The following is a 42,643-nucleotide window of genomic DNA, read 5'->3' on the forward strand; positions in this document are numbered from 1 at the left end:
TGTTGAAGAACTGTTTCCCGTAACGCTGTATCGTTTTGGGAGTGCAAATATGAGTGCTCCAATTGAAACTTCCAAAAACTTTTTGAAAATCAAATGGTCCAATCAACAATTTTATTTGCCCACTCCGCACGGAATGGCGTACTGATGCGAATATAGTTATCTGTATAGCCTTCCATCATGCCGCCTTTTTCATGTCCCTCAAACAAAACAGCACGTTTTTGTCCTGCATGTTGCTGGGTGAAATATTGCATCTTCATATAACTGAGGTTGCGCAAAGTTTTATTGCGTTCGTGGCGCACATGCACGGGCACTACCGGCTTTATTTCCAATGCCCTTGTGTTGTCTCTTTCCGAATAGGTAAACACGTGGAGGTACGAAACATCAAGGCTATGCAGGAAATCAAAGGTTTCTTTAAAATGCACTTCACTTTCTCCTGGGAAACCTACAATGACATCTACACCAATGGCACAATGCGGCATAAGGCTTTTTACAAGGGAAACACGCTCTGCATACAGCTCGCGTCGGTAGCGGCGACGCATGGCGCCTAGAATATCATTACTGCCGCTTTGTAAAGGAATATGGAAATGGGGCATGAATTTTTGGCTGCCGGCAACGAAGCGGATAATGCCTTCACTGAGCAGGTTGGGCTCAATGGATGATATACGATACCGCTGGATTCCTGCTACCTGATCGAGTTGCTGAATGAGTTCGTAAAATGATTCTTCATTCCTTTTATTGCCATCAGGACCTTTTCCAAAGTCACCCAGGTTAACGCCGGTAAGTACAATTTCCTGTACACCGGTAGCGGCCAGTTCCTGTGCATTGCGGACCACGTTTTCAATACTGTCGCTACGGCTTTTGCCCCGCGCCATTGGGATGGTACAAAACGAACAGGTATAGTCGCAGCCATCCTGCACTTTTAAAAAAGTACGGGTACGGTCGTTAACACTCCAGGAGGAATGGAACCCCGAAACATCTTCAATATCGCAGCTGCTGATTTTGGCTGAATCGCCTTTGGCCAGTTCGCGCAGGTGTTGGGCCAGGTTAAATTTTTCGGCTGCGCCAAGAACCAGGTCCACACCAGGAATTTCAGAGATCTCTTTGGGTTTAAGCTGTGCATAGCACCCTGTAATCACCACCAGGCTTTCAGGCGCCTTCCGTTGAATGCGGCGCACCAGTTGGCGGCATTCCTTGTCCGCATTATCGGTTACCGAGCAGGTATTAATTACATACACATCCGATACCTCGTCAAAATCCTTCTTCACAAAGCCTTCAGCCTCCAGGCTGCGCGACAGCATGGAAGTTTCCGAAAAGTTGAGTTTACAACCCAGGGTATGAAAGGCAACGGATTTAGGAACCATTTCCTTTGTTGGGGAAATCAGGCCGGTGCTGTTATGGTTTTCTACATGCATGTATGCGAAGCGGTTTGAATAAGGCGGCAAAGGTAGGAAACTGGAAGAGACGAATTTGTTAAGTAAGATGCTGTGCCGGATTGAGTCGATAGGAACACGGATTGAACTGATAAAACGGATGGAAACGGATATCCGTACTAATCCCTTCCATCAGTTCAATCCGTGTTCCTCTCCCCTTTGCTGCATAGCGAAACGAACTCCTAAGTGTGCGGCCCTGAAACAAGTTCAGGGCAGGCTGCAACCTAAGCCTAATAGTAGCAATCCTGCTCGGTTCAAAACAACAGAGCCACCCAATTAGAGTGGCTCTGTTCACAAAATTATTTCTGACCTAAGTTCCCACTCCAGGGGGACAGGGGGTGTTGTTACTTCAGCAACTCCTCCAGTTTAGCATCCAGTGCCGCACCACGAAGGTTCTTGCCTACAATCTTACCATTTGGATCAACAAGAAAGTTCTGTGGGATGGCCTGCACCTTGTAAATAGCGGCAGCTTCGTTGTTCCAGAACTTCAGGTCGCTTACCTGTGTCCAGGATAAGCCATCTTTTTCAATGGCTTTTACCCAGGCATCTTTATCCCGGTCCAGGGAAACACCCAAAACCGTAAAATTCTTGGGATTGTATTTCTGGTAGGCAGCTACCACGTTGGGATTTTCCATGCGACAGGGTTTGCACCAGCTGGCCCAGAAATCCACCAATACATATTTGCCACGAAGGGAAGAAAGCTTAACAGGATTGCCGGTTACGTCGTTTTGTGTAAAATCAGGAGCATCGGTGCCTATTGCGCCAATTTTGGTATCGGCAATAAAGCCAGCCAGGCTTTTACCAATCTGCGAGTTGCGCACGGGCTCGGAAAGCTGGTTGAAGCGCTGCTCCATTACGGTTGGATCTTCCAGTATCTGGGCAGTAATGAAAAGCAGGAAAGGCGACACATAAGATGCAGGGCGGGCGCTGATGTATTTGCCTACTTCCGTATTCACCACGTTTTTCAGGGAATCAAAACGGCGCGACAGGTTGGCCTGTTCGGCGGCATCCTGGCTGCGCTCGGCTTTAGCCATGGTAGCTTGCAGCTCGCCAACCAGCGGGTTGAACCGGTCGCGGAATGCTTCAAAATCAGTATGGGCAGTAGAGCCTTCCACTTTCATGGTTTTCAACTCTTTTGCCTGGCCATTTACTTTGATGGCCGCATTTTCGAGGTAGATGTGCTGGGGCTGTTCTTTGCCTACTGTAAGGTAGTAGAGGCCTGGTTCTTCCAGCTTACCGGTAAGTTGGAAAGCACCGCCCTTTGCTGTTCCTTTTGCCAGCAATGCCGAACCTTCGTTGGCGCTGGTGAGCTTAACCTCAGAGCCGTCAGGCAAACCCGCTATTTTGCCGTTGAGTGTAAAACCCTTGTTCTGGGCAAACAAAAGCGTTGGGGCAAGAGCCAGGAGCAGAAAAATTCTTTTCATAATTATTTGGGTTGATGCCGCTGTTGGAGCACGTTCACCACATCTTCAAGCGAGCAATCCTTTGCCTGCAAAAGTATCAGATAATGAAACAGCAGGTCGGCGGCCTCGCCTAAAAATAGGTCTCTGTTAACATCCTTGGCCTCGATCACCACCTCTACTGCTTCCTCTCCTACTTTCTGGGCAATTTTGTTGATGCCTTTTCCAAACAGCTTCTTTACATACGAGGTTTCATCGTTGCTGCCGCGGCGTAGCTTGATGATGTCTTCAAGATAATACAGAAAATCATCTTTGTGGTTGCGTTCGCTCCAGCAGGTGTCGGCGCCGGTATGACAAACGGGGCCTTTAGGATCCGCCTTGATGAGCAGGGTATCGTTGTCGCAGTCTACCAGGATCTGCCGCACCTGCAGGTGGTTGCCGCTCTCCTCTCCTTTTGTCCACAGCCGCTGCTTGCTGCGGCTGAAAAAAGTAACCAGGCCGGTCTCTTCTGTTTTTTTGTACGATTCCTCGTTCACAAAACCCAGCATCAGCACCTTGGCCGTATGGAAATCCTGAACTACTGCAGGCACCAGTCCATCGGCATATTTAGCGAAATCAATTTTCATCATGTTTGTTTTGAACCACTAAGACAGGAAGGCACGAAGGTACACGAAGGAATAACTTATGCCTTTGCGGCAATTTAAATGCGTACCGGAATGCCATATCCTTTGAGGTGTTGCTTCAAATCGGGAATGGCAATTTCTTTAAAATGGAAAATGCTGGCAGCAAGTGCGGCATCGGCATGGGCATCCTGGAACACATCCACAAAGTGCTGCATATTGCCTCCGCCTCCAGAGGCAATAACAGGTATGGGCAGGGCATCCGATAGCCTGCGGGTAATATCCAGTGCAAAGCCAGCCTTGGTACCATCGTGGTTCATAGAGGTGAGCAGGATTTCGCCTGCACCAAGATCTACAGCCTTTTTGGCCCATTCAAAGCATTTCGCATCGGTTTTGGTACGGCCGCCATTGAGGTAAACATACCATTCACCATCATCCTCCAGGCGGGTATCAATTGCCAACACCACGCACTGGCTGCCGGCAGCCTTGGCAATGCCCGCAATCAGTTCAGGATTTTGAAAAGCAGCCGTATTGATGGAAACTTTATCTGCACCGGAACCCAACAGCACGCTTACATCTTCTACGCTGCGGATGCCACCGCCAACTGTAAAAGGAATATTGATGCGGTGTGCAATGCGCTTCACCAAATCGGCGAGTGTTTTCCGCCGCTCAACGGTTGCGGTGATATCCAAAAATACCAGTTCATCGGCACCTTCAAGGGCATAACGGGCGGCAAGTTCCACCGGGTCGCCGGCGTCACGGAGCTCAACAAAATTGGTACCCTTTACCGTTCGCCCGTCCTTGATATCCAGGCAGGGAATGATGCGTTTGGCCAGGGCAGATATTGTATTTGCAACAGGCATTGGTGATATTGTAAATTATTGATTACTGAATATTATTATCATCCCATCAGGGCACCCTGATTCATCCCTCGTCACTGCGCCCTCACTTATTCACTTCCTCCAACTGCTTCAGCGTAACCCGGCCTTCGTAGATAGCCTTACCGATGATCACACCCGCACAGCCTATTTCAGCCAACTGGTGTACATCATCCAAATTGCTTACGCCGCCACTGGCAATGAACTTCAGTTTGGGAAATTCTTTGATGATGTTTTTATAGAGTTCGGTAGCAGGCCCCTGGAGTGCGCCATCTTTGGCCACATCAGTGCAAAAGATCTGCTCTACGCCATGATCCATGTATTTGCGGATAAAATCATAAATCCATACATCGGTGGTTTCGAGCCAGCCATGTACCGCCAGCTTTTCATCCTTAACATCGGCGCCCAACAGGAATTTGTTGGCTCCAAAATGGTCAAGCCAACTTACAAAAGTGGCCTCATCCTTAACTGCTATTGAGCCCACCGTAACCAGCGCTGCACCTGAATCGAGGATGATCTGTGCATCTTTTTGTGTTTTTACGCCGCCGCCAAAATCAATGATCATTTTGGTTTTAGCAGCAAGTGTTTCCAGCACTTTCCAGTTGCATACTTTTCCGGCCTTGGCGCCGTCCAAATCCACCAGGTGCAGCCGCGTAAGGCCTGCATCTTCAAACTCCCGCGCTACTTCCAGCGGATGCTCGTTGTAGATGGTCTTTTGGTTGTAATCGCCCTGGGTAAGGCGTACGCATTTACCGTCAATAATATCAATAGCGGGAATGATCTTCATAGTGTTACTTGCATTTTTACAAACTGATGCCCGTGCTGTTGCCAGGTTTCACCAATAGGCACCATACCAAACTGCTGGTATAAAGGTGCAGCAGCAGTCCGGGCATTGCACCAAATGGTGGCCAAGCCATCTGCCTTAGCCTGCGCAAAAACCTCTTGCAACAGGTGTTTGCCAAAACCTTTACCCTGGTGGGGCAACAAGGTGGCAAATTTGCGAAACTGCAGGCTATCGCCTTGTTGAAACAGGGAGATTACAGAACGCAATTCGCCTGCTGCAAACAAGCCCAGGTGCCGGCCTAAGGCATCATCCTCGAGCTTTACCTGCTCAATGGTATGCTCAGGATACATTACTTCCTGCCTGACTTGCCAGATAATTTCCAGTGGCACTTGCTGTATGGTAAGGCTCACAGGGAAAGAAAATTATGAAGAATCCTGTCACCTGTATCCGCGCTCTTTTCGGTGTGAAACTGCACACCGTAGAAATTGTCTTTTTGTACAGCTGCTGCATAAGGCAAACCATAGTTGCAACGAGCAATGGTGTATTGGCTATCCGTAGCATAATAACTATGCACGTTATAGATATAGCTGCTATCAGGAATGCCGGAAAATAAAGGAGAACGCAGGTCGTAGATGGTGTTCCAACCCACTTGTGGTACTTTAAGGATCCCCTCACCAGCCTTAGTCAGTGTGGAGTTAAGAAACCCTTCGCCCTGCTGGTTGGATGTTGCCGGAAAGCGTTTTACCCCAACAGGTACGATGCCCAAACATTTCGTATCATTTTCTTCAGAGTGGTTGCACAGCAATTGCATACCAACACAGATACCCAGCACAGGTTGTTTCAGGTCTTTAATAACCGCATCCAGGCCATTTTCCTGCAGGCTTTGCATGGCGCTGCTGGCTTCACCCACACCTGGAAAGATCACCTTATCGGCACTACGCAGGGCATCGGCATCACCGGTAACGGTGGCATTGATACCCAGTCTTTCCAGTGCGTACAGTACCGACTGGATATTACCGGCGTTATATTTTACAATCGCAATGTTCATCTCAGAATATTTACGGTACTTGTTGCTGCAATTACCGTTTTGAATTATTTTGTCCCTGCCTGCGGAAGTAGCTCACCTGGTAGAGCGACAGCTTCCCAAGCTGTAGGCAGCGGGTTCGAGTCCCGTCTTCCGCTCTTTTCCAAACCTTGAAGGTTTCTAAAACCTTCAAGGTTTTTTATCCCAGTACCGCCCCAATAAAATCATGGGTAGCAGCAGCTACATCCTCTTTGCCTTCCAGTGCTTTGATATAGGCGCTGCCGATGATGGCACCTGCACCATGCGCACTGGCGGCTGCAAAAGTTGCTTTATCCTTTACACCAAAGCCCACCAGCACGGGATTGCGTAAACCCAGCGACTGCAGCCGCTGAAAATAAGCGCTCTGGTCTTCCATCTTCTTGTCGCTCCCGGTGGTGGAAGAAGAAGAAACCGCATAAAGAAAACCGGTGCTCAGGCCGTCCAGTTTCTGGATGCGTTCCACCGAAGTTTCTGGTGTCACCAGGAAGATGAAATCAAGACCATGCTTGCGAATGATTTCGCCGTACATGGTTTCAAACTCGTACATCGGCAGGTCCGGCAGGATCAGTCCATCCACACCTACTGCTGCAGCGTCAGCGCAGAATTTTTCAAAACCATACTGCAGCACCTGGTTGAAATATCCCATCAGCACTACCGGCAGGTGTATATCCTGTCTAAAATTTTTGAGTTGCTGAAAAAGGATGGCGACTGTCATGCCATTGGCTATTGCCTGGCTGCCACTTGCCTGAATCACCGGGCCATCGGCCAGGGGATCGCTATATGGAATTCCCAATTCAATGAGGTCGGCACCGCTTTCCTGCAATGCCGTCATCACGGAAAGGGTGCTGTTCAATTGTGGGTAACCCGCAGTACAGTACACATTGAGTACGTTCTTCTGTTTGCGGGCGAAAAGTTCTTGTAGTCTGCTCATCGGGTTTAGCGATTTATTGCTGGCGGAAGGGTTTAGGGCTGATAAAGGAATTAACCTTTATTCTATTCCCTACGCTTTCATTGTATATGTTATCCGGTCACTTCGTTTCCTGCCACACCCATGGCTTTCATGTAGGTGCCCAGGTCTTTGTCGCCTCGGCCCGAGAGGTTAATCACCACCACATCGTCTGTCTTGAATTTCAGCTGGCTCAAAGCGGCTATGGCGTGGGAAGATTCCAACGCCGGAATGATCCCTTCCAGCCGTGCAAACTTGAAAGCAGATTGCAAGGCATCTTCGTCTGTTACGCTCAGGAAAGTACCGCGGCCACTGTCGAAAAGATGGGCATGCATGGGACCGATACCGGGATAGTCCAGTCCTGCTGAAATAGAATGGGGTTCTACCACCTGCCCGTCTGTGGTTTGCATCACCAGGCTCCGGCTGCCGTGAAGCACGCCTTCCCTTCCCAGGGCGGTTGTTGCAGCACTCAGGCCGCTGTTCACACCATGGCCGGCAGCTTCCACCGCCACGATCTGCACCGAAGGTTCATCCAGGAAATGGTAATAGGCACCAGCGGCATTGGAGCCTCCACCCACACAGGCAATCACCGCAGTGGGCAGTTCGGTACCAACTTTTTCCTTCAACTGCCAGCGCACTTCTTCCGAAATCACGCTCTGGAACCTGGCTACCATATCGGGGTATGGATGCGGACCCACAACGGAGCCGATGATATAATGGGTATCAGATGGATTATTGATCCAGTCGCGGATGGCTTCGTTGGTAGCGTCCTTAAGGGTTTTGGAACCGCTGGTAGCCGGAATAACCGTTGCACCCAGCATCTTCATGCGGGCAACATTGGGCGCCTGGCGTTCGATGTCCTTTTCGCCCATGTACACAATACATTCCAAGCCTTTCAGGGCACAAACAGTAGCGGTGGCCACGCCATGCTGGCCTGCACCGGTTTCGGCAATAATCCGCTTTTTGCCCAGGCGTAGGGCCATCAGGATTTGTCCAACAGTGTTGTTCACTTTGTGGGCACCGGTATGGCACAGGTCTTCGCGTTTCATGAATATGCGGGTGCCGTGTTGTTCACTCAGGCGTTTGGCATAATACAGGGGTGTAGGCCGGCCCACATAATCGCGGAGCAGTTCTTTAAACTCCTGTTGAAAAGCGGCTTCCCCCATGATCTCGAGGTAACGGGTTTGCAGTTCCTCCACATTGCGGTGCAACATCTCAGGGATGTAAGCGCCGCCGAATTTACCGTAATACCCTTCTGCCGTTGGTTGCTTGTAGGATTGTGAAATGGCCATCGTTATCTATTTGCAGCAGCAAAAACACTTTGCCGCCAAAATGGTTACTGTTTATTTTATGTGCGACACAAATTCTTGCACCAGTTCCAGATTCTTAATACCCGGGCTGAGTTCAAACTTGCTATTGATATCCAGCGCAAAAAGGTTTTTTGCTACCGAATCGTGTGTAAAGTTCCTGATCTTTTCCTCGTCGCCTTTTTCAATACCGCCACTCAAAAAGAAAGGCTTGTTAATCTGCTGTCCCTGCAAAACAGTCCAGTCAAACTTTTTTCCCGTGCCGCCGTAACCGGCGCCCATGGTATCAAAAAGGTAGTGGTCGCAGACATCGTCAAAGGGTCGGGTCATCCATTCCACGCTGTCGTTATCACTCAGGCGGAATGCTTTTACAACAGATACATAATCGGCCAGGCGGTCGCAATACTTGGGTGTTTCATCGCCGTGTAATTGTACCATCTGCAAACGGCATTCATCTACCAGGTGCAGCACTTCATCCATAGGCGCATTTACAAACACTCCTACCTTGTTGATGTTGTTAACCTTACGGATCTGCGTGGCGGTCATTTCGCGGAAGACGTACCGGGGACTTTTGGGATAAAAGATGAACCCGGCAAAGCTGACACCGAGGTCAGCCAGGCTTTCTACCTGGGTCTTCTGGGTCATTCCGCAAACCTTGATTCTCATACGCTGGCTTCATTTAGTGCTGCAACAAACTTCATAAAGGCAAGCGCCGGATCGGGTTGCTTCATAAAGTTTTCGCCAATAAGGAAGCCCTTATAACCATACCTTTTCAGGTATTGTATGTCAGCTATGGAGTGGATGCCACTCTCCGAAATCTTTATCATGCCCGACGGGATTAGGCTGCTTAAATGTACGGAGGTTTCCAGCGATACCTCAAATGTCTTGAGGTTGCGGTTGTTGACGCCTACCACATCCACAAAGTCGTTGATATGGCGCAGCTCGTCTTCCCCATGAATTTCCAAAATCACTTCCATACCTAATTCGTGGGCCTTGAGCGTGTATTCCTTTACCTGCCGGGGTGTGAGGATGGCTGCAATCAGGAGGATCACATCGGCACCCATGGCCTTTGCCTCGGTAATCTGGTAAGGATCTACAATGAACTCCTTGCGCAGGATGGGCACTTCATTGATGCGTGCCGCCACCAGGTCTTCGGCCGAGCCGCCGAAAGATGGACCATCGGTAAGCACGCTCAAACCTGAAGCACCATTATTGGCATAAGCCGTTGTTACGTCCAACACATCGGCTGCACCATTGATCACCCCCTTTGAAGGCGACTGCCTTTTAAATTCGGCAATGATACCGGTTCGCTCCGCTTCCAGCAGGAAGCGCTTCAGCGAAAGGGCGGGCCGTAGAAAAAAAGGTTCCTGCTCCAATGCCGATTCGGGCACTTCGCCTTTGCTTTGGGCAACTTCAATGAGCTTATATCCTACTATTTCTTCTAAGATGTTCATGGTCTTGTTCTGAGTCGGTAATGAGTATGCCGGCATTATTGCAAAGCCACCAGCTTTTCCAAACAGGCGCTTGCTTTTCCGCTTTCCAGGCTTTCAACAGCGGCAGCATAGGCCGTGTCGTAGTCCTTGTACTTGCCGGTGCAATGCAGGGCCATGGCGGCATTGGCCAGCACCACGGCATTTTGTGCCCAGCTGCCCTTGCCGGAGATAATAGTCCTGAAAATACGGGCTGCTTCTTCCACGGTATTACCGCCATAGATATCCGAAGCCTGTACACTTCGTTTGCCCAACTGCAGCGGCGTCCACACCTGTTCGCCTTTGTTGGTGATTACTTTTGTGTCGTTGGTCAGCGAAATTTCATCGTACCCATCCAGGCTATGGATGATGGTAAAAGGTTTGCCGCTTTGCTGCAACAGGTAATTGTAAATGCGCGCCATCTCCAGGTTGTACACGCCTACCAACTGGTATGCTGGATCGGCAGGATTGACCATCGGACCAAGCATGTTGAAGAAAGTACGCAAGCCAAGATTTTTACGGATGGCCGCAACACTTTTCAGTGCCGGGTGAAACAAGGGTGCATGCAGGAAACAAATACCGGCCTCTTCCAGTTCACGCTGCAATACATCATTGCTGTTTTTAAACTTATACCCCAACTGCTCCATCACGTTGGAAGCACCGCTCACCGAGGTAGCGCCATAGTTGCCGTGCTTGGCCACCTTTTGCCCCGCACCTGCAACAATGAAACAGGCCAATGTAGATACGTTGAAGGTGTTTTTGCCATCGCCACCGGTACCTACGATGTCCATTACTTCATACCCATTCAGGTCCACAGGTACACAAAGCTCCAGCAACCCCTCGCGGAAACCCTGAAGCTCATCGATGGTGATGCTGCGCATCAGGAATACGGTGATAAAGGCAGCGATCTCCGTTTCGTTGTATATGCCCTTTCCAATGCCTAAGATGGCCTCTTTCGCCTGTTGTTGCGATAGGGTTTTGTATTCAAATAAGTATTGTAAAATCTTTTTCATATCCAGCTCCCCCCTGTTCCCCTGACGGTGGAACTTAGGTCAAACTACCTGCTCTACATTGAAATTGTTTTAAGCAGGTGGTGTGTTTGTTTTTTATTGTAAATGATGCAAAAAGAAACCTCGTTTTACAACTTCGCCAAAGTACATGTACACTTGATACAAGCACTCCGGCTTAAGTGCCCCGTTTAGGGGGACAGGGGGTGTTTTAACCAGTTCCTTAAAATCGTTTCCCCTTCGGGTGTAAGCACACTTTCCGGGTGAAACTGCACGCCCTGTACATCGTAGTCCTTATGCCTTAGGGCCATGATAAAACCATTGTTATCCAGCGCGGTAATTTCAAGCACTTCAGGGAAGCTTTCTTTGTCTACTACCCAGCTGTGGTACCGGCCCACATCAAAGGTTTGGGGCAGGTTGGCAAAAAGGTTGGCTTTTTGATCACCTTCAGCTTTTGCTTTTTGATCTTCCAGTATTTGAACAGGCATAGCTACGCCATGGTATACCTCGCTCAGGTTGGTGAGTTTGCCGCCAAAAGCCTCGCCGATTGCCTGATGCCCCAAACAAACACCCAATATGGATTTGGTCGCGCCATATTGCTTGATCAGGGGCAGCAAGAGTCCGGCTTCTTCCGGAACGCCCGGTCCAGGCGACAAAATGATTTTGTCGTATTCCGCAACCTTGTCCAATGAAATCTGGTCGTTGCGGTAAACATCTACCTTGGTTCCGGTGATCTTTTCTACCAGGTGCACCAGGTTGTAGGTAAAAGAATCGTAGTTATCGAAAACAAGAATTTTCATGTTGATAGTTCTTTGGGCTTGAGGAGGAACAAAGGTGAATCGTCAATGGTGAATGGACTGTGTTTAAAAGATGCACCGGTTAACGTTTTACCTTTTACGAAATCGTTTCCGCCAGTTTCAACGCCTGCTTCAAGGCATTCAGTTTATTTTCCACTTCCTGCAGTTCGCTTTCGGGGCGACTTGCGGCTACAACGCCGGCTCCTGCCTGGCAGTATAGGGTATTGTTCTTACTCAGGAATGTACGAATCATGATGGCATGGTTGCAACTGCCGTTGAAACCTACAAACCCAATAGCGCCGCCATAATAACTGCGGGACGTAGGTTCGTAGCTGTCAATGAGCTGCATGGCCTTGTACTTGGGCGCACCACTCAGTGTTCCTGCCGGAAAGGTTTTCGCCAACACCGCAAAAGGATTGGTACCGTCGGCTACCTTGCCTACCACTTCACTCACCAGGTGAATAACATGGGAATAGTAATGTACCTGGCGATAATGGGCTACATGCACACCTGTGCAGACAGTACTCAGGTCGTTGCGGGCAAGATCTACCAGCATCACATGTTCGGCGTTCTCTTTGGGATCTTTCAGGAGTGCTTCTGCGGCAGCTGCATCCACTGCATCGTCGCCGGTGCGGCGGAAGGTACCAGCAATGGGATGCACCACGGCTTCGCCATTGCGGATGATGATCTGCGACTCGGGTGAAGAGCCGATCAATTTATAATCGCCATAATCGAAAAAGAACAGGTAAGGTGAAGGGTTGATGTTACGAAGTGCGCGGTAAACATTGATCTCATCACCAATAAAGGATTGCTGGTAGCGGCGGCTCAGCACGATCTGGAAAACATCACCCCGGTGACAGCTCTGAATACCCTTCTTTACCATCTCCATATAAGCTGCATCGCTCATATTGCTGGTTTCCTCTGATACAAGCTTGAAGGGATAAGCAGGTACATCCTTACTGCGGATGATGGATTCTACCAGCTGCAGTTCGCTATCAACGCCATCTACGCTGTTTTCACACAACCATAATTCATCTTTGAAGTGGTTGATGGCAATCACGTATTGGTACAGGCGATAACGGGCAAGTGGAATATTGGTGGTATTGGCCGCATCCTTTTTAAAAGAAACGGTTTCAAAAAGCTGTACTGCATCAAAGGTGCAATAGCCATACAATCCCTGGGCAAATGCTGCTGCACGCGGGTCGGTGCTTTCTGTTTCAAAGCCCTGCAGAAAACCGTTCAATACATCTTCAATGCGCTGGCCAGCCAGAGCGGTCTTTTGCGGCTCTTGCCCGGGCATCTTGTATTCGGCCACCCCGCCATCGCGCACTTCCATACCGGCAATGGCATTGATGCAAATAAAAGAGTAACTGTTCTCCGCTACATGGTGGTCGGTACTTTCCAGCAGAATGGTATCACGAAAGCGGTCGCGAAGACGCAGGTAAATACCAACCGGTGTGTACAGGTCGGCGAGCATCTTTTTTACCCCGGTCTTGATCAGCATTTTTTTCATCTTGTTAATTCAGCTTTTGCCAGGCCCTATGCCTTGCACCTTTGGAATTGTATTTGAATGATGCTACAGATTAATGCATAAAAAAAGCCCCGAACTCGTCGGGGCCTGAATATCGTTGATGGAAACAGATAGGACAGTACAAACCCCGTTAAGCGTTTGAATGCCACCACCACTGAATATTGTTCATCTGTTTCATCGTGTTGCAAATATGCGCCAGAGAATATTATTGAACAAATATTTTTTAGCTTTAAAAAATTCCTAACCATGCAGATACAGCACCGCATTTCCGGAACCCATGGATTGTTTTATGTACCCGGCGAAGAAGACGAAGGCCCGCTTGCCGAACTGGTATATGCTACAACCAACGATGGCCAGATGATTATTGAGCATACCGAAGTGGATGAAGAACTCCGTGGACAGAACGTAGGCTATGAACTGGTACATGCCGCCGTGGAACATGCCCGTCAGTACGATATGAAAATAAGGCCGGTTTGCCCTTTCGCTAAAGCCATATTCGACAAGAAACCTGATTTTGCAGATGTGCTTGCGTAAAGGTTTTTGGTTTAAATTTTTTTTATCGGGTAACCACAAGCAGGTTATTTAAAACCATTAAGAGCACTTTGTCAACAGCAATATCAAGGAATTAACCTGGAACAGAAATAAAAAGAGGCTGTCTCAAACATATGAGACAGCCTCCTTTTAATAAAACAACTAAAAACAAAAAACCAACAACCTAGTAAGGCTTTGATTCTTTGGATTGGTCCTCTGCGGCTCTGACAGCATCGCCCGACTCGCTGGAACCAATAGGGCCATGTTGCCCGTTCGATCCCATTTTCCTGAGCCCTTCGGCAACCCTGCGGCCATAATCGGCATCACACTGGGTGAACAGTTCGATCATTTTATCCTGTATAGGCTTAGCAGCAGGTGCCAGGGTATTCACCAGGTTTTTAATCAGGTCGTCCCTTTCCCAATCTTCGAAATTGCGGTAAGTTTCACCCGCCTGGCCAAAATTATTTTGGCGGTCTATTTTCTGGCGCACCTTGCGGGCATTGTAATGGGGCTCGTGGTCGGGACCGGTACGGGGCGCTTCCACATAACCGCCCATGCTGGAAGGTTCATAGTTTACATGTGGGTTTAAGCCCGGCATGATGTCCTGGCGGTAAGCCATCTGGCCATCGCGCTGGTTGGTTGCAACGTTTTTGCGCGGTGCATTGATGGGCAGTTGCAGGTAATTGGTACCAACACGGTAGCGCTGTGTATCGCTATAGGCAAAAGTTCGGCCGATGAGCATTTTGTCATCTGAGAAGTCAAGCCCATCCACCAAAACACCGGTTCCAAATGCGGATTGCTCTACCTCTGCAAAATAGTTGATGGGGTTGCGGTCCAGCACCATCCGACCTACAGGCAACCAGGGAAACTGCTCTTTAGGCCACAGTTTGGTATCATCCAACGGGTCAAAGTCCAGCTCAGCGTGTTCGTCATCGCTCATGATTTGGACAAACAGTTCCCATTCGGGGAATTGACCTTGCTGTATATGCTCAAATAGATCCTGGGTTGCGTGGTTGAAGTTTTTGCCCTGGATGGCTTCAGCCTGGTCCTGTGTCAGATTTTTGATGCCCTGTTTGGGTTCAAAATGGTACTTCACCAATACAGCCTCGCCCTTATCATTTACCCATTTGTAGGTATTTACGCCACTTCCCTGCATCTGGCGGTAGTTGGCCGGAATACCGAAGGGCGAAAACAGGAAGGTGATCATGTGCATCGCCTCAGGCGTATTGCTGATAAAATCAAATATGCGCTCGCCATCCTGGATATTGGTCACTGGGTCGGGCTTGAAAGCATGCACCAGGTCGGGAAACTTCATCGCATCGCGGATAAAGAAAACCTTGAGGTTATTGCCTACCAGGTCCCAGTTACCATCTTCGGTATAAAACTTAACGGCAAATCCACGTGGATCGCGCAAAGTTTCGGGCGAGTGCCCGCCATGGATTACCGAGGAAAAGCGTACAAAGACAGGCGTGCGTTTGCCTTTTTCCTGAAACAGTTTGGCTCTTGTGTATTTGGACACCGGCTCCTCGCCTACCGATCCGTAAGCTTCAAAATAGCCGTGGGCACCTGCGCCCCGGGCATGTACCACACGTTCTGGGATACGTTCGCGGTCGAAATGGGACATCTTTTCCAGAAACTGGTAGTTCTCCAGTGTTGCCGGTCCGCGGTTTCCAATCGTGCGGATGTTTTGGTTATCTACTACAGGATGGCCCTGGCGGGTAGTAAGCTCCTGGGTGGGCTTGCCGGCGCCATTGCCGTTTTGCTTGCCATTCTGGTCTTCTGGCAGGCCAGGAATGATCTGGTTGTGGTGCATAAGGGTGCATTTGGGTGAACAAACGAACTGAAACCAAGGGTTCAGCGCATTGGTGCGGCAAACTTGGTGCCATGCCCCGATAGGTAGCCCTAACCAGTAGGACCAATAAAAACAAAGCCCCGGGCCAAAGACCGGGGCAACACACACAAGCAAAGGAATTACATAGCTCTTTTCAGTTCTTCACGAGCCAGGATGTACCGGGTCATAAAGATGCCGAGGCTGTTTTGGTTGGGGCTCAGCGAAAGCGGGATGATCTGCTCCACCTTCCAGCCATCATTGGTATATTGTTTCAGGGTGCGCAGCACCTTGTCTTCATTCTCTTTGATGTTTCCGAAATTGATACCAGCCATGCTGAACAGGTTGTTCAGTTCGGCCTCAGTTTGCGTACCATCGGGGTGGGTAACGATCATACGGGAGCGGCCAAGGCCTCCGGCCACCACCGACTCGATGGTAGTTACCTGCATGAATTGTTTGGGTACAGCGGGTTTGGTTTCCTGGGCAAAGGAACTTAGGCCCATAATGGTGATAAGCAGCAGCAAGAAAGAAAACTTTTTCATAACGGTTGTTTGGTTTTGGGTGATAGCCACCTGCGTGGCTTTTTAATGCTGCAGCAAAACTAATGGCCCTAAAAAATGCAGCAAGGTCCGCATGTATGAACGGTGGAAACAATGGTATGAAGCAGGCAAATTGTAAACTGCATTAACAAAAAAGCGGAAGCCCAGTGCTTCCGCTTTTTTGTTAATGCAGGATTGAATAGTTGGTATCAGAAAGGTATATGTTGGTATGACCAAAGATGTCGAATAACAACAGAAGGCCGCGATTAGTCGCCAGCTGCCTATAGTCCATATTCCATGGTCTTGCAGTTTCCTGAACTTTAGATGAACTCTTTAAATGCTTAGAGTACACCTTTGGTACTGGGCAACTGGTTGCTCAGCGGATCACGTTTAACAGCCATCTTGATGGCTTTTGCAAAAGCTTTGAAAATTGCTTCAACCTTATGATGCTCGTTCTCGCCGCGGCATTCAATATTAAGGTTGCACTTGGCGGCATCAGAGAAAGACTTGAAGAAATGGAAGAACATTTCTGTTGGCATGTCCCCGATCTTTTCCCTGCTGAAAGAGGCATTCCAAACGATCCAGTTGCGCCCGCCGAAATCAATCAGCACCTTGGCTTCGGCTTCATCCATGGGCAGGGCAAAACCGTAGCGTTCAATACCCCGTTTGCTGCCTAAAGCTTTTCCGATGGCTTCCCCCAAAGTGATGCCGGTATCCTCAATGGTGTGGTGTTCATCTATGTGCAGGTCGCCTTTTGCATGCACTTTAAGGTCCATCATACCATGGCGGGCAATCTGGTCGAGCATGTGATCAAAAAAGCCCAAACCAGTTTTGATATCTGCCTTTCCGGTACCATCCAGGTTAATAGTCACCTCGATCTGAGTTTCGGAGGTATTGCGGCTATGCACCACTACCCTTTCTCCCAGTTTAAGATATTCATAGATGGCCTTCCAATCTGTTGTTTCCAAAGCCACCGATGGACGCAGTTCTTTGATGGCATCCTGCAGTTCACCCGCACCCAATGCCGGATCCTGGTTCAGCCAGATGGCCTTGCAACCCAGGTTCTTGGCCAGTTGCACATCGGTGATGCGGTCGCCGATAACATAAGAACCAGCGATATCGTATTGCGCAGGATCGAGGTACTGCATCAGCATACCGGTACCAGGTTTACGGGTAGGCTGGTTTTGGTGCGGGAAACTGCGGTCGATATGCACGGCGCTGAAATGCACGCCTTCATTGGCAAAAGAAGTGAGGATATGCTGGTGCAGTGGAAGAAAATCAGCCTCTGGAAAACTATCTGTACCCAGGCCATCCTGGTTGCTCACCATCACCAGTTCAAAGTCCAGCTCGGAAGCAATCTTTTGCATGTAGGTAAATGCATAAGGGTAAAACTCCAGCTTTTCCCAGGCGTCTATCTGGTAGGTAGGCGGCGCTTCTTTGATGAGGGTACCGTCGCGGTCTATAAACAAAACTTTCTTCATGAAGGTAGTTGGCGTTAGCAGTGAAATGATGATGGCTTGCCTATTTGGTGCGTAGCACAATTTTGAACAAGGCTTGCCTGGCTTATTTTTTACCTCTTTGGGCTTTTACTTCGGTAGGGGTTACAGCAGCGGCTTTGTTGCCAAATGAATTGCGCACATAAGTGAGCACATCGGCAATCTGCTGGTCGGTGAGGTGACTCATGGCAGGCATGGCATTGCTCCAGGTGTCGCCATCAATTTCCACTTTACCTTGTGAGCCGTTCAGCACAAGTTGTACCAGCCTGGGCTTGGGACCAGCCACCCACTCGTTGGGTGTAAGTGGCGGGTTTAGGTGCGGCACACCACTGCCGTCCACCTGGTGACAGGCGAGGCAAATGGATGTGTAAACCGTTTTGCCCCGCTCCATTACCGCGGCTGCAGGTTGTGCAGCTTTGGTTGCAGGTTTTTTTGTTTGGGCGTGGGCGCTGCTCAGCAACCCGGAAAACAAGACAACAAAAAATATAGAACGCATGGTTTATTGTTTATAACTGATTTTCCAAACGGTACCCTTTGCATCATCGGTAACATAGAGGGCGCCATCGGGTCCCTGTGCCAGACCGCATGGGCGGTATTGCGCTTGGTTAGGTGTGGCAATTTCAGCGGCACCCATGAAGCCTTCGGCAAAAGTTTCCCACGGACCAGCAGGTTTGCCATCCTTAAAAGGAACAAAAGCTACAAAATAGCCCTTTTGCGGCAGGGGTGCCCGGTTCCAGGAACCATGGAAAGCGATGAAGGCACCGTTGCGGAAACGCTCCGGGAACAAGGTGCCGGTATAAAACAAAAGGCCGTTTGGTGCCATGTGACCGGGGAACGCAATCACCGGCTGTTCTACGCCTGCACAACGATCCTGTTTTTTCCCGTCCCCACCGTATTCGGGTGCCAGCATTTTTTTGTTTTGCAGGGGATCGTAGTAGCAGTAAGGCCAGCCAAAATTGGCACCCGCCTGTTTTACTTCAAACATTTCCTCGGCAGGCACTTCGGCACTCTTTGCCGAATCATACAATTCAGGAAAAAGATTACTGAGCTGGTCGCGGCCATGCTGCATTACAAACAGTGAATTGGTTGCCGTGTTCCAATCAAGTCCAACCACGTTGCGCACACCCGTGGCATAACGCACCCCATCGGCATAGGTTTGATTGGGTTTATCGGCTTTGAACTGCCAGATGCCGCCGGCACTATCCAGTATGGGGCAGGGGTCCTGACCTGGTGAACCCTTGGTTCGGTCTTTTACCTGGCAGGCATTGGAAGGCGCACCAATATTCACGTAAATATTGCCGGCATTGTCCAGGGTCAACGATTTGGAATTATGTGTTCGCTTGTCCCACAGGCCTGTTACAATCAGCTCAGGTTTATCAATGTCGTTGATCTCGTTGCGCTCATTAAGCTTGTACCGGAAAATTTCGCTGTTGCTGGAAGCATACAGGTAACCATTTTTAATGACCATTCCCGTACCGGGATACTCGGCAAACGAAGTGATCTTGTCGGCCTTGCCATCGCTGTTCAGGTCGCGGAGGCCAACAATGCCTTTGCCTTCTTTAAGCTTACCCAGTTTTACATAAATATCACCATTGCTGTTAACGGCAATGTGTCGTGCCTGGCCCAGGTTTTCGGCAACCACAGTTGCAGTAAAACCCTGTGGCAGGCTGATGGCAGCAGCCTTATTTACCATACGCGTAGTGTCGTTGGCAAAGGCAGTAGCTGATGCTATTACTGCGGCCAGCACACCGGCAAAGGATCGTAGTTTCATATGCTTTGTTTTTGCAATCAAACAGTTGAAGCAGCAAATGTTTTAACCTGTTCCACCAATTCCCTGTTTTCGGCTTCGGTGCCGATGGTTATGCGGAGGCAGCCCACACACAACAACACACTGCTCCGGTTACGGACTATGATGCCTTTTTCAACCAGGAAGTTGTATAGGCCGTTGGCATCGGGCACTTTAACCAAAATGAAATTGGCATCGGAGGGATAAACTTTTTCTACAAAAGACAATTCAGAAAAAGCTTTTGCTAGGTTTTCCCTTTCAGTTACCAGCTCCTGTATCATGGTGTTCACCCCATCCAGGTTATCGAGTGCCTTCATGGCCAGTTCCTGCGTGGACTGGTTGATATTATAAGGCGGTTTGATCTTGTTGAGAACACTGATTATTTCAGTTGAAGCGATGGTCATGCCCAAACGAAGCGCTGCAAGACCCCATGCTTTTGAAAAGGTTTGCAGGATCACCAGGTTGGGATATTCTGCAAGGTCCTTGATATAAGAACGCTGCCGACTGAAGTTGATATAGGCTTCATCCACTACAACCAGTCCATCAAAGTTATTGAGGATCATTTCCACGTCCTCGCGGTACAGGCTATTGCCGGTTGGGTTGTTGGGCGAACAAAGGAAGATCATTTTTGTTGCCGCATCCACAGCACCTTCAAGTGCTTCAAGGTCCAGTTGGAATGCAGGCGTAAGCGGAACGGCTTTGTAGGCCACATTGTTGATATTGGCATATACTTCATACATGCCATAGGTAGGCGGGCAAATGATGATATTATCCAACTGTGGTTCGCAGAAAGCACGAATCAGCAGGTCAATACATTCATCCGAACCATTACCCAAAAGGATGTTTTCAGGTTGGGTAGCCTTGATGCCGGCAATCTTTTTTTTCAAGTCCCACTGGAGCGGATCGGGATAGCGGTTGTACCACCTGGTGAGCGGGGAGCCCAGGCTGTTTTCGTTTGCGTCGAGGAATACACGGGCCTCACCTTTGAACTCATCGCGGGCAGATGAATAAGGTTTTAGTTTCTTGATGTTATCGCGGATAAGATTGTTGATATCGAAGTTCATGATGATATTTTGCACGCAATGCTTTCTTAAACATCACGGATGATTAAAGGAATGACAGGATGGTATTGAAAGAAAGTAAGCTTTCCCTTAACAAGGTTAAGCATCACAGGTTGCAACCGCATCAATGTCGCACCCTGACCCTTACTGCTTCAGCATGTGCTTCCAATCCTTCCGCTTCGGCCATTGCCACAACCGTAGGTGCAATGGCTTGCAGCCCTTCCACGCTCAACTTTTGGTAGGTAATCTTTTTCACAAAAGAATCTACACTCACACCACTGTAAGCCCTTGCAAAAGCATTGGTGGGGAGGGTATGATTGGTACCCGAAGCATAATCGCCTGCACTTTCAGGCGAGTAGTTGCCTATAAAGACGGAGCCCGCATTGGTGATCCGGTCGCCAACTTCATCAGCTTTATCGGTGCAAATGATCAGGTGCTCGGCAGCATATGCATTCACCATTGCCACGGCATCCTCCAGGTTGGCCAGTACCACAGCCTTGCTGTTATCGAGGGCCTTGGCAGCGAAGTCTTTTCGGGGCAGCCGTTCCAACTGGCTGGCCAGTTCGGCATTTACCTGATCCAACAAACCTGCAGCAGTAGTTACCAGCAGCACCTGGCTATCGGGACCGTGTTCGGCCTGCGACAGGAGGTCGGCAGATATGAAGGCAGGGTTGGCAGTCTCGTCCGCCAGTACGCATACCTCGCTTGGACCTGCAGGCATATCGATGGCAACACCCTGCATTTGTACCAGTTGTTTTGCAACTGTTACATATTGGTTGCCGGGTCCAAAGATTTTATATACCGAGGGAATGCTTTCGGTACCCAAAGCCATTGCGGCAATGGCCTGTGCTCCGCCCACTTTATAGATGCGGGAAACACCGGTTTGCTGTGCGGCAAACAGAACAGCAGGATGCACTTTGCCATCCTTGCCACAAGGGGTACACAATACCACTTCGCGGCAGCCGGCCAGTTTTGCCGGTATGGCCAGCATCAGCACGGTGGAGAACAGGGGCGCCGTGCCACCCGGAATATACAGGCCTACTTTATCGATGCCCACGCTCCTGCGCCAGCAATGAATGCCGGGCATGGTTTCCACCACTTCTGTTGTGGACAGTTGGCGGGCATGGAAAGTTTCGATATTTTTTTTTGCCTGCACTATTGCAGCTTTCAATTCTTCTGAAAGCTGGCCGGCAGCGGCAGCAATTTCTTCTGCGCTTACCTGCAGGCTGTCCAGGGCAACACCATCAAATTGTTGTGCAAAACCGTACAAAGCGGCATCGCCTTTTTCCTTAACCGCTGCCAGTATGTGTTGCACCGACTGCAATACGGCGCTATTGTCAACATAAGGCCTTTGCAAAATCTGTAGCCATTGTTCCCGGCCTGGATTATCTAAAATCTGCATGTAGAAACTGTGAAAGGTAAATGGTGAGTAAGGAAAGTGACTGGTGAGTAGTGATTGGTTAAACCACTTTGCGCAAATCAATCCCTTTAATCACCGGTTCGGTTTACATGATCATCTTTTCAATGGGCACTACCAAAATGCCTTCTGCACCGGCGGCTTTCAGTTGCTCGATCTTATCCCAGAACGCATCTTCTTCAATCACACTATGTACCGAGCTCCAGCCCGATTCGGCCAGGGGCAATACCGTGGGGCTGCGCATACCGGGCAACAGGCTTACAATGGTTTGCAGCGATTGCTCAGGCGCATTCAACAACACATATTTGTAGCGCTTTGCTTTGCGCACGGCACGTATGCGGAACACCAGTTGGTCGAGCAGTTGTTGCTGTTCGGCAGGCAGCTCCTTTCCTTTGATCAGCACCGCCTGGCTTTGCAGGATGGGCTGCACTTCTTTGAGGCCATTCATAAAGAGTGTTGAGCCGCTGCTCACCAGGTCGCACACCGCATCGGCAAGACCGATACCTGGCGCAAGTTCCACAGAACCGCTGATCTCGTGAATTTCGCAGTCTACGCCATTTTCTTTCAAAAACTGCTGCGTAAGAAAAGGATAGCTGGTTGCGATTTTTTTACCCTGGAGAAACTGCGGACCGGTATACTCGTCGTTTTTGCCTACGGCAATAGAAAGGCGGCATTTACCAAAACCTACTTTCTCTACGATGTCTACCGTCTTGTTTTTTTCGTATAAAACATTCTCGCCAACAAAGCCGATATGGGCTACGCCATCTTCCACGTATTGCGGAATATCGTCATCGCGCAGGAAATACACTTCTACCGGAAAGTTCTCCGACATGCTCTTGAGCTGGTTGTGGCCGTTCTTTACATTGAGGCCACAATCGTTCAGCAGTTTCATCGAGTCGTCGTGCAGGCGGCCCGACTTTTGAATGGCTATTTTCAGTTTCATAAAAACAAAATAAAAAGGCCTACCTCGCGGTAAGCCTTTAGTTATGTAACAATACACAAAACACCAGCGGCTTACCCGGCAAGGCAAGTATGAGCATTGTGGTGGATATGTACGAGTGTGATCATTTTGTGCCGCAAAAATAAGGGCCGCAGCGGAAGCAGCAAATTTTTATTAGGCCGTAACAAAAAATTCATCTGCCGTCAATTTTGCAAAGTTGCAACGCCCAAAGCCGTTGCGCCGTCTTAACTTCCGTAACACAAAACATAGATGGCAAAATTTTGTACCATAGTTATGCTCCTGCTGGCATCAACCGGGCTCCGGGCACAACAGGTAACGCAGGTAGTTTTCAACCTATATACCGACAGCCTAAAAAAAGGGTTTTACAATTATATATCTGTAGATGGCCAGTATGCCGATGGCAGGTGGCAGCCCCTGGACAGCACGCACCTGGTATTTAGCGCCAATACCGGCCACTTCAAAGGCAACGACCTTTTTATAGACAGTACGTATACGTTTGATTCGGTGATTGTAAAAGTGAGCCTGCGCAGCAATCCTAAAGTGTGGAAAGAAGCAATCATCTATATCCGGAAAAGAGGATTTACGGAGCCATTGAAAAGTGCAGAAGAAATTATGGGCGAACCGAAACCAAGAAGCAGGAGAAAAACGATGTTGTCGTAAAGGACAATAGGGGAATAAAAAAATGGCAGGCTACTCACATCGCACCGCTACAACCGCCTACCCTTGCTACCTTCCGGTCCTGGGGGAGTTCAGCAGGAGCTGGCCGTATGAGACCTGCCGCTGCAAATATAGGGAGCTGTAACTGATTACAAATCAGCAAGCTTAATTTTTTTTCAAAGCATTTGCAAAACCGGGCTGCAGGTAATTCCGGATCCGGGCATAAGGCAGGTACAAAATGATCTCTCCCATCGCATAAGGCCCGATCTCGTAAGGCTGGTAGTTGAAGCCGAGGCCCTTTCCGGTAACAAAGAAATTATCTGTTGTTTTGAGCTTGTTCTCAAACAGGCCCCCTTCTGTCAGTGGCGTTGCAGCACTCAGCCCTTCTCTTTCCCGGAAGGCAGCAGCCAAGAGTTTAGAAAGCGCCTTAATGCCTGCAGGATTGAGCACATCCTTTACTTGCAATGCTTTGCCGGAGGCCAGATTGAAGCTTTGGAACTGCGTACCATAGTTACCGTGAGCACCCCCGGTGTAGGCATAAGTAAACAGCGAAAGGGACAAAAAAGCCTTGCCACTATAAGCAACCAAGGCTCTTTGGCTTTGATCGTTTGTAAAAGCGGCGGGCATTTCTTTTAGTTCTTCTTCTTTTGTTTGACCAAATTCTTTTCTGTAGGCGGCAAAGAGGTTCGATTGTGCCTGTTGCATCAGGGCAGCGGCCTCACCACCCTGGTTCCCTGACCCAACAAATTGCACCAGCCTTTTCCTGATGGCAGTTCCTACCCCATTACCACCAGTGGGCCATACAATAGCGGCATCGTAGGACACTCTCGGCGAGTTGGGCATTGATGCTTTTAATGGCTGGGCAGCTTTATGATTTAAATACTGGAATGCAGTTTGGGAAACTTGTTCTTTGGCAATAAATGGAAGCGTCTTTTGGTGGTCATCCAACTGCCAGTTGCCTTTTGCTGCGCCACCAATTAAGGTGAACTGGAAAAACTCTCCTTCTTTAGCACCACCACTGGTTACCATCAAGGTGACGGTGCCGGCAACACTGGTATCTTCTCCCATAATGGGCAGGGGCTGCTGGGTGCTTTGGTAATAATAATATCCGTTGTAGGTATGCCCTGCCTTGTGCAGGTGCATCACTACAGGGTAGTTGCCGATGGTACCGGCAAGCATCTTATACCAATTTTCCGCCTGGCCAGCTGCCTGAAGCGATAAACAAAGTAGACAAAAAAGAAGGCTGCGCATGAACGCAAAAGAAAAAAGAAAAAGTGGCATATGCCACTTTGCAAAGTTAGGCTTATAACCCACCCGGTCTTGCCACCAGCGAATTGACCGTGGTAGCACCAATCAGTTCATCGGCACGGGCACCAAAGGGCCGGAAGTAAACCAGGATGGTATAGCTGTTTTCGGCATTCCAGAAATTCCCTTCTGTTTGGGTGAAATCAGGAAAAACCTTTTTACCTGCCGGCATGGTGGCGTAAGCATAACTATAATAACCCTGTTTGAGCAGCAGCGTTTTTTCATATGCCCCCCGTTCGGCATTAAACTGCATCAGGGCCGATGTATCGGCAGCCCAGTTGGTAAACTCACCAAAAATGTAGAGGTCCTGGCCGGGTAGCACCTTGTTTTCCGGAGGGAAGTAAGAAAAACGCACCGAAGCATAATCTGTTTGCCAGAAAGGATTGATGTTTTCCAACGGCTCCAGGGTATAACTTCCGTTCAGGTCACGGTAGTAAACGTATCCAAGGTCCGCCCTTGTTTTGTCCGGGTTGATGGTTACAGAAGTTTTGTTGCCTACCACCTGGATGTCCTGCACCCTTTCGCTTTGCAGCCGGAAACTGCGTAGGTCGGACCAGCGAAACTCCCTGATGGAAGGCAATGCTGTAAAAGCTTCATCACTGTACTCGTAGTAATTGTTGCGGTAAATGGTTGGCCGGTCTATACCAAAGGAAGTTGTCCAGTTATTGTTTTGCAGCACTACCACCTTCAGGTCGGTTGGGCTCATCACTTTAACCCGGGCATCGGTATTTACAGCAACCACCAGCTTTTGCCCGGAGCGGTACAATTTCGCATTGAAAGGCTGCTGCACCTGTGCACCTACAGTCACTTTATTGTCGGTTACCACAAAGCGGCGGCGGAAAACCGTTTTGGAAGTGTCGCCGTTCAGGAAAACCTTCAGGATATAATTGCCCGAACGGGTAGGCACCGAGTTGCGGTCGGGCAGTTGTGCCTGGTAGTGGGTGTACCGGGTATTGGAAAGGGAGGAGTTGCGGTAGGTAGTAATGCGCACATTCTGAAACCCTTTGATATAGTCGAAGGTATTCCAAAGGGCCGGCGACCAGTCGGCATTACACAACTGGAAGGCATAATAGTAGTTCTTTATGTCGGCGTCCAGGTCGTCGAAATGCAACTCCAACAGATCAGAGCCACCCAGTTGCAGGATGGGAAAAGTGGTTTGGTCGCCGGTGCGAAAAAGCTTGATGGAGTGAATATTCTGCGCTGCCGACCAATGGGTGGCCAACAGGAAAAGAAAAAGTATAAAACAAGCTATACGCTTCATAACTGGATTGAAAATAAGTTTTTTATGCCTGCGGCGTTATTTTTGAGCGGCAGCAAAAGGCCGGCAACGGAAATTTCGGCGCCCCTTCATAACTGCATAACCCCCTAAATATTGTCTTTGAACCTTTCCTCTTTCATAGCACGGCGTATTGCTTTCAACCAGCAGCAGTCATTTTCCAGGTTCATCATCCGCCTTTCCATTGGCGCTACCATCATTTCCGTGGCGGTGATGATCATCACCCTTTCACTGGTTAACGGGTTCCAGGAAACGGTGAGCCAGAAGGTCTTTTCATTTTCCGGGCATATCCGCATACAGGCCCGCCAACCCATGAAGGCCAATATTGCCGAAGATATTCCCATCGTTGCCGACAATAGGCTGGCCGCATCCATCCGCAACAATCCTGCCGTTCGGTCCATCCAGCCATTTGCCACCAAATACGCCATCCTGAAAACAAAGGAAGACATGGAAGGTGTGCTGCTGAAAGGGCTGCCGCCAGATTATGATTTCAGCCACCTGCAGGCATTTTTGAAAGAAGGCCGCTGGCTCCGGTACAACGACAGCAGCTATAGCAGGGAGATAGTACTATCGGCAAGCACGGCAGGCCAGTTGCAACTCAAACTGAATGACCGCATCCTGATTTATTTTATCCGTCCGGATGGCAGCATGCGGCCCGACAGGCTCACGGTTGTAGGCATTTACAAAACCAGCATCGAGGAGTACGATAAAACTTTTGCCCTTGGTGACCTGCGACTGATTCAAAGGCTGAATGGCTGGATGCCTTCTGAAATTGGCGGCTACGAAGTATTCCTGCAGGACTACCGGCAGATGGATGCCGTAAGCAACGAAGTGTATGGGCAGGAAGGCTTCCCCCAATTATGGGAAACAAAAACAGTAAGGGAGATCATGCCCTATATTTTCGACTGGCTGGACATCCAGAACACCAACCAGGGCATTTTGATCGCTATTATGATCATCATTGCACTGATCAACCTTATTACCTGCCTGATCATCCTGGTACTGGAAAGACTCCGGATGATCGGCATTTTAAAAGCCCTTGGGGCCAGCAACTGGACAGTACAAAAAATATTTCTCAACCACTCGGTGCTGATTACGCTTACCGGCATCATCCTCGGTACCGCCTTTGCCTTGGGGCTGCTATGGCTGCAAATGGAAACGGGTTTTGTGCGGCTTAAAGAGGAAGCCTATTATATGGAAACCGCGGTTGTCATCATCCGCTGGGAGCAGGTGGTGGCAGTGGCCATAGGTACGCTGCTGGTTTCTTTTCTTGTATTGATGATACCCTCTTTCCTTGTACGAAGAATCCAGCCGGTAAAGGCTATTCGTTTCAGGTAATACCCCTGGCCTTTAATGGAGATTTAGGTGCGATAAAATAATTCCTGTTGCCACGGCAGCATTCAAAGATTCCGCTTTGCCTTTGCGGGGGATGGTTATTTTTTGCGTCGCTCTTTCCATCAGGCCAGGTCCTAAGCCTTTCGATTCATTGCCGATCATAAGGATGCCGGTTGATGGTACAGCTACTTCGTACAGCGACTGGCCATTTAGCGCAGCGGCCCAAACAGGAAGTTGCTGCTCCCCGATCCAGCTGCCCGTTTTGTCCACCCATATATTTACCCGGGCCAAGGAGGCCATGGTACTTTGTACCACTTTATTGTTGTACGGATCGGCGCAGCCGGGTGTACATACAATATGGGAAATGGCAAACCAGTCGGCAAGGCGGATGATGGTACCCATATTACCCGGGTCCTGTATGGTATCGAGGTACAATACCCAACCTTCTATATCGTTTGGAGCTTGCGAAGGGAACTGGCGCATGATGGCCAGCACCTGGTTGGGTGTTTGCAGGTTCGATAGCCTTTGGAGCATGCGTTCGTCCACGATGGTGAGGGGTAAGCCCTGGAATTGGGTGGCATTGGCTTCGGCCCAGGCTGGCAAAGCATAAATGGCTTCAATCTGGAAGGCTGCGGCAGCAATCATTTCCGCTACTATCTTCGGCCCTTCAGCCACAAAGAGGCGGGCCTCGTCGCGGTGCTTCTTGTCGCTTAAACTTTGAATATCTTTAACCACTTTATTACTGAGCATAGACGGGCCTTAATAATTTATGTTGAATTTCCAGGAACGACGATACCGGCAACCCTTTCTCGCCCCGCTCCTTTTATTACTGCTGTACTCCTGCACCACGCTGCGCAATTACCCTGCAAACAAACCTTTTGTTTACCAGACCAATATTGAACTGGAGGGCAAATTTAGCAAGGAGGAATCGAAACAGCTGACTGCAGATTTAACCCAACAACTCGACGACAGCATACAGGTGCGTTCCGTTAGCAAGCTGGTTGGCTGGAAAAATGGTCCCCGGCTTTTTTATACCGAAATTGTCAACCCGCCTGTTTACGACAGTGCCAATGCGGCTCAGTCGGTGCAGTTTATGCGGGCCCTGCTCAATGCAAAAGGATATTTCCGCGACTCCATCAGTTTTGATACCGTTCAACAAATCAAGGAAGACCAGTATCGTACTACTATCAATTTCAAGGTACTGCCAGGTAAGCTCATTGCCCTCGATTCGGTCCGGTATAATATGGGCGACGACTCCCTGCAACAGATCACCATCAACAGTTTGGCAGCCAGCCAGCTAAAAAAGGGAACAGCTTTTTCAAAAGCAGTGATCTCTGCAGAGTTGGACCGGCTGGTAAATGTGTACCGCAACAATGGGTATATGCGTTTTTCGTTCGAAAACCTGCTGGCGGTGTACGACACCGTTGGTGTTGCCCTGCTGCGCCCAACCTTTGACCCCATTGAACAGGCGCGCCAACTGGAGGCACTGCGGCAGCGCCGTGAAAACCCCACTGCCGACCTGGAAATCAGGCTCAGGCCATCGGAAGACAGCGCACACCTCATTCGCTACCATGTAGGCAATATCACCATCTATCCCGACCTGTCTGTTGATACGGGCCGGTTTGTTTCCACCGTGGATACAGTCAGAGGCATTACCGTTATCAATTACCGCAATCTTTTCAAGCCACACATCGTTACGGAAAACATCTACCTGCGCCAGGGCAGGCTTTATAACAGGAATACATACCTGCGCACCCTCAACCGCCTGAACAGCATCGGTGCCTGGCGCCTGGTGAGCATCGACCAGAACCCCAGAACTGGTACAGACACAGTGGATTTTGTTGTAAAGATGGTACCGGCACTCAAATACCAAAGCTCCATCAACCTGGAAGGCACCCAAAACCGGGGCAACCCATTTGTTGGCCAGTATGGCTTGGGTATCACAGCTGGTATCAATAACCGGAACATGGGCAGGGCTGCCAACCAGGCAAGCACCAATATCCGGTATGGTGTGGAACTGGGTGAACGTAATAATATCCAAACCCAGGTAATTTCGATCAACAACACTATTGTTTTCCCCAGGCTGATGCCCCATTTCCGGTTCATACCGGAAAACAGGCGGGATAATTTCCGTACCCTGCTCAACCTGAGTTTAAATAATACAGACCGGTTTGAGTTTTTCAACCTTTATGCCTTTAACCTGAGCTGGGGGTATGAATATACCTGGCGCAACAAACAACTAAACCTGCGTCTGCCCAACCTGGAGTATACTATTATCAACAAAAGGCAATTGCTGCTGGACCTTGAAAAAGAGAACGCTTCCTACAAGTATATCTTTAACGATGGACTGGTGGCATCCACTTCGCTGGGCTATACGGTAACGGGCGGCAACAAGGTTGTATCCAACCAAAAACGCATCAACCTGGAAGCTTCAGGCATGCTTACCGGGCTTGCCAAATCGGCCTTTATTGACAGCAATTTGTATCGCTTTGTAAGGCTGGATGCCGAATTCAGGCAAACGCATAAACTAGGTAAATCGGCATTTGCATGGCGCTTCTTTGGGGGCGCTGGTTTTGGCATTCCGCTTTTTGATGGCGATAACCGCAACCGGTACCTGCCCTTTTTCAAACAGTATATCGCCGGTGGCCCCAACAGCATGCGGGCATGGGCGCTGCGGAAACTGGGCCCAGGCTCCAACAATAAATCCACCGCCCAGAATATTGCCCCTGATCGTTTTGGTGACCTTCAATTGGAGGCCAATGCGGAGTACCGTTTTCCCTTGGCCAATATCGGCGGCGTATTGCTTAACGGCGCTGCCTTTACAGATATCGGCAATATCTGGTTTATCCGCAACAACCCCGATTTTACCAATGGCAACCTTAAACTTTCCCGTTTGTGGACCGACCTTGCCATAGGCTCAGGCCTGGGGATGCGCATCGACTTTGGATTTTTCCTGGTGCGGTTTGATTATGCCTACAAAATAAAGGACCCATCCAAACGGGGAAGCGATATTTGGCTGTACAACTGGAAGCCCCTGAATGGACAATTGCAGTTTGGTATTAATTATCCTTTTTAGAAGTTGATGCCAAATGTTGGAAAAAGATTTTTGAAAAAAATAAAGCAGAAAGCGCACCCAATGGATGCGCTTTCTGCTTTATAGGAAAACAATTTTCATTTAGCTACACAGGATGAAGGCAAAAAACCTAGGCTATGGTACTACTCCCCTTTTCCTTCCTCCTGCCCTACTGATCCGGCCAGTCTTTCTGCCGGAATGGTTTGCTCCAGTTCTTCCACCGTTTGCGACTGGTTGAGGGTAAAGGCCCCAATACGGGTGCGGCAAAGCGCGCTTAAATGCCCACCAACACCCAGTGCGGCACCAAAATCATTTGCCAGGCTGCGGATATAAGTACCGGTGCTGCACACCACCCGGAAGTGCACCAAGGGCATGTCGATTCCCGTGATCTCAAACACTTTGATGGTTACAGGACGGGCTTCCATTTCTACTTCAATGCCTTTGCGGGCCAGCTCATATACCCTTTTCCCGTCCTTCTTGATGGCCGAGTGGATGGGTGGCTTTTGGTAAATCAAACCGGTAAAAGGCACGGTGGCTGCTTCAATATCACTTTCGGTAAGCTGGCTATAATCTTTGAAGTCCATCGGCTCACTTTCCAGGTCAAAAGTTGGAGTAACCGAACCTAAGGTAATGGTACCGGTGTATTCTTTTTCCTGCGCCATGTACTCATTGATCTTCTTGGTAAACTTTCCCGTGCACACGATGAGCAGGCCTGTAGCCAGCGGATCAAGCGTACCTGCATGGCCTACCTTTTTGGTTTTGCTCAGGTAACGGATTTTGCTCACCACATTAAAAGACGTCCACCGCAGCGGCTTGTTTACCAACAGCACCTTACCCTGTGCAAAAGGATTATCAATCAGGTTCATCGCCGCAAAAGTAGGATTGTTTCACGCAAAGGTGCGAAGCTGAAATGTTTCAACCTGTTTACCATTGTAACCAAGACAATGGTAAAACATGCAATTGCATCATACCAGTACTTATCAAATCCGAATCAGTCAGCCAGGTTTACCTGGCTTAACGAACACTGCTCTTATTTTGGGAAACATAAAAAAAGCGCAAAGCCCTTTATTGCTTTGCGCCTGCTCGTATTTGCTTGTATAAAGATTAGTATGCCCTTGCAAACAAAACCCGCTCTTTGGAAGGTTTGCCGGTAAGGATACATTTACCTTCTTCCTGTGTATTGTCCAACGGGATACAGCGGATGGTAGCTTTTGTCTGCTCCTTGATGGCTTCTTCCGTTTCGGGAGTACCGTCCCAATGAGCCGCAACAAAACCGGCTTTCCCATCCAGTACCTGTACAAATTCATCCCAGGTATCAGCATTGGTGATATTGGCCTGCTGGAAAGCTTTGGCTCTGTTGTACATATTTTCCTGGATGTCGGCCAGCAATTGCTGGATGTGCGCCACAATTCCCTCCAGTGATACGGTTTGCTTCTCCTTGGTATCGCGGCGGGCTACTTCCACAACGTTCTGTTCCAGGTCGCGGGCACCAAGTGCCAGGCGTACGGGTACTCCTTTGAGTTCGTATTCGGCAAATTTCCAGCCCGGACGGTTATTGTCGCTGTCGTCGTATTTTACGGAAATACCGAGCGCCTTCAGGCCTTTGGTGATCTCGGCAACCTTTGCATCAATTCTTTGCTTTTGTTCTTCTCCTTTAAAGATGGGCACAATCACCACCTGAAGGGGCGCAATGCGGGGAGGCAGCACCAGGCCCTCGTCATCGCTATGCGCCATTACCAGGGCACCAATCAGGCGGGTGCTCACACCCCATGAAGTGGCCCACACATATTCCTGCTTGTTCTCCCTGTTTAGGAATTTAACCTCGAATGCTTTGGCAAAGTTCTGTCCCAGGAAATGCGAAGTACCTGCCTGCAGGGCCTTGCCGTCCTGCATCAACGCTTCAATGCAATAGGTATCTTCCGCACCGGCAAAACGTTCATTGGGCGTTTTCACCCCTTTGATCACCGGCAGGGCCATGTAATTTTCAACGAAATCGGCATATACATCCAGCATCTTCCGTGTTTCTTCCACTGCCTCTTCCATGGTAGCATGGGCGGTATGACCTTCCTGCCACAAGAATTCGGCAGTGCGTAAAAAGAGGCGGGTACGCATTTCCCATCGCACCACGTTGGCCCACTGGTTCACCAGGATGGGCAGGTCGCGGTAGCTTTGGATCCAGTCTTTATAGGTATTCCAAATGATGGCTTCCGACGTGGGGCGCACCACCAGTTCTTCTTCGAGTTTAGCTTCAGGGTCCACCATCAGTTTGCCCTTGTTGTTGGGGTCCGACTTCAGGCGGTAATGGGTTACCACGGCGCACTCCTTGGCAAAGCCCTCGGCATTCTTTTCTTCCGCTTCAAAAAGGCTCTTGGGTACAAACAAAGGGAAGTAGGCATTCTGGTGGCCGGTTTCCTTGAACATGCGGTCCAGCACATCGCGCATATTTTCCCACAGTGTGAAGCCATAGGGTTTGATCACCATGCAGCCGCGCACAGCCGAATAATCGGCCAGGCCGCCGCGCAAAATAAGGTCGTTGTACCACTGCGAATAATCCTGTGAACGGGAGGTAATAGCTTTACTCATAACTTTGATTAAGCCTGCGTAGCTTTAGTATATGGTTAACAGCAAAAGGCTGTAATTTGATGTCATAAACAAGGAGCTACAGAAGCGCAGCAAAAGTAGCACCTTAACCAATTAAAATCTCTGCCATGAAACTTGTTCTACCCATCCTTGCAACCGTGCTCCTGGCTACCAGTTGCACAACGGCGTACAAAAGCGGCCAGACTCCCGACGATGTGTACTTCTCGCCTGAAAGGAAGGTTTCGGGAAGTGAGTATGTGCAGCGCAACCGCGAAGACCAGCCTACTTACCGCAGCAATAACCGGAACAGAGATTACCGCGATGACTACGCCTATTCCGATGACGACCGCTACCTCCGCATGAAGGTGCGCAACCGCAACAGGTGGAGCGACCTGGATAATTATTATAACGATCCTTATTTCGGCGGATATTATGCTCGCCCTGGTTTTTATGCGGGTGCTGGTTTGTGGGGTGGCAATTTTTACAGCCCATATAACTACTACAATAGTTTTAACAACTGGAACTTTTACTACAACCCATATTACAACCCGTACAACAGGCCGTGGGGGCATAATGTGATCGTGGTAAATCCATCCACCCCCATTTACAACAGGCCCCGTACTTACAACCTGAACACGTTTAACCGCGGCGGCAACAGTTACTCTTCCCCCAAATCATCGGGTACCAATTACCAAAGTTTTGACAACAGGCCAACCCGCAGCGCCAACAGCTATGGCAATGACCTCCGTCGTTCTTTTGACAACAACAGCAGCAACAATAGCTATACGCCACCAAGCCGTTCCAGCAACAGCTCGAACAGCAATAGCAGCAGTGGCGGCGGCTCGTCCTCTTCGGGCGGTAGCAGCCGTGGCAGTGCGCCAGTGCGTAAATTTTAAATAAAACACTATTGAAGCCTGGTGAAACAGAGTCCGCATCCTGTTGCACCAGGCTTTTTTGTACCTGCAGGTACATACCTTCTTTTCAAAAGGCTTTGTTTATGAAACGGATCTGTACACTTTCCCTTCTTTTATTCAGCGGTGTAGCATTTGGGCAGGAGCCAGCCGATGCACTGCGTACAGGCTGGCAGGTGCCCGGTGGCACGGCAAGGGTTCAGGCAATTGGCGGCGCCATGTGCTCATTGGGCGGCGATATCACGGCCACCTTTGTTAACCCTGCCGGTCTTGCCTTTTACCGAACCGGCGACCTGGTGCTCACGCCACAGGTACGATTTGGCACCACAAAGAGCACTTACCTAGGGACGCAAAAACAGGATAATACCAACAAGCTTACCTGGGGCACATCGGGATTTGTATTTGGCGGCGGCAGTAATACCGGCAATGTAAAAAGTGCAGCCTTTTCGCTGGCTTACAACCGTACGGGGGATTTTAATTCAGACATTTTTTATGAAGGCGCTAATCCAAAAAGTTCTTTTTCGCAGCGCTACCTGGAAGAAGCCCGCGGCCTGAACGCCAACGCCGTAGCCCAGGATTTTCCTTATGGCGCATCGCTGGCCCTCAACACCTACTATATTGATACCACCCGGGCAGCCAACGGCTCCATCAATGGCTTTAAAACCCTGGCCAATTCGGCCACCGGTTTGCTGCAAAGGCAAACCGTTCAGAACAGGGGGGGCATCGACGAGTTTGCCCTTGCAGGTGCAGCCAATATCAACGATAAGCTGATGATTGGTGGCACCCTTGGTTTTCCATACCTGCGCTATAACAGGGAATCGCAGTTTATTGAAGCGGATGCTACCGATAATACCAATAATAATTTCGATGCAGCCGTTATCGAAGAAGACCTGCGCACCCGCGGATGGGGCCTCAATTTAAAGCTGGGGATGATTTATAAACCTGAAGATTCCTGGCGCCTTGGTTTCGCCTTTCACACCCCTACCCTATACAACCTCACGGACAATTATTTTGTACGGATGAATACCAACACGGAAAACTACCAGGGCGAATGGTCGCAAACCTCGGAGGACATTACGGGGGCCCGTTCGGATTTCCGGTATATGCTCATCACGCCATACCGGTTGCTTGGTTCTATCTCCTACGTTCTGCGTGAAGTGGAGGACGTAAGCAAACAAAAAGGTTTTCTCACTGCCGATGTGGAATATGTAAACTATAAAGCAGCCTCCTTCCAGACCGATGCTGATAATGGCAACGATCAATCTACCAAGGATTACCTGCGCTCACTGAATACGGCAATTGACAATGCCTACAAAGGCGCCTTCAACTTTAAAGTTGGTGGCGAACTGAAGTTCACTACCCTGATGGTGCGTGCGGGTGCTGCATATTTCGGCAATCCTTACCAAGATATCAATGGAGAAAAAGGTAGCCGTACCAGTTTAAGTGGCGGGCTTGGTTATCGCAACCGTGGCTTTTTCATTGACCTAACTTATGTGCACGCCCTCAACCGCGATGTGCATTTTGCCTACCGCCTCGAGAATCCGGCTTTTTATGCAGGTGCCCAGTTACGCCAGCAGATGAGTAATGCGGTGATGACCTTTGGATTTAAGTTTTAATGTTTTACATAAAGAGAAAGGGGCTGTTGTGTTACACAATAGCCCCTTTCTCTTTGCATGCTGTATAAAATAAAATAGATCAAGGATTGGCAGCCATTTTATTGATAGCGGCTGTGGCAAACTGAACCATCCTTTCAAGGTCTTCCGGCAAAAACCAATGGAAAGCGGCATCTTTCCGGAACCAGGTCAATTGCCTTTTTGCGTATTGACGGGTATTAGATTTGATCTTTTCAACCGCTTCAACTAAAGAGATATGGTTATCAAAATACGCAAACAACTCGCGGTACCCAACAGTTTGTAAGGCGTTGAGATGCTGGTATGGCGACAGGGATCTAACTTCCGCTTCCAATCCCGATTCCATCATTGCATCAACCCTTTGGTTAATGCGTTGGTGCAGCATGGGTCGGGGCAGATCAAGTGCCAGTTTTACTACCTGGAAATTTCGCTGTGTCTTTTCACCTTTCCGGAAATTAAGGATAGAGTTCCCCGTTGCCAGGAATACCTCCAGAGCCCGCATCAATCGCTGCGGATTTTGGGTTTCACCATTTACAAAAAAAGAAGGATCGAGCCGGGCTACTTCAGCCTGTAACCACTCCAACCCATGGGTAGCATAGGCTTTGCGCACTTCCAGCTGTATTGCTTCGGGTACTTCGGGGATAGCATCAAAGCCATCGCAAAAAGCCTGAATATACAAGCCGGTTCCGCCTACCATCACTACCACATCGTTGTCCCGGAATAAGGTTTCGGCCTTCTGAAGCGCATACCCTTCGAAAGTGGCTGCGGTTATTTTTTCCTGGATGGAATGTGAAGCAATGAAATGGTGTGGTACGGCAGCCAGTTCGGCTGCAGAAGGCCGGGCTACGCCAATATTCATTTCCTGAAAACATTGCCTGCTGTCGGCAGAAATGATCTCCGTACGAAAGTGTTGCGCCAGCCTGATGGCAGCCGCTGTTTTGCCCGATGCTGTCGGGCCACCAACAATAATTACAGTTTTTGGGTGCAAGACTGGAAATTAAAAAGCCAAAATCAAAAAGTCACCAAGGTTTGTCGCCCGGCGCTTTTGATTCTGGCCCGTTTATACAATCAGCAGTTAAGCTTAAAAATCTTCGTTGTGCTCCTCACTACCGTGATCTTCAGCACCATGGTCTTCGCCACTATCTTCGCCTTCGGTGCCAAAACCTTCGGCATCGCGGCTGAGGTCGTATTTCTCTTCTACATCGGCAAACTTCTCACCCAACAGGCTCTTGGTACCGTACTGGCTGGGCGGAATTCCTTCCTTACGCACCATGGCGGGATAAGTAAGCTTCGGATTCTCTTCCTTGGAAACATTGATCAACTCCACGAGAAAGGACCAATTCTTTACAAAATCGTACAGGTATACAAAGCGCTGGTTTGGATCCCTGATTTCGCTACCCACCGGCGTATCCTTCATCAATAATGGGGGCGCCTTGTATGCCTTATCATATACTTCAAGTGATATTTCGCGACCACGCTGCCAGTTGTCGTTGGAGCGAAAAAAAGTAGCGGCATGCTTACTGTCAAACTCAAAAGCCTTCAGGATAGCCGTATGCAGCTCCTGGAAACTTTGGGTATGGCGGATGGCCACATCACGATAAACGCTGTCGTCTTCTTCAAAATAAATCCGGAACCTCAGAATAGCCATTAATTAGGGGCGTTGGTTTGCGTCAAAAATAATCTTTTCACAATTACTGTACCGGCTGTAGGTTTAGCTCGCGGCCTTTTTCCAGCATAAAGGCAAAAGCGGCTTCATACTCGTTTGGAATGACCCCGTCGAGGATGGCTTCCCTGATGGCTGTTTTAATATCCCCCACCGGCCGGGAAGGGCCGATGCCAAAGGTTTGCATGATCAGTTCGCCCGTAATGGGGGGCTGCCAGTTGCGTACCCGGTCGTTCTCTTCCACCTCGGCACAACGCTTGCGCACGAGGTTAAAATTTTCGAGGTAGCGCTTGACCTTGAACTTGTTTTTTGAAGTGATATCCGACTCGCATAGGATCATGAGGTCTTCAAAATCTTCGCCCGCATCAAAAAGCAAACGGCGCATAGCAGAGTCCGTTATATCCTCCTTGGTAAGACTGATGGGCCGCAGGTGCAGTTCCACTAATTTTTGAACATACTTCATGGGCTCGCCCAGGGGCAGGCGCAACTTGTTAAATATTTTAGGCACCATGCGGCCGCCAACCACTTCATGCCCATGAAAGGTCCAGCCGTGTCCTTCTTCAAAACGCTTGGTAGCTGGTTTGGCTATATCGTGCAGGATGGCTGCCCAGCGCAACCACAGTTTGTCGCTGCGCTGTGCTGCATTATCCAGTACCTGCAGGGTATGGTAAAAGTTGTCCTTGTGGCCTTTGCCATCGATATACGCTGCACCGGCAAGGTCCACCATCTGGGGGAAAATGAGTTGCAGCAATCCTGTTTTGTACAACAGGTCAAAACCGACGGAAGGTTTTGGACTCATCACGATTTTATTCAGTTCGTCGGTAATGCGTTCCTGTGTAATGATACTGATGCGCTCTTTGTTGCGGCTGATCGCTGCCAGGGTTTGCGACTCGATCATAAATCCAAGCTGCGCCGCAAACCTGATGGCCCGCATCATGCGAAGTGGATCATCGCTGAAAGTGGTATCCGCATCCAGCGGTGTTTTGATGATGCCCCTTTCCAGGTCTTTTACCCCGTTGAAAGGATCAACCAGCCTGCCGTAATCGGCACTGTTGAGGGAAATGGCAAGCGCATTGATGGTAAAATCCCTGCGGTTCTGATCGTCTTCAATGGTGCCGGGAGCAACTTCAGGATTGCGGCTTTCGGGGGTATAGCTCTCCTTGCGGGCACCCACAAATTCAAGGTCAAAACCGTCTGCAATGCGGAACTGGGCAGTTCCAAAATGTTTGAAGAAATTGACTTTTGGAACAGGACGAAACAGCTGGGCGGCCTCCTGGGCCAGTACCATGCCATTCCCAACGCAAACAAAATCGGCATCCTTTGTTGGACGACCCAGGATCTTGTCGCGTACAAAACCGCCAATAAGATAGCAAGGCAGGTCGACCTTGGCTGCCGCACGGGCCACCTTTTTTAGCACCATCAATTCATATTCATTGCAGGGTATATCCATCGGGGGCAAAAATAGGAACCGATGATGTGTAGAATAGAAAATGATTTATAAGGCTGAAAATGGAATAGAATTACAGGGCAAACAAAAACCCCAAAACATCCCTTTACTGTTATAAATACTCCTCCACTACAGGATTGCCCTTATTCCAATACAACACTTGCAGGTTATGCGGCATAGCAGAATGAAGCACTTCCTGCCGGGTCACAGGGCTTTGCATTATGGGAAGTTCCACTGATGTTTGTTCGGGTTGAGCGTTTTGGAATCCTTTGGGGTCAAAGGGCGCTGCTACTATTGGTTTACGGAACCGCTTGACCAGATGGCGGCAAAACGCATCCCGGGTAAGGAAGATGAGCACAGACCCATCTGGTGCGGGCAGGTTGGAGGCAAAGCCCAAGCCATGTTCAAAAAGAATGGCTGTCGGTTTGGGCTGTTCTACTGCAAAGTCAAATACTAGGAGGTCCGCAGCGGCTACCCATTGCAGCACATCACGTTCTTCGGCCAGCAATACAGGAAAAGTTGATGCAGCTGATTTTGGCAAGTACCCTCGCAAAGCGTCCACCGCTTTTTCTTGGGTTGCATCACAACCAAGACAGCAGCCATATTCGGTGGAAAACTGCAGGATACCACCCGCATGCAATACCTGCAAACAATTCAGCATATCCTGTTCTGTATAATACATCAAGCCAATAATTGTTCGTACACTTCCATTACCGATGCGCAGCATTTTTCCAAACTGAAATTCTGTGCATGTTGCCATCCTTTGTTTACCAACGCCTGCCGCATTTCAGCATCATCCTGTATCCGAACAAGCGCTGCTGCCATTTCTGCTGTACTTGCCGGATCAATATATAAAGCACCAGCACCACCGGCTTCAGGCAGACAGGAAGTATTGGCGGTGATGACCGGAATACGGCTCCACAAAGCTTCCAGAACGGGTATGCCAAACCCTTCAAAATAGGAAGGATAAACAAGTGCGGTTGCTGCCTGGTACAGGGCAGAAAGGTTTTCCGTTCGCCGGATATTGAAAGTCGCCGGCACTTCGGGATTGTCGGCTAAAAAGAAAACATTTTTCCCCAATCCTTTATTATCCATGTAGGCATTTACCTTTTTGCGGTAAGCTTTACCTGCACCTACAACTACCAGGGGCAGGTGTAAGGCTTCACCTGCTTCGTGCATTCCCTGCAGGATACCCAATAAGTTTTTGCGCTCAATGAGCGAACCAACATATAAAAGGAATTGGCTGGGCAACCCATAAGCTTCCAGTATCAGTTCCTTTTTGATCTCGCTATGCCGGCGGGCAAATACCGGGTCACAACTTTGGTAGCAAACAGAAATTTTTTCTTCAGGTACGCCATAAAGATTATGCAGGTCCGCTGCCGTTTGCTTGCTGATGGCAATTACATGGTTAGCATGTGCACAGGCATAGCGGATTTTTTTCCGGTGCATGTACACTTCGTAGGCTCCATATTGTTTGGGGTACCGTTCAAAAATCAGGTCGTGCACCGTTACTACCGATTGCACACCCGAAGATGCAATACCAACAGGCAATTCATGGCTTAAGCCGTGATATATATCTACCCTTGCTTTTTTCAGATCGTCCACGATACCCCTGCTTCGCCAAAAGGAGGGCAGACTTTTGTACAGCCAATTTTGGGGCTGGGCCTCCGACAAAGGCATGCCTTGCGGAACAGTATAATTATTTGCTGGCTTTGGGTTGAAAAGGGTATACTGGTTTTGCGGGTACAAACGGGCCAGTCCGTTTACCAGCGTGCGGCTGTAATTTCCCAGGCCTGTGTTGTTATGAAAATACCGCTTCGCATCAAAACCAATATGCATATATGGAGTGTTAGAAAAAGTTGATCGCTGCTTTATTCCGCTTGGATTAAGTTTGCAAAATTATCGCTTCGGGCAGATAGTGCTGCCCCAACTGCTTAACAATATCAAACATGAATATTCAAGCCGCTATTGAACAAGCCTGGTCAAACCGCGAACTGCTCCAAAACGCAGACACGCAGGAGGCTATCCGCGCAGTAATTGAACAAGTTGACAAAGGCCAGCTTCGCGTGGCCGAACCCACCAATGATGGTTGGGTGGTAAACGAGTGGGTGAAGCAAGCCATCCTGCTTTACTTCGGCATCCAGCAGATGCAAACATGGAACGTAGAGCCCTTTGAGTTTTACGACAAAATGCTGCTGAAGAAAAATTACAAAGAACTGGGTGTGCGTGCTGTGCCCCCGGCAACAGCTCGTTATGGTGCATACATCGCCAAAACCGTTGTGCTGATGCCCTCTTATGTAAATATAGGTGCATATGTTGACGAAGGTACCATGGTAGATACCTGGGCAACGGTGGGCAGCTGTGCACAGATAGGCAAAAATGTACACCTGAGTGGTGGCGTGGGTATCGGCGGTGTGCTGGAGCCCCTGCAGGCAGCGCCTGTTGTTATTGAAGATGGCTGTTTCCTAGGAAGCCGTTGTATTGTGGTGGAAGGTGTTCGTGTAGAAAAAGAAGCCGTACTGGGTGCCAATGTGGTACTTACCAAGAGCACCAAGATCATTGATGTAAGCGGTGATGAGCCTGTTGAATACAAAGGCGTAGTGCCTGCACGCAGCGTGGTGATTCCTGGTTCCATTACCAAGAAATTTCCCGCAGGTGAATACCAGGTACCCTGCGCCCTGATCATTGGGCAGCGTAAAGCCAGCACCGACCTGAAGACCAGCCTCAACGATGCGCTGCGCGACTTCAATGTTGCTGTTTAATTCCATTATTGCCGCTGTACCAAACAGCGTCCACTCCTATTCAGAAAACTGCAGCTTGCCCACCGGCGGCTGCAGTTTTTATTTCAACCCATTGCTCCTGCTACATGCGTCGTTTATTGCAACACCCTTCCGCTGGTTATGTACTTGCCTTGCTAGGCTCTCTGCTCTTTTCAACCAAGGCCATATTGGTTAAACTGGCATTTGCCGGGGCAAAAGTGGATGCCCTTTCGCTGCTCACCGTCAGGATGCTGTTTGCCTTACCTTTCTACCTGGTAGGCGCCTGGCTTATTGACCGCGATGCTGCCAATGTGCGTATGTCGCGCAACCAATGGGTGTTGGTGATTGTGCTCGGGCTTTTTGGCTATTACCTCAGTAGCCTTTTTGATTTTATGGGGCTGCAATATATTTCTGCGGGGTTGGAGCGGTTGATTCTTTTCTTATACCCTACCTTCTCTTTACTGATCAATGCTTTCGTATTTAAGCAGACATTGAGTCGGAAACAGATCATTGCGGTGGTGCTAACTTATGCGGGCATCCTGGTAGCCTATATCGGCGAATTGCAACTTGATAATAGCAATCCGAATTTTGTGTTGGGCAGCCTGCTGGTTTTCCTGTGCGCTATAACTTACTCAATTTATATATCAGGAAGTGGCCGCATCATTCCACAGGTGGGCGCCAACAAGTTCAACTCCTTTGCCATGCTGGCGGCAACAGGGGGCATATTCCTGCACTTTTTGTTCCGGGGCAATTACTCGATACTCACCGCATCCACAACCTTGTGGACGTATGGACCTGCGTTAGCCATTTTATCTACAGTTATCCCCTCCTACCTCATTGCGGCGGGGATGAAAAAAATAGGCTCCAGCAATGTGGCCATTGTTTCCTCTATTGGCCCGGTCAGTACCATTTTACAGGCACATCTCTTTCTGGGCGAGCAGATATTTTTAGAACAAATTGTCGGCACCTGCCTGGTGTTGGCAGGTGTATTGATGCTGGGCGTAAAAAAGTAAAAATATTTTTTGGGCAGTTTGTTCAAAATTCAAGACCAGCCCCTACATTTGCACTCCAATCGCTACAAAGCACTATGCTTCAAGCAGTTGCCCAGATGGCGAAATTGGTAGACGCACCGTCTTCAGGTGGCGGCGCCGCGAG

Annotated in this window: 40 protein-coding genes, 1 tRNA gene and 1 other RNA gene; 9 read left to right on the top strand and 33 right to left on the bottom strand. The window is 49.3% G+C overall.

Features of this window, described 5'->3' with window-relative positions:
• Window positions 1-89: 89 nt before the first annotated feature.
• From mtaB to hisH, 7 genes are all read right to left on the bottom strand, one after another.
• On the bottom strand, window positions 90-1,412 hold the full coding sequence (gene mtaB / locus BUE76_RS15160; protein WP_245798322.1) for a tRNA (N(6)-L-threonylcarbamoyladenosine(37)-C(2))-methylthiotransferase MtaB: 1,323 nt from the start codon (window positions 1,410-1,412) through the stop codon (window positions 90-92).
• Between the two features lie 362 nt (window positions 1,413-1,774).
• Window positions 1,775-2,854, bottom strand: a complete 1,080-nt coding sequence (locus BUE76_RS15165; RefSeq protein ID WP_083596411.1) for a TlpA disulfide reductase family protein — start codon at window positions 2,852-2,854, stop codon at window positions 1,775-1,777.
• 2 nt (window positions 2,855-2,856) lie between these two features.
• Window positions 2,857-3,456: a bifunctional phosphoribosyl-AMP cyclohydrolase/phosphoribosyl-ATP diphosphatase HisIE gene (gene hisIE / locus BUE76_RS15170; RefSeq protein ID WP_083596412.1), complete on the bottom strand. Its 600-nt coding sequence runs from the start codon at window positions 3,454-3,456 to the stop codon at window positions 2,857-2,859.
• Between the two features lie 74 nt (window positions 3,457-3,530).
• Window positions 3,531-4,313: an imidazole glycerol phosphate synthase subunit HisF gene (gene hisF / locus BUE76_RS15175; RefSeq protein ID WP_073041364.1), complete on the bottom strand. Its 783-nt coding sequence runs from the start codon at window positions 4,311-4,313 to the stop codon at window positions 3,531-3,533.
• Between the two features lie 82 nt (window positions 4,314-4,395).
• The gene (gene hisA, locus BUE76_RS15180) at window positions 4,396-5,115 is read right to left on the bottom strand and encodes a 1-(5-phosphoribosyl)-5-[(5-phosphoribosylamino)methylideneamino]imidazole-4-carboxamide isomerase (protein WP_073041366.1); all 720 of its coding nucleotides are present in this window, start codon (window positions 5,113-5,115) and stop codon (window positions 4,396-4,398) included.
• Window positions 5,112-5,522, bottom strand: coding sequence for a GNAT family N-acetyltransferase (locus BUE76_RS15185; protein ID WP_083596413.1), 411 nt, complete (start codon window positions 5,520-5,522; stop codon window positions 5,112-5,114). Before BUE76_RS15185 ends, hisA begins: the two co-directional genes overlap by 4 nt.
• The gene (hisH, locus tag BUE76_RS15190) at window positions 5,519-6,160 is read right to left on the bottom strand and encodes an imidazole glycerol phosphate synthase subunit HisH (RefSeq protein ID WP_073041367.1); all 642 of its coding nucleotides are present in this window, start codon (window positions 6,158-6,160) and stop codon (window positions 5,519-5,521) included. The genes BUE76_RS15185 and hisH overlap by 4 nt, the downstream gene beginning before the upstream one ends.
• Window positions 6,161-6,221: 61 nt before the next feature.
• Between hisH and BUE76_RS15195 the strand changes: the two genes are divergently transcribed.
• Window positions 6,222-6,294 (top strand) — tRNA-Gly (locus tag BUE76_RS15195).
• A 41-nt stretch (window positions 6,295-6,335) separates the two neighbouring features.
• Here the strand turns inward: BUE76_RS15195 and trpA are convergent.
• From trpA to BUE76_RS15230, 7 genes are all read right to left on the bottom strand, one after another.
• Window positions 6,336-7,106, bottom strand: a complete 771-nt coding sequence (gene trpA / locus BUE76_RS15200; RefSeq protein WP_073041369.1) for a tryptophan synthase subunit alpha — start codon at window positions 7,104-7,106, stop codon at window positions 6,336-6,338.
• 89 nt (window positions 7,107-7,195) lie between these two features.
• Window positions 7,196-8,413 carry a tryptophan synthase subunit beta gene (gene trpB, locus BUE76_RS15205; protein ID WP_073041371.1) on the bottom strand — a complete coding sequence of 406 codons (1,218 nt, stop codon included), beginning with the start codon at window positions 8,411-8,413 and terminating at the stop codon, window positions 7,196-7,198.
• A gap of 51 nt (window positions 8,414-8,464) precedes the next feature.
• A complete protein-coding gene (locus tag BUE76_RS15210) occupies window positions 8,465-9,073 on the bottom strand; it encodes a phosphoribosylanthranilate isomerase (RefSeq protein WP_245798323.1) in 609 nt (202 codons plus the stop codon).
• A 17-nt stretch (window positions 9,074-9,090) separates the two neighbouring features.
• Window positions 9,091-9,882 carry an indole-3-glycerol phosphate synthase TrpC gene (gene trpC / locus BUE76_RS15215; RefSeq protein WP_073041374.1) on the bottom strand — a complete coding sequence of 264 codons (792 nt, stop codon included), beginning with the start codon at window positions 9,880-9,882 and terminating at the stop codon, window positions 9,091-9,093.
• A gap of 35 nt (window positions 9,883-9,917) precedes the next feature.
• Window positions 9,918-10,910, bottom strand: coding sequence for an anthranilate phosphoribosyltransferase (gene trpD / locus BUE76_RS15220; protein ID WP_073041376.1), 993 nt, complete (start codon window positions 10,908-10,910; stop codon window positions 9,918-9,920).
• Between the two features lie 185 nt (window positions 10,911-11,095).
• On the bottom strand, window positions 11,096-11,704 hold the full coding sequence (locus BUE76_RS15225) for an anthranilate synthase component II (RefSeq protein ID WP_073041378.1): 609 nt from the start codon (window positions 11,702-11,704) through the stop codon (window positions 11,096-11,098).
• 94 nt (window positions 11,705-11,798) lie between these two features.
• Window positions 11,799-13,214 (bottom strand): anthranilate synthase component I family protein, encoded by a 1,416-nt coding sequence (locus BUE76_RS15230; RefSeq protein ID WP_073041380.1) that lies wholly within the window; start codon window positions 13,212-13,214, stop codon window positions 11,799-11,801.
• A 264-nt stretch (window positions 13,215-13,478) separates the two neighbouring features.
• On the opposite strand from BUE76_RS15230, the gene BUE76_RS15235 reads away from it, so the two are divergent.
• A complete protein-coding gene (locus BUE76_RS15235) occupies window positions 13,479-13,766 on the top strand; it encodes a GNAT family N-acetyltransferase (protein ID WP_073041382.1) in 288 nt (95 codons plus the stop codon).
• A 181-nt stretch (window positions 13,767-13,947) separates the two neighbouring features.
• On the opposite strand, the gene BUE76_RS15240 is transcribed toward BUE76_RS15235, so the two are convergent.
• From BUE76_RS15240 to hisG, 8 genes are all read right to left on the bottom strand, one after another.
• On the bottom strand, window positions 13,948-15,576 hold the full coding sequence (locus BUE76_RS15240) for a catalase (RefSeq protein WP_083596414.1): 1,629 nt from the start codon (window positions 15,574-15,576) through the stop codon (window positions 13,948-13,950).
• Between the two features lie 158 nt (window positions 15,577-15,734).
• On the bottom strand, window positions 15,735-16,133 hold the full coding sequence (locus tag BUE76_RS15245) for a hypothetical protein (protein WP_073041384.1): 399 nt from the start codon (window positions 16,131-16,133) through the stop codon (window positions 15,735-15,737).
• 338 nt (window positions 16,134-16,471) lie between these two features.
• Window positions 16,472-17,611 carry a bifunctional histidinol-phosphatase/imidazoleglycerol-phosphate dehydratase HisB gene (gene hisB / locus BUE76_RS15250; protein ID WP_073041386.1) on the bottom strand — a complete coding sequence of 380 codons (1,140 nt, stop codon included), beginning with the start codon at window positions 17,609-17,611 and terminating at the stop codon, window positions 16,472-16,474.
• Window positions 17,612-17,693: 82 nt separating this feature from the next.
• Window positions 17,694-18,122 (bottom strand): c-type cytochrome, encoded by a 429-nt coding sequence (locus BUE76_RS15255; protein WP_073041388.1) that lies wholly within the window; start codon window positions 18,120-18,122, stop codon window positions 17,694-17,696.
• Window positions 18,123-18,125: 3 nt separating this feature from the next.
• Window positions 18,126-19,397 carry a PQQ-dependent sugar dehydrogenase gene (locus tag BUE76_RS15260; RefSeq protein ID WP_073041390.1) on the bottom strand — a complete coding sequence of 424 codons (1,272 nt, stop codon included), beginning with the start codon at window positions 19,395-19,397 and terminating at the stop codon, window positions 18,126-18,128.
• 17 nt (window positions 19,398-19,414) lie between these two features.
• Window positions 19,415-20,476, bottom strand: a complete 1,062-nt coding sequence (gene hisC / locus BUE76_RS15265) for a histidinol-phosphate transaminase (protein ID WP_073041392.1) — start codon at window positions 20,474-20,476, stop codon at window positions 19,415-19,417.
• A 121-nt stretch (window positions 20,477-20,597) separates the two neighbouring features.
• The gene (gene hisD, locus BUE76_RS15270) at window positions 20,598-21,875 is read right to left on the bottom strand and encodes a histidinol dehydrogenase (protein WP_073041394.1); all 1,278 of its coding nucleotides are present in this window, start codon (window positions 21,873-21,875) and stop codon (window positions 20,598-20,600) included.
• Between the two features lie 103 nt (window positions 21,876-21,978).
• A complete protein-coding gene (hisG, locus tag BUE76_RS15275) occupies window positions 21,979-22,833 on the bottom strand; it encodes an ATP phosphoribosyltransferase (RefSeq protein WP_073041396.1) in 855 nt (284 codons plus the stop codon).
• Window positions 22,834-23,100: 267 nt separating this feature from the next.
• Between hisG and BUE76_RS15280 the strand changes: the two genes are divergently transcribed.
• Window positions 23,101-23,511 carry a hypothetical protein gene (locus tag BUE76_RS15280; RefSeq protein ID WP_143157239.1) on the top strand — a complete coding sequence of 137 codons (411 nt, stop codon included), beginning with the start codon at window positions 23,101-23,103 and terminating at the stop codon, window positions 23,509-23,511.
• Between the two features lie 20 nt (window positions 23,512-23,531).
• Here the strand turns inward: BUE76_RS15280 and ffs are convergent.
• From ffs to BUE76_RS15295, 3 genes are all read right to left on the bottom strand, one after another.
• An RNA gene (gene ffs, locus BUE76_RS15285) (signal recognition particle sRNA small type) lies at window positions 23,532-23,631 on the bottom strand.
• 42 nt (window positions 23,632-23,673) lie between these two features.
• A complete protein-coding gene (locus BUE76_RS15290) occupies window positions 23,674-24,687 on the bottom strand; it encodes a DUF3298 and DUF4163 domain-containing protein (RefSeq protein WP_073041400.1) in 1,014 nt (337 codons plus the stop codon).
• Between the two features lie 124 nt (window positions 24,688-24,811).
• Window positions 24,812-26,074: a type IX secretion system plug protein gene (locus tag BUE76_RS15295; protein WP_073041402.1), complete on the bottom strand. Its 1,263-nt coding sequence runs from the start codon at window positions 26,072-26,074 to the stop codon at window positions 24,812-24,814.
• Between the two features lie 117 nt (window positions 26,075-26,191).
• Here BUE76_RS15295 and BUE76_RS15300 point away from each other — a divergent pair, with 117 nt between their 5' ends.
• A complete protein-coding gene (locus BUE76_RS15300) occupies window positions 26,192-27,427 on the top strand; it encodes an ABC transporter permease (protein ID WP_073041404.1) in 1,236 nt (411 codons plus the stop codon).
• Between the two features lie 12 nt (window positions 27,428-27,439).
• Here BUE76_RS15300 and BUE76_RS15305 read toward each other — a convergent pair whose 3' ends face one another.
• Entirely contained in the window at window positions 27,440-28,174 is a 735-nt protein-coding gene (locus BUE76_RS15305; protein WP_073041405.1) for a TrmH family RNA methyltransferase, read from the bottom strand.
• Window positions 28,175-28,193: 19 nt separating this feature from the next.
• Here BUE76_RS15305 and BUE76_RS15310 point away from each other — a divergent pair, with 19 nt between their 5' ends.
• Window positions 28,194-30,500 carry a BamA/TamA family outer membrane protein gene (locus tag BUE76_RS15310; RefSeq protein ID WP_073041407.1) on the top strand — a complete coding sequence of 769 codons (2,307 nt, stop codon included), beginning with the start codon at window positions 28,194-28,196 and terminating at the stop codon, window positions 30,498-30,500.
• Between the two features lie 140 nt (window positions 30,501-30,640).
• Here the strand turns inward: BUE76_RS15310 and truB are convergent, their stop codons facing one another.
• Window positions 30,641-31,363, bottom strand: a complete 723-nt coding sequence (gene truB / locus BUE76_RS15315) for a tRNA pseudouridine(55) synthase TruB (RefSeq protein ID WP_073041409.1) — start codon at window positions 31,361-31,363, stop codon at window positions 30,641-30,643.
• Window positions 31,364-31,601: 238 nt separating this feature from the next.
• A complete protein-coding gene (gene proS / locus BUE76_RS15320; protein WP_073041410.1) occupies window positions 31,602-33,080 on the bottom strand; it encodes a proline--tRNA ligase in 1,479 nt (492 codons plus the stop codon).
• A 125-nt stretch (window positions 33,081-33,205) separates the two neighbouring features.
• Here proS and BUE76_RS15325 point away from each other — a divergent pair, with 125 nt between their 5' ends.
• Both BUE76_RS15325 and BUE76_RS15330 read left to right on the top strand, forming a co-directional pair.
• Window positions 33,206-33,973, top strand: a complete 768-nt coding sequence (locus BUE76_RS15325) for a hypothetical protein (RefSeq protein ID WP_073041412.1) — start codon at window positions 33,206-33,208, stop codon at window positions 33,971-33,973.
• Between the two features lie 101 nt (window positions 33,974-34,074).
• Window positions 34,075-35,604: an OmpP1/FadL family transporter gene (locus tag BUE76_RS15330; protein ID WP_073041414.1), complete on the top strand. Its 1,530-nt coding sequence runs from the start codon at window positions 34,075-34,077 to the stop codon at window positions 35,602-35,604.
• A gap of 79 nt (window positions 35,605-35,683) precedes the next feature.
• Here the strand turns inward: BUE76_RS15330 and miaA are convergent, their stop codons facing one another.
• From miaA to BUE76_RS15355, 5 genes are all read right to left on the bottom strand, one after another.
• Window positions 35,684-36,607 (bottom strand): tRNA (adenosine(37)-N6)-dimethylallyltransferase MiaA, encoded by a 924-nt coding sequence (gene miaA, locus BUE76_RS15335; RefSeq protein ID WP_073041416.1) that lies wholly within the window; start codon window positions 36,605-36,607, stop codon window positions 35,684-35,686.
• A 93-nt stretch (window positions 36,608-36,700) separates the two neighbouring features.
• Window positions 36,701-37,267 (bottom strand): IS1096 element passenger TnpR family protein, encoded by a 567-nt coding sequence (locus BUE76_RS15340; protein WP_073041418.1) that lies wholly within the window; start codon window positions 37,265-37,267, stop codon window positions 36,701-36,703.
• A gap of 43 nt (window positions 37,268-37,310) precedes the next feature.
• A complete protein-coding gene (locus tag BUE76_RS15345; protein ID WP_073041420.1) occupies window positions 37,311-38,732 on the bottom strand; it encodes a CCA tRNA nucleotidyltransferase in 1,422 nt (473 codons plus the stop codon).
• 109 nt (window positions 38,733-38,841) lie between these two features.
• On the bottom strand, window positions 38,842-39,456 hold the full coding sequence (locus tag BUE76_RS15350; RefSeq protein WP_158069980.1) for an L-threonylcarbamoyladenylate synthase: 615 nt from the start codon (window positions 39,454-39,456) through the stop codon (window positions 38,842-38,844).
• Window positions 39,411-40,568 carry a glycosyltransferase family 4 protein gene (locus BUE76_RS15355; RefSeq protein ID WP_073041424.1) on the bottom strand — a complete coding sequence of 386 codons (1,158 nt, stop codon included), beginning with the start codon at window positions 40,566-40,568 and terminating at the stop codon, window positions 39,411-39,413. The genes BUE76_RS15350 and BUE76_RS15355 overlap by 46 nt, the downstream gene beginning before the upstream one ends.
• Before the next feature lie 110 nt (window positions 40,569-40,678).
• On the opposite strand from BUE76_RS15355, the gene BUE76_RS15360 reads away from it, so the two are divergent.
• Window positions 40,679-41,491 carry a 2,3,4,5-tetrahydropyridine-2,6-dicarboxylate N-succinyltransferase gene (locus tag BUE76_RS15360; protein ID WP_073041426.1) on the top strand — a complete coding sequence of 271 codons (813 nt, stop codon included), beginning with the start codon at window positions 40,679-40,681 and terminating at the stop codon, window positions 41,489-41,491.
• Window positions 41,492-41,595: 104 nt separating this feature from the next.
• Window positions 41,596-42,501: a DMT family transporter gene (locus tag BUE76_RS15365; RefSeq protein ID WP_073041428.1), complete on the top strand. Its 906-nt coding sequence runs from the start codon at window positions 41,596-41,598 to the stop codon at window positions 42,499-42,501.
• The last annotated feature ends 142 nt before the right edge of the window (window positions 42,502-42,643 follow it).

Origin of the sequence: Cnuella takakiae (assembly GCF_001953305.1) — a bacterium.
Classification (GTDB): domain Bacteria; phylum Bacteroidota; class Bacteroidia; order Chitinophagales; family Chitinophagaceae; genus Flavisolibacter; species Flavisolibacter takakiae.

Coding starts and splice junctions, on each gene's coding strand:
- hisD (WP_073041394.1), bottom strand. CDS start 21,875: ATGCAGATTTTAGATAATCCAGGCCGGGAACAATGGCTACAGATTTTG.
- BUE76_RS15255 (WP_073041388.1), bottom strand. CDS start 18,122: ATGCGTTCTATATTTTTTGTTGTCTTGTTTTCCGGGTTGCTGAGCAGC.
- BUE76_RS15210 (WP_245798323.1), bottom strand. CDS start 9,073: ATGACCCAGAAGACCCAGGTAGAAAGCCTGGCTGACCTCGGTGTCAGC.
- BUE76_RS15365 (WP_073041428.1), top strand. CDS start 41,596: ATGCGTCGTTTATTGCAACACCCTTCCGCTGGTTATGTACTTGCCTTG.
- truB (WP_073041409.1), bottom strand. CDS start 31,363: ATGAACCTGATTGATAATCCTTTTGCACAGGGTAAGGTGCTGTTGGTA.
- hisIE (WP_083596412.1), bottom strand. CDS start 3,456: ATGAAAATTGATTTCGCTAAATATGCCGATGGACTGGTGCCTGCAGTA.
- BUE76_RS15240 (WP_083596414.1), bottom strand. CDS start 15,576: ATGCACCACAACCAGATCATTCCTGGCCTGCCAGAAGACCAGAATGGC.
- trpA (WP_073041369.1), bottom strand. CDS start 7,106: ATGAGCAGACTACAAGAACTTTTCGCCCGCAAACAGAAGAACGTACTC.
- hisF (WP_073041364.1), bottom strand. CDS start 4,313: ATGCCTGTTGCAAATACAATATCTGCCCTGGCCAAACGCATCATTCCC.
- BUE76_RS15325 (WP_073041412.1), top strand. CDS start 33,206: ATGAAACTTGTTCTACCCATCCTTGCAACCGTGCTCCTGGCTACCAGT.
- BUE76_RS15310 (WP_073041407.1), top strand. CDS start 28,194: ATGTTGAATTTCCAGGAACGACGATACCGGCAACCCTTTCTCGCCCCG.
- mtaB (WP_245798322.1), bottom strand. CDS start 1,412: ATGCATGTAGAAAACCATAACAGCACCGGCCTGATTTCCCCAACAAAG.
- BUE76_RS15355 (WP_073041424.1), bottom strand. CDS start 40,568: ATGCATATTGGTTTTGATGCGAAGCGGTATTTTCATAACAACACAGGC.
- BUE76_RS15330 (WP_073041414.1), top strand. CDS start 34,075: ATGAAACGGATCTGTACACTTTCCCTTCTTTTATTCAGCGGTGTAGCA.
- hisC (WP_073041392.1), bottom strand. CDS start 20,476: ATGAACTTCGATATCAACAATCTTATCCGCGATAACATCAAGAAACTA.
- BUE76_RS15360 (WP_073041426.1), top strand. CDS start 40,679: ATGAATATTCAAGCCGCTATTGAACAAGCCTGGTCAAACCGCGAACTG.
- BUE76_RS15245 (WP_073041384.1), bottom strand. CDS start 16,133: ATGAAAAAGTTTTCTTTCTTGCTGCTGCTTATCACCATTATGGGCCTA.
- BUE76_RS15340 (WP_073041418.1), bottom strand. CDS start 37,267: ATGGCTATTCTGAGGTTCCGGATTTATTTTGAAGAAGACGACAGCGTT.
- BUE76_RS15305 (WP_073041405.1), bottom strand. CDS start 28,174: ATGCTCAGTAATAAAGTGGTTAAAGATATTCAAAGTTTAAGCGACAAG.
- hisA (WP_073041366.1), bottom strand. CDS start 5,115: ATGAAGATCATTCCCGCTATTGATATTATTGACGGTAAATGCGTACGC.
- BUE76_RS15280 (WP_143157239.1), top strand. CDS start 23,101: ATGGCAAAATTTTGTACCATAGTTATGCTCCTGCTGGCATCAACCGGG.
- hisG (WP_073041396.1), bottom strand. CDS start 22,833: ATGAAACTGAAAATAGCCATTCAAAAGTCGGGCCGCCTGCACGACGAC.
- BUE76_RS15350 (WP_158069980.1), bottom strand. CDS start 39,456: ATGCTGCGCATCGGTAATGGAAGTGTACGAACAATTATTGGCTTGATG.
- hisH (WP_073041367.1), bottom strand. CDS start 6,160: ATGAACATTGCGATTGTAAAATATAACGCCGGTAATATCCAGTCGGTA.
- BUE76_RS15225 (WP_073041378.1), bottom strand. CDS start 11,704: ATGAAAATTCTTGTTTTCGATAACTACGATTCTTTTACCTACAACCTG.
- BUE76_RS15235 (WP_073041382.1), top strand. CDS start 13,479: ATGCAGATACAGCACCGCATTTCCGGAACCCATGGATTGTTTTATGTA.
- BUE76_RS15165 (WP_083596411.1), bottom strand. CDS start 2,854: ATGAAAAGAATTTTTCTGCTCCTGGCTCTTGCCCCAACGCTTTTGTTT.
- BUE76_RS15345 (WP_073041420.1), bottom strand. CDS start 38,732: ATGGATATACCCTGCAATGAATATGAATTGATGGTGCTAAAAAAGGTG.
- trpD (WP_073041376.1), bottom strand. CDS start 10,910: ATGAAAAAGATTTTACAATACTTATTTGAATACAAAACCCTATCGCAA.
- hisB (WP_073041386.1), bottom strand. CDS start 17,611: ATGAAGAAAGTTTTGTTTATAGACCGCGACGGTACCCTCATCAAAGAA.
- BUE76_RS15295 (WP_073041402.1), bottom strand. CDS start 26,074: ATGAAGCGTATAGCTTGTTTTATACTTTTTCTTTTCCTGTTGGCCACC.
- BUE76_RS15230 (WP_073041380.1), bottom strand. CDS start 13,214: ATGAAAAAAATGCTGATCAAGACCGGGGTAAAAAAGATGCTCGCCGAC.
- BUE76_RS15290 (WP_073041400.1), bottom strand. CDS start 24,687: ATGCTTGCCGGTACCATCGGCAACTACCCTGTAGTGATGCACCTGCAC.
- proS (WP_073041410.1), bottom strand. CDS start 33,080: ATGAGTAAAGCTATTACCTCCCGTTCACAGGATTATTCGCAGTGGTAC.
- BUE76_RS15260 (WP_073041390.1), bottom strand. CDS start 19,397: ATGAAACTACGATCCTTTGCCGGTGTGCTGGCCGCAGTAATAGCATCA.
- trpB (WP_073041371.1), bottom strand. CDS start 8,413: ATGGCCATTTCACAATCCTACAAGCAACCAACGGCAGAAGGGTATTAC.
- trpC (WP_073041374.1), bottom strand. CDS start 9,882: ATGAACATCTTAGAAGAAATAGTAGGATATAAGCTCATTGAAGTTGCC.